Below are 56,860 nucleotides of genomic sequence, written 5' to 3'. Positions count from 1 at the left end.
GTTTCACCTCCATTCTGGGGATCAGCCCACTGCAGTTCTTGCGCTTATCGCGGTTGAACCATGTGCGCCGCGCCCTGCGCGCCGCCGAACCGCCCCAGACGGTCACCGACATTGCCACGTACTGGGGGTTTTGCCACCTGGGGCAGTTTGCCCACGATTATCGGCATCAGTTTGGAGAGTGCCCATCGGACACACTGCGTACGCCGGTGGCAGATCGAATCACTTGAGCCAGCGTTGGGCAAACTGCTGCGGGTCGAGCGGTGCGTCGTAAAAATAGCCCTGCGCCTGATAACAGCCCATTTCCAGCAGCGCTTCTGCCTGGGCCTGACACTCGATGCCCTCGGCGATGGTTTGCAGCCCCAATGTGTCGGCCATGGCGATGATCGTGGCCACGATGGTGCGGTCGCTATCACTGACCAGCATGTCACGGATGAACGAAATATCGATCTTGATCCGGTCGGCGGCAAAACGCTTCAGGTAGGCCAACGACGAATAGCCCGTGCCGAAATCGTCGATGGATAAACCCAGGCCATGACCCTTCAAGATCTCGGTGGTTGCAATGGCGTCCTCAGGGTGAGTCATGATGCCACTTTCCGTGATCTCGACGCTCAGCTGGTCGGGGGCGATACTATGCTGTCGGCAACTATTCAGTAAGGTGGCCACCAGTTCGCTATCTTCAAACTGGTCTGCGGCAATATTGATGGAGAGCTGGCCGCTCAATTGGCACCCTTGACGCTGCCAGGCAGCCAACTGCTGGCACGCCTGCTCAATGACACAATTGCCCAGCGCCACGATCATCCCTCGATCTTCCGCAATAGGCACGAACTGACTGGGCGGGACTTCGCCAAGCTCATCGTCCCGCCAGCGGCACAGCACCTCGGCACCGATCAGTTCGCCGGTACGCATGTCGACCTGAGGTTGAAAGTGCAGATAAAGGGAGTGGTTGGACAGCGCCACTGCCAGGCGCTTGGCAATGCGTAGTTGATCGGCCACGGCGCGGCCCATCCAGTGTTCGAACGTACGCGCGGAGAGCTTGTGACGTTTCGCTTGGTACATGGCGATATCCGCATGCTTTAATAACGCCTGCGCTGTTTGCCCGTGTACCGGATAGAGCGAAATGCCCACGCTGACCGATAATTCGCAAGAGTGCTGCTCTATAACAATAGGATTCTCTAAACTGTTGCATAGCCGCTCGGCGGTTATCAAGGCACGGCCTTTATCGTTGGCGTTGTCACACACCACGACAAATTCATCTCCTCCCAGCCTTGCCAGGTACTCCCCGGCGGGCAATGCATGACGAAAACGCTGGGCGACTTTTTTCAACACCAGATCGCCAATGTCATGTCCCGCGGTATCATTGATCTCCTTGAAGTGATTGAGATCCAGGAGCAGCAATGCAAAGCGCGAGCTCGTCTTGCGAATCACTCGCTCTTCGAGGTGTTGAATGAAATCTGCCCGATTGGGGAGTTGGGTATCGGCATCGCAGAATGCCAGCTCTCGAATGCGCGCTTCATCTTTTTGACGTCCCAACTCCGAGGCAGCCCGCGCCGCGAAGATTTGCAGCACGGTGCAGACGATATGGGCATCTTCCAAGGGTGCCTTGAACATGACCCCGATGATGCCCACGGGCCGTCCTTCGACATCGTCCAGCCGACGCCCCACATAAGCATTGACCCATTCCAATGCGCCGTTGGCTTCCTTGGGCAAGCGGATACCTGCTCCTTCAAGAACGACGCACTCCTGCTCGATGAGCACATCCTGACACGGCACCCCGTCCAGATGGTAGCTGAAAGGTGCCTGTGGCTGACCGTTCACGAACAGCGACAAGACGTTGGCGAGATTGGGGTCACGCTCATCTAGCGTGGCAATGAAGCCTACTTCGGCCGCCAACGCATTGGCCATGTGATCCGTCAGTTGGGTCAGAAAGGCCTGCCCATGCTGAGCCGAAACGGCTGTCGCCACCTGTGCCACTGCGTGCTGGATACGCGCTTCGGATCGCCGATGCAAGAGGTTGTCGACCCCGAAGGCAACATCGTCAGCCAGCTCACTCAATAGCCGCAGCTCTCTTGTGGTGATCGTCGCATTTTCTGCCTGGTAAAGGCACATGACACCCAGCCGTTGCCCTCGGTAGATCAGCGGCAGTGCAACGAAGGCATTGACACCAAGCTCTCGTAGCATGAAGGCCTGTTCAGGATATTCACCCGCCAGCGACGGGGCCCAGACCACGGCTTCTTGGGTTTCCAGCGCCGTCAGCGCCAGGGCACGGCTGCCCCCTTCGATCAACATCTGCCTGGGGCTCAACCACGCCAGGTCGCCACTTTCTTCATCAACGCTGGCCGTGACCGGCCCCAGCTCACATTGGGCAAACGACGGCGGGCGCTCGTGCACCCAGGCAGCACTGTAGCCACCGACTTCGACCATGGCTCGGCAGGCTGCCTGGAGCAACCCCTGCTCGTCCGTGGCGTGAAAACGTGCTTCGTTGACGCGATTCAACAGCCTCAGGGCACGCTGCTTGCTGGCGATTTGTTCATCGGCTCTCGCGCCAACCTGACGTCGAGACAACTCGAACCCTGCCAGGGAAGCCACGATACGCAGCACTTCAGTGGCATAGTCAGGCAATTCGAGAGGGGCCGAGTGCATCATGGCAATGATGCCCTGACACTGCCCAGATGCGTCCGACATGGGCACGCCAAGATAACCTTCGGCATCATACACCGCCAGCTTGGGGTCATGAGGAAAGCGGGCAGCTACCTGGGATGGCATGTGGAAACAGGTGTCTGACGACACTTGGGCACACGGGGTATGCTTCAAATCGTAACTCGGCGCATCGACAAAGCCGCTGCACGACCATGTGGCCAGTGGCAGCGCTCTTTTCTTGCGAGGCTCGATACGCGCAATCATGACATGGTCGATATCGAGCAGAGCAGCAAGGGACTCAGCAACGTGACAAAAAAAATCACCCTGGCTGACACGCGTCAAGCTGGCGGCGAGTTGCTGAAAAATTTCTGGAGCCGTCGTGGAAGCCATGATATTTAGCGCCTTCGGGTTCTATAGGTCAGCCACGATGGCAAGCCAAATGCTTTTTAATAAGCCTTATTGACCGCTGTGTGATCATCCCTGAGCCATACAGTGATGGTATGAGTAGTCAACCCTTTAGCGGGCTCACTGACTTGATTCGAGTTTCGGTACTGCTCACCTGTATTCACTATCTTGCTGTTTTAACGCATTCAGCAAGACTCTTTTTCCGTCATCTGAAAACGATACATGACTGAGTTTCAAAACCTAATGAAACTCACTTCACTTTCTCCCCACCAGCATCAACATTTAATCAAATGGCCAATTTAAAAAAAGTTAATCCACTTAACGCTGCGCGTGCGCGCTGGCGTGAAAAAAAAGCTTGGGACCTCATCACCACTCAACCCATCAGGATGATATTCAACCTAAACAGTCCTTCATGTCAATAGGCCGTTCCCCAACCATTCAGGGCTATATGGAGGAAAGTGTGAACAAAATTGAACAGAAACGGCTAGCTGGAAATATCGGACGAGCCATTGCCAAGCAGCGAATACGCTGCCAACTCACTCAAGAAGAGGTTGCCGAGCGGTTGGGGGTAGGCAACGAAGCGGTATCACGTATTGAGAGAGGGCGCGTCATACCCAATATTGTGCGCTTACTTGAATTAGCCGAGATTTTCAATTGTGAGGCCGCGGAATTACTCGGAGAAGCCAGTGTACATATCGATGACCAGACGCAAAGAATCAAACTCTTATTAGCGCCATTAAAGCAACAAGATCGACAACTGATACTGGACATTACCGAAAGTCTTGCCCACCGCTTACAGCAACAGGCCTCCTTGGGTGAGTAATCTCCCCTCCGCACCACGTCAAACCACCACAAAATGTATCCATAAGTAACAAAATGGATTCAAAGTGTATCCAAGAATAAATTGTACGGCTTGGTAGCCTTTCGATATTCATGCTATAGATGTTCATGCCTTCCGCGCCAACACGCCCGACTGCCCAATGCGCATCACAAGGTAACGCTCATGCTGAATACCACCGCCTGGAATCGTCTGCGCTATAGCCTGTATGCACCTGTTTATGACGTTCTGATCTCACGAGCACTGCGTAAACCGCGCCAGGTGGCGCTGAGCCACGTGGATTGGGAGCCAGGCATGCGCGTATTGGTGGTAGGAGCCGGTACGGGGCTGGACCTTCACTTTCTCCCCCGCGAGCTGGAAGTGCACTTGACCGATGTGACGCCCGCCATGTTGAAGCGCGCCGATGCCCGGGCCAACCGCCACCAGCGCGACGTGCTGTGCAAGATCATGGATGCTGCAGCACTGGATTATGCCGATGGGCATTTCGATGTGGTGGTCATGCATCTGATCCTGGCGGTCATGCCCCAACCCGAAAAAGGGCTGGCAGAAGCGTTTCGCGTCTTGAAGCCCGGCGGGCAGCTGTGCGTTCTGGACAAGTTTCAGCCTGACACCCACGCAGCGGGAAGGGGGCGACGGGCGTTGAATCTGCTGACCTCTTTTATCGCTACCGACATCACTCGCCAAGCAACCCCGCTGCTGACGCAGGCAGGTTTTCGGATTCGTCATGATCGGCCAGTGCTGATGAACGGGCTTTTTCGAGCCCTGCTGGCAGCCAAAGAAAAACCAGACAGTACCAATACAAGCCATTCATAACGTACAATGAACGTACCACTCTTTGCGCCATTGACCCTGCCATGCCCCATGCTGCTGTAAAACGCTTTCATCGTTTGCCACTCGACGAGCAGTCTCGCATCATCGAGATGGCTTGGGAGGATCGTACTCCTTTCGAGGCCATTGCATCACTGTTCGGGCTAGGCGAGCCTGAGGTGATCGCCATCATGCGTTACCAGCTCAAGCCGACCTCTTTTCGCCTATGGCGCCAACGGGTCTCGGGTAGAACCACCAAGCATGCTGCACTGCGCTCCCCAGAGGTTCTGCGCGGTTACTGCCCAACCCAATACAAGCGGTAAGCTCACGTCCTGATCAGCCAGTATTCAAGGTACCGTTTCCATCAGCGATCAACTGTTATATTATCACATAACATAAACCCGTTTAGAGGTACTGGCAATGTCTGCGTTCGCTCCTTTACCCGTGACCGTGCTTTCCGGCTTTCTGGGCGCGGGGAAAACCACCGTGCTCAATTATATTCTCGCCAATCGCGAGGGACGTCGCGTGGCGGTGATCGTCAACGACATGAGCGAGGTCAATATCGATGGCGCACTGGTACGCGGCGGCCCCGGCGAGCCGACCCTGAACAGTGACGTCGCGCTGAATCGTTCGGAAGAGCGGCTGGTCGAAATGAGCAACGGCTGCATCTGCTGCACGCTACGCGAAGATCTGCTGGTAGAGGTGAGCCAACTGGCTCGCGAGGGCAAGTTCGATTACCTGGTCATCGAGTCCACCGGCATCTCCGAGCCACTGCCCGTGGCGGAAACCTTTACCTTCGAAGACGAAAGCGGCCAGAGCCTTTCCCAGGTCGCAAGGCTGGACACGCTGGTCACCGTGGTCGATGGCGCCAACTTCCTGGCTCAGTACCAGGAAGCGCAGAGTCTGGCCGAAGCGGGAGAAAGCCTGGGTGAGGACGACGAGCGCAACGTCGCCGACCTGCTGGTGGACCAGATCGAGTTTTGCGATGTGCTGCTGATCAGCAAGACGGACTTGATCAGTGAAACCGAACTGGCGTCATTGAAAGCGATCCTGCGCTCGCTCAACCCGGAGGCCGAGCTGGTGCCCATCACCCAGGGCGGTGTCCCGCTGGACAAGGTGCTGGATACCGGCAAGTTCGATTTCGAGCGCGCCCAGCAGGCGCCCGGCTGGCTCAAGGAGATGCGCGGAGAGCACGTGCCGGAAACCGAAGAGTACGGCATTGGCAGCTTCGCCTACCACGCCCGCCGCCCCTTTCACCCGCAAAAATTTCACGACCTGCTGAATGCCGAGTGGTTCGGCAAGGGCCTGCTGCGCTCCAAAGGCTTTTTCTGGCTGGCCACTCGCCCCCGCTACGCGGGCCAGTGGAGCCAGGCAGGCGGCATAGCCCATCATGGCCCCGCCGGGGTGTTCTGGAAAGCCATTCCGGAAGCCAACTGGCCGGAAGACCCGGAATACCGCCAGTTCATCCTGGAGAAATGGCAAGAGCCGTTTGGCGATATGCGCCAGGAGCTGGTGTTCATTGGCCAGAACATGGATCAATCCCGCATGCGTGCTGCGCTGGATGAGTGCCTGCTGAGCGAAGCAGAGTTGCTCGAAGGCATGGAAGCGTGGAAGCAGCTCCCGGACCCCTTCCCTGCCTGGGAGTAACGCCCCTAAACACAAGGTTCATCGCATTCTGGCGTGAATCAATTGGCCACCCACAGGTGGGCTGGGCAATGACCTGGTGGGAGGGGGCTTCAGCCCGCGATGATGGCGGCACCTGTGCTTGCTCAGGCAGTCGCCCAATGAATTGGCCTCCCACAGGTGAGCTGGGCAATGACCTGGTGGGAGGGGGCTTTAGCCCGCGATGATGGCGACACCTGTGCTTGCCCAGGTAGTCGCCCAATGCATTGGCTTCCCACAGGTGAGCTGGGACATGACCTGGTGGGAGGGGGCTTTAGCCCGCGATGATGGCGACACCTGTGCTTGCCCAGGTAGTCGCCCAATGCATTGGCTTCCCACAGGTGAGCTGGGACATGACCTGGTGGGAGGGGGCTTTAGCCCGCGATGATGGCAGCACCTGTGCTTGCTCAGGCAGTCGCCCAATGAATTGGCCTCCCACAGGTGAGCTGGGCAATGACCTGGTGGGAGGGGGCTTCAGCCCGCGATGATGGCGGCACCTGTGCTTGCCCAGGTAGTCGCCCAATGCATTGGCTTCCCACAGGTGAGCTGGGACATGACCTGGTGGGAGGGGGCTTTAGCCCGCGATGATGGCAGCACCTGTGCCTGCCCAAGCAATCGCCCAATGAATTGGCCTCCCACAGGTGAGCTGGGCAATGACCTCGTGAGAGGGGGCTTTAGCCCGCGATGATGGCAGCACCTGTGCCTGCCCAAGCAATCGCCCAATGAATTGGCCTCCCACAAGCAGGCTGGGGTGGCTACTCAGGCAGTCGCCCAATGAATTGGCCTCCCACAGGTGAGCTGGGCAATGACCTGGTGGGAGGGGGCTTCAGCCCGCGATGATGGCGGCACCTGTGCTTGCCCAGGTAGTCGCCCAATGCATTGGCTTCCCACAGATTAGCGCAAACACACTTTTATGTCGCAATGACCGGATGCGTCAGCGCTTGCGACACCAGCATCAGTAGGGCTAGAACGCCTTCTCCAATGCAAAGCGCGGCTGGGTGTTGCCCTCTTTCGTCACGCTCTCCGTGAACATCGCCAGCGGGCGCACCCAAAGGCCGTAGTCGCCGTAGAGGGCGCGGTAGACCACCAGCGGTTCTTCGCTTTCGCTGTGCTGGGCGGTGCCCATCACTTCGTAAAGGCTGCCTTTGTAGTGGCGGTAAATGCCAGGGGTCGGGGTGGTCATTCGCTTTCCTCTTCGGTTGTGTGTGTGGCGGCGGGCTGCTGCGCTTTTTTGGCCAGCCGCTCCAGCACTTTGGAGGCAGCCACGAAGCCAAAGGTGCCGGTGAGAAAGGTCGCCGCCCCAAAGCCGGAAGCGCAGTCCAGCCGTGTGGCATCGCCGCTGCCGGGCTTTTGCAGGCACACTTCGCCGTCGGCGCCGGGGTAGATCAGCTGCTCGTCGGAGTAGATGCACTCCACCGAAAAACGCCGCTTGGGGTTGCGGGAGAAGCCGTAGTCGCGGCGCAGCCGGGAGCGCACTTTGGAAAGCAGCGGGTCGTGCTCGGTGCGGGTCAAATCCGCCACTTGAATGCGCGTGGGGTCGGTTTGCCCGCCTGCCGCACCGGTGACGGTAATCGGGATCTTGCGCCGCTTGCACCAGGCAATCAGCGCGGCCTTGGCGATGACGCTGTCGATGGCATCCACCACGTGGTCGGCGTCGTCGGGAATGCGTTCGGCCAGATTGGTGGGCGTGACGAAGGCGGTATCCGCGATGATTTCGATCTCGGGGGCAATCAGGCGGCAGCGCTGGGCCAAAACGTCTACTTTGGGCTGGCCAATCGTGCCATCCAGCGCGTGAAGCTGGCGGTTGACGTTGGAGACACATACGTCGTCCAGATCGATCAGCGTGAGCTTGCCGATGCCTGAGCGGGCTAGCGCCTCGACCGTCCAGCTGCCCACACCACCAACCCCGACGACCACCACGTGGGCACGGCGAAATGCCTGCGCCGCACGCTGGCCGTAAAGGCGCCGAATACCGCCAAAGCGGAAATCATAATCGCTGGAAGAGGGCGTAGATTCATTCAATGACATGGGCTGACTCACAGGGCTTGCAGGACAGAAGGCTTGGCAATGGGCGGGGTTCGCACGCTATCCAGGGGTAAATGCCCCTGCCAGCCAAACTGCTCGAACAGGTGCTTCATGGTGTCGTCCACGGCACAGCCAAGCTGAATGCGCTTATCCAGCAGCGGGTGATCGAAGGCCAGGTAAGTCGCTGCCAGCAGCAGGCGTGGCGCTGCCAGCTGTTCGGCAAAAAAGCGGTTGTGGACACTCTTGCCGTGCTTGGCGTCGCCGATGATCGGGTAGCCGCGCCGGGACAAGTGGCGGCGTATCTGGTGGCGTCGCCCGGTCAGGGGGCGTGCCTCCACCAGCGAGTAACGCGCCACCGGGTAGCGGTCTACCTGCACGGGTAGCTCGACGCTGTCCAGGCGGCGAATGTCGGTCATCGCGGGCATGGCGGGCATTTCCGCCTTGGGTCGGGTGCCGTCCTCCTCCCTGAGCGGGTAGTCCAGCCGCTCCTGCTCAGGTGCCTTGCCGCGCACCACGGCCAGGTAACGCTTCTCCACCTGGCGTTCGCTGAACGCTTCGGCCAGCAGCGCCGCCGCTTCCGACGAGAGCCCCAGCACCATGACCCCGGAGGTAGGCCGGTCCAGCCGATGCACGGGATATACCCGCTTGCCCAGCTGGTCGCGCAGGCGCTGGAGCAGAAATTCGGTTTCCCCTCGCGCCAGGGTGGAGCGGTGCACCAGCAGCCCGGAAGGCTTATGCACGGCAACGAGGTGCTCATCCTGATAGAGGATGTTGAGTGGCGGCATGGAATTCCCTACTAACGGCATGAAACGACGACCCGGGTGGCGATATGCCCGGCGGGCTATTGTCGCGGCTACAGAGGTGAATGTCATCCGTTGCACAGACGAGAATGACTTTCATACCTGACCTGATATGTTATAAGATAACTCTTTTATTCCATCAGGAGTTTCTTATGAAGCGCGCCTTTGCTGCGGGAGTCACCCTCCTACTGGCTTTACCCGTAACGCCTGCTGGATGGGCTAACGAACAGCGCCTGGATATCGTCGCCCCGTGGGAAATCAAGGGGCCAGACCCGGCCATCTCGGGCTATGTATTTGGCCGCATGCGCGTGGCCGAAACCCTGGTGGACACCGACTCGAACGGGCAGCTTGCCCCAGGACTCGCCAGCGCCTGGGAGGTCTCCGAAGACGGCCTGACATGGCGTTTCACGCTGCGGGAGGGAGCCACCTTTCATGACGGCAGCGCCGTGACCGCCGAGGCAGCGCTCCACAGCCTGGAAGTCGCCCGTGCCAAACCGGGCATACTCGACAGCGCCCCGATTCAGCAGATGCGGGCCGACCAGGGTGCCGTGGTCATCGAGCTGGAAAGCCCCTTCTCGCCCCTGCCGGCCCTGTTGGCACACTCCACCGCGCTGATTCTTGCCGATGCGGCGTTTGCCGATAATGGCGACGTCGTGGCGATGATCGGTAGCGGCCCTTATCAGGTGGAGGCGCTCTCGCCACCGCAGCGCATGACCGTCACGCGGTTCGAGGATTACTGGGGAGAGCCCGCCAACATTGCCAGCGCCAGCTATCTGGCCGTTAGCCGAGGCGAAACCCGCGCCCTGATGGCCGAAAGCGGTGACGCCGATATCGTGTACACCCTGGACCCCGCCAGCCAGGCACGCCTGGCGCGTAACGCACGGCTAGCGCTGCATGCCGAGCCGCTGCCACGCACCATCATGCTGAAACTGAATGCAGGCCATGCGCTGCTGGAAGATGCGCGCGCTCGTCAGGCGCTGAGCATGGCCATCGACCGGCAGGGCATTGCGGCGGGCCTGCTGCGCACCCCGGAAGCCGCGGCCGCCGAACTCTTCCCGGATAGCCTTGGCCCCTGGCACCTGGGGCTTGACCCTGCGGATGCCCAGGATATCGAGGCCGCCAAAGCGCTGCTGGACGAACTGGGCTGGGAAGCAGGGCGTGATGGCATGCTGGAGCGCGATGGCCAGCCGTTTGCCTTGACCCTGCGCACCTATGCGGATCGCCCCGAGCTTCCGGTCGTGGCCACTGCCCTGCAGGATCAGTGGCGTGATATTGGTGTCGCGCTGGAAGTCGCCGTGGGTAACGCCAGCGAGATCCCTTCCGGCCACCACGACAACAGCCTGGAAGTCGGCCTGGTAGGCCGCAACTACGGCCTGGTGCCCAACCCGCTGGGCTCGCTGATGGACGATATCGGCAGTGACGCCAACTCGATGGGCGGCGACTGGGGCACCATGAACTGGCGTGACGAAGAGGTGGCTCAGTGGCTGGACGCGCTGCGTCAAGCCACCGACGAGCAGACCCTCGATGACCTGGCACCGCTGGCCGCAGAGCGCCTTCACCAGCAGATGCCGCTGATTCCCGTGGCCTGGTATCAGCAAACTGCAGCGGTCAACAGCGCCTTGGAAGGGTTCTCCATCGATCCGCTGGAGCGCAGTTACCGCATCGACCAAATGGGGTGGGCAGAGTGATATCACGCTGGAACCATGGATTGGGCCGACTACTGTGGTCGCGGCTGTTGCAGGCAGGGCTGGTGGCCTGGCTGGTGGGCACGCTGACGTTCATCATTACCCGCACCCTGCCAGGCGATATGGCCTACCGCATTGCTGCCGGTCGCTATGGGCATGACATGGTGGATGGCGCCGCCGCCGAGGCCGTGCGGGCCGAGCTGGCGCTGGACCAGTCGGGCCTGGGCGCCTACCTGGGCTGGCTCTGGGATCTCGTCCAGTTCGATCTGGGCCGCTCGCTGGTGAGCGGGCGGCCCGTGCTGGAAGAGCTTTCCCACCAGTTGGGCCACTCCTTGAGCCTGGCCGTGGTGGCGGTGTTGCTCTCGCTGCTGATTGGCCCCCCGCTGGGGCTGGCGGCCGGGCGCCGTCCCGGCGGCCTGCTGGACCGCACCAGCGAAGTCGCCGCCAGCGTGTTGCGCGCGCTGCCCGCCTTTGCCGTCGGGCTACTGCTGATCATGCTGTTTGCCGTCACCCTGGGCTGGCTGCCGGTGGCAGGCCACGGTGGGCCGCTGCATACCGTGCTACCGGCCCTGACGCTGGCGCTGGGCCTGGCGGCGGTCTCCAGCCGCGTGGCTCGCAACGCCATGGCCGAGGTTTCCCAGTCGGCCTACTACGCCTTTTCTCACACCAAGGGCCTTGGGCCACGGCGCAGCTTCCTGCGCCACGGTCTGCGCAACGCATCGGTGCCCGTGGTGGCTTATCTGGGCGTCCAGTTCGTCTACCTGATCGAAGGTGTCGTGGTGGTCGAAACCCTGTTCGCCTGGCCCGGCATCGGCCACGCCCTGGTGCACGCCATCGTGGCCCGAGACGTGCCGATGATTCAGGGCACGGCGCTGGTCATGGGCCTGCTGTTCGTGCTGCTGAATACGGCGGTGGATATCGCCTGCCACCTACTCGACCCAAGGAGACGCCAAGCATGATGGGCACTACCTCGTCACGGCTATCTACCTCCCGCCCCCTGCATGGCCATACGACGCTGCTATCGGCGCGCCAATGGTGGGGCGCGGGCCTGCTGGCCCTGCTGCTCGCGTTTGCCTGGCTGGTGCCCTGGCTGGTCGACGCCGACCCCGCCCGCCAGCAGCTCAGCCGCATCCTGCAGGCACCCTCGCTGGCCGAGCCTTTCGGTACCGACCACCTTGGCCGCAGCATGCTGGCGCGTATGGCGGCCGCCATCCGGCTCTCCTTAGGCATGGCACTGCTCAGCGTAGCCACCGCCGCCATTCCCGGCGTGCTGCTGGGCGTCGTGGCGGGCTGGCGGGGCGGCTGGACCGACCGCCTGCTGGGTAGCGTTGCCGATGCCTGCCTGGCGCTGCCGGGCCTGTTGCTGGTGCTGCTGCTGGCCGCCATCGCCCCCGGCAACTTCTGGACCCTCTACGTGGGGATCTCGCTGGTGCTGTGGATCGAGTATTTCCGGGTAGTACGAGCGCGCACCCAAGCGCTGGTCACCTCACCACAGATCGAAGCCAGCCGACTGCTGGGCTTTGGCCCGGTGATGCTGTTTCGTCGCCACTTATGGCCGGAGCTGGCGCCCCAGGTGTTCACACTGGCCGCCTTCGGTGCCGCCAGCGCGATTCTCGCCATGGCCGCGCTGGGCTTTGTCAGCGTCGGCCTGCGGCCGCCCACGGCGGAACTGGGCTTGATGATGATCGAGCTGTTGCCCTACTACCACGAAGCCCCCTGGGCCATGGCGCAGCCGATTTTCGTGCTGTTCGTGGTGGTCTTGAGCTTGAACCTGCTGGCAGGGAAGGACCCACGATGACCTCCATGACGCTCACCACTCAACTGCTGGATGTCAGTGATCTGGAGATCACTGGCGACGGCGTCACCATCGCCCCGATCAGCTTTCGTCTGGCCGCTGGCCAGCGTCTGACCCTGCTGGGGGAAACCGGTTCGGGCAAGAGCCTGATTGCCCAGGCCATCATGGGCACGCTACCGCCGGGTCTGGCGGCGCAAGGTTCGCTGGAAATTGCCGGTGTGACTTATCCTGCCAACGCCCCGCAAAGCCGGCAGGCGCTGTGGGGCCGCACTCTGGCGCTGCTGCCCCAGGAGCCCTGGAACGCGCTGGACCCCACCATGCGCGCCCTGCCACAAGTGGCAGAAACCCATCGTTTCGTCGCTGGCAAGACAGCAGCAGACGCCCAAGCCGCCGCCAAGGCCGAGTTGAGCCGCCTGGGTCTTGCCCATGCGCTGCATAAACTGCCGGGGGAGCTTTCCGGCGGCATGGCCCAGCGGGTGGCCTTCGCGGCCGCCAGCGCTGCGGGGGCTGCCATGGTGATTGCCGATGAGCCCACCAAAGGGCTGGATGCCCCGCGCCGGGATGACGTGGTCGAATTACTGGCCAGCACCCCCGAGCGTGGCGGCGCCCTGCTGACCATCACACACGATATCGAAGTCGCCCGGCGACTGGGGGGCGAAGTGATCATTCTGCGCAAGGGGCAGGTGGTCGAACGCGGTCCTGCCGAAGTGCTGCTGAACCACCCGAATACCGAGTATGCCCAACGCCTGCTGGCCGCCGAACCCAGCCGCTGGCCCGATCCCCCCGCGTTTCGTGGCCACGACGAGGCCCCCGTGGTCAGCGCCCAGGGGCTTGCCATGACGCGCGGCGGTCGAGCGCTGTTCTCCCAGCTGGAGGTCAGCCTGCGCCCCGGCGAAATCGTCGGCGTGGTGGGCTCCTCCGGCTGCGGCAAGAGCACGCTGGGCGATATTCTGCTGGGCGTCACGCGGCCCAACCAGGGGCGCGTCGACTACCATCAAAGTATTCCCGTACTGGGCCGCCAGAAGCTCTACCAGGACCCTCCGGCCGCCTTTTCGCCCCACTGGACACTGGCGCAGCTGCTGGCCGACCTGCAGCGGCGTCACCGCTTCGACCCGGCACGCGTGGCGCCGCTACTGCAGCGCCTGGGGCTCGACGACCACCTGCTGGCCCGTCGGCCGGGGGAGATTTCCGGCGGTGAACTGCAGCGCTTCGCGATGCTGCGCGTGCTGCTGCTCGAGCCACGCTTCCTGTTCGCCGACGAACCCACGTCCAGGCTCGACCCCGTCACTCAGCAGCACACCCTCAGCCTGCTCATCGAGCTGGCCCGGGAGCAGGGCTGCGCGGTGATGCTGGTCAGCCATGACCCGGCCTTGATCGAGAAAGTGTGTGACCGGCAGATGGCCCTGACGTTGGCGGGTTAGCCCTTCGCCAACTACCTTGATAAGGTACCCCTTGGCACGCCACGCTGTGCCAGGGCTTCCATGGACAAGGAAAGGAGCCATCACATGCGCTATTCATTACCGCTGACCGGTATCGCTGCGGCCCTGCTGTTGGCAGGCGCGGCACAGGCCAATGAAGCATTGGACGTCGAGATACACAAGGTGAGCGCTGAAGGTATCGAAGAGTCGATTGGTACCATCGCCATCGAGCATACCGATCACGGCGTGCTCTTCACGCCCTCCTTGAGTGATCTGGAGCCAGGCGTGTACGGCTTTCACATGCATGAAAATGCCAGCTGCGACCCGGCTGAAAACGAAGATGGCGAGATGACCGCAGCGCAAGCGGCTGGTGGCCACTACGACCCCGAAGAGACCGACACCCACCAGGGCCCCTATGGCGATGGTCACTTGGGTGATTTGCCGGTGCTGACCGTCAATGAGGACGGGGAAGCCAACCTGCCGGTGCTGGCACCGCGCCTGAGCATGGAAGACGTGCTGGGCCGCAGCCTGATCATTCATGAAGGCGGCGACACCTACGATGACGAACCTCACCTGGGCGGCGGCGGTGCTCGCATGGCGTGTGGCGTGATCAGCTCGTAATTCCACTAAAATCGTCAGCCACTAAAGTCATCAGCCACTAAAGTTGTAAGGCATGACCCGACAGGTCTCTGTACATTCCTTCCGGCTAAATAAGCGTGGCCCGTCAAGGGCCACGCACTCCCCCTGACCTGTTGAGTGCTTTACATGATTACCTTCATTCTCTCGATACTACTGCTGATCGTGGGTTACTTTACCTACGGCAAGTTCGTCGAGCGCGTGTTTGTCGCTGATCGTAAGCGCCAGACCCCCGCTTTCAGCATGCGCGATAACATCGACTACGTGCCGATGAATACGACGCGCAACTCCTTGATCCAGCTGCTTAACATTGCAGGCGTAGGCCCCATTTTCGGCCCGATCCTGGGGGCGCTGTACGGCCCGGTGGCGTTCGTCTGGATCGTCATTGGCTGTATTTTCGCCGGTGCCGTCCACGACTACCTGACCGGCATGATCTCGATTCGTAACCACGGCGCGCACTTGCCCCAACTGGCAGGCAAGTTCCTGGGTAAAGCCATGAAGCACGTGGTCAACGGTTTTGCCATTTTGCTGCTGTTGCTGGTGGGTACGGTGTTCGTGACGTCGCCAGCCGCCCTGCTGGCCAACATGACCTCTTTCTCGGTCACGCTGATCATCCTGGTCATCTTTGCCTATTACCTGGTGGCCACGCTGCTGCCCATCGACAAGGTGATTGGCCGTATCTACCCCTACTTTGGAGCGCTGCTGCTGTTCAGCGCCGCCGGTATCGGCATCGGCCTGGTAGTCACTGGTGCGCCCATTCCCGAACTCTCTTTCCAGAACATGCACCCGGACAATGCGCCCATTTTCCCGCTGCTGTTTCTGACCATTTCCTGTGGTGCGCTTTCCGGCTTTCATGCCACCCAGACACCGATCATCTCGCGGACCACTGAAAACGAAACCAACGGTCGCAAGATCTTCTACGGCATGATGATTGCCGAAGGCGTGATTGCCATGATCTGGGCCGCCGCCGCCATGAGCCTGTTCTACGGCGACCAGACCCTGTCCGACGTGCTGGCGTCCGGTGGCCCGGCCGCCGTGGTCAGCGAAGTCTCTACCACCATGCTGGGCGCCGTCGGTGGCACACTGGCGGTACTGGGTGTCATCGTGCTGCCCATCACGTCCGGCGACACCGCTTTCCGCAGTGCGCGCATGATCATTGCCGACTATCTGAAAGTGGGCCAGAAACCGATCGCCAAGCGCATCATGATCGCGCTGCCACTGTTCGTGGCCTCTTATGCGCTCACCCACATGGACTTCACGCTGCTGTGGCGCTACTTCTCCTGGGCCAACCAGACCACCGCCGTCATCGCCCTGTGGACCGCGACGATGTACCTGGTACTCTCACGCAAGCCCTACTTGATCACCTCCATCCCGGCGGTCTTCATGACCATGGCAACGTTCACCTACCTCGCCTACGCCCCCATTGGCTTCAACCTGCCGCTGCAGGTCAGCTACGTGGTTGCCGCGTGCGGTACGCTGGTGTGCATCGCGCTGTTCATGAAGCGGGTACGTCGCCTGAGCCGGACGACCTTCAGCGTCGATGAACCCGTTCTCGAGGCCCCAGCGAATCCGGCGGGCCAACTGGCGCCTCAGGGCCACTGACACGCCATCCATCCCGAAGCGCATAAAAAACGGGCAGCCCCAAGGGGCTGCCCGTTTTGGTTGGCGGGGCGATGCAGTGCACGCCCGGCTTGACGCGTTACTCTTCGTCGGTCGCCAGCGCCATGTGCTTTTGCAGGTAGTTCTGAATACCGACCTGCTCGATCAGCTTCAGCTGCGTTTCGATGTGGTCGATATGACCCTCTTCATCGGCCAGCAGATCGCGCAGCAGGTCGCGGGTCACGTAATCCTTGACGCTTTCGCAGTAGGTGATGGCTTCGATGTAGTCGTTGCGGCCGTCGTGCTCGATCTTGAGATCGGCTTCCAGCATTTCCTTGACGTTCTCGCCGATGTGCAGCTTGCCGAGGTCTTGCAGGTTGGGGATGCCTTCCAGGAACAGAATGCGCTCGATCAGCTTGTCAGCGTGCTGCATCTCTTCGATGGACTCGTCGTACTCCCACTTGGCCAGGGTTTTCAGACCCCAATCCTTGTACATCTTGGCGTGCAGGAAGTACTGGTTGATGGCGACCAGTTCGTTGCCGAGTGCGATGTTGAGATGCTGAATGACCTTCGGATCACCTTTCATGCCGTCACCTTCTTTTAGCGTACAGTGCTGTTGATTACAGCTGCGTCAAACAAGGAGTATAGGCCATAAAAAGGCTTACTCCCAACGTTGTCGGGAGTATAGGCGGGTACACAAAAAATTCAAGCAAATCAGCTATTTGCTAAATATAAAACCAACAAGAGTGATTCGCGTCATACGGCGTAAGCGAGACTCATGTCGGCTTCGGCGCGGGCCGCCTGAACCGCTTCTCGGGTCAGCGACTTGGCATAGCAGGCGCATTTGCCACATTGCGTGCCGCAGCCGGTGGCTTCACGCACTTCTCGCCAGCTGCGCGCTCCGTCGCTCACTTGCTGGCGAATCTGATGGTCGGTTACTCCTTTGCACACGCATACGTACATGGCGGCACCTCATAAAGGACATGAGGTGAATGTAAATGATTCGCATACATCTTTTCAAGTAGAAAACACTACTCTTTAGTAGCGATTCTTCTTGAGGCTCTGCTAATGGATAGCTAACCGATTGACGAAAAGCTATTTTTCATCCTTTTCGTCGCTCGAATTTTTTCATTATTTTTTATCACTTCTTGGGCAACACCACGGTTTCCGTGCGCGATACGATGTCGGGCCAGCTTCTGCGCTGCCGGTCGAACAGCACCCACCAATAGCCCAGCCCCAAGGCTGCCAGCGACACCCAGGCCACCGCACAGCGAATCAGGCCCTGCTGCAAGGAGATGGCGTGCCCGTCCAGCGTTTGCACGCGAAGCCGCCAGGCCTGCATCCCCAGCGTCATGCCGCCACGTCGCCAGGCATAGACGAAAAACAGCGTCACGAAGAACACCAGCATCAGCCGTAAGCTCCAGATGTCCAGCGCCGTCGTGCCGATTTCATCCGCCGTCTGGCCCAGCACGAAACGAAAGAACGCCAGATGGGCAACGGTGGCCGCAATCCAGATGGCCAGCACCAGAAAACCGTCGTAAATCATGGCGCCCAGACGGCGTCCTAGCCCCGCAGGCCATACGCTGTCTAACTGGGTGAAGCGTCTTGTGTGGGTCACTCTTTCCATCCTCTTTTCAATGCGTATGCCCCGCTCAACCGTTGCGGCGCAGGAAGTAGATGCCCACCGCCGCACAGGCCAGGGTGGGCACCAGAACAGCCCAGACCGGCGAAAACCCGAACAGCGTGGAGGCCGGGGCCAGCAGGTCCTGTACGTACTTGAACAGCAGGCCGGTGACCACGCCATAGAAGACCCGCGTCCCTGCCGCCACGGTACGCAGCGGGCCAAACACGAAGGACGCCGCAATCAGTACCAGCGAGCCCATGGTGAGCGGCAGCAGCACCTTCTGCCAGAAGTAGAGCAGCGGCTGGTCGGCCTGAAGCCCCTGGCTCTTGAGGAATTGGGCATAGGCCCAGAGTTCGCTGGGTGCCTGGCTCTGGATATCGCGCAGCAAGCGTTCCAGCTGCGTCGGCGTCAGGTTCGTGTCCCAGGCAGTCGTTGGCTGGTAATCCGATTCGGTCCGCGCATCGTATATCCGGGTCGTGGTGACCTCTTCCAGCACCCAAGCGCCCTCTTCCCAGTGCGCGCGCTGCGCATGGGTCGCCTCCACCAGCCGCCGCTCGTCGAAGCGGTAACGGGTCAAATCCAGCACCACGTTGTCGGCACGGATGGCGCCAAAACGGTAGACGCTGTCACCTTCGAACTGCCAGCCGCTGCGACTGGTCAGCATCGCGCCTTCGCCCTGGCGTTGCTCCAGCCGCCAGGCTTCGGCGTACTGTTCGGTGCGCGGGGTCACGAACTCGGCCACCAGCAGCACCACGACGACGACCAGCAGCACCGGCTTCATGACGCCCCATACGATACGCGCCAGCGAGCGGCCCGCCGCCCGCATCACGGTCAGCTCGTTACTGGAGGCCATACTCCCCAGGCCAATCAGCGCGCCAATCAGCACCGCTACCGGCGCATACTGATAGAGCCGCCAAGGCAGGCGCATGATCAGGTATAACAGCACATCCAGAGCAGTGTAGTCGCCCTGGGTGTCGCTCAAGTCACCGATGTAGGCAATCGTGATATCCAGCCCCAGCAAAACACACTGCACGACGATAATGGCCGCCAGCACGTTGCGGGCGATATAGCGATCCAGTCGGTCAGCCCCCATCAACCCATTCAGCATTAGCGCATTCCTTTCCGTTGCGAGTGCCACAGCAGCAAACAGCCCAAGGCCAGGAACAGGCCATGCACCGGCCACACGCCGATAGCCGCAGGCAGCGAGCCGCCGCCAATGGCATCCACCGCTGCCAGCAACAGGCTAAGATACGCGACATACAGAAACACTGCAGGCAGCAGCTTGGCAAAGCGCCCCTGGCGCGGGTTCACCCGAGAAAGCGGCTGTGCCAGCAGGGCCAGCACGAAGACCATCAGCGGCAGGCCTACCCGCCACTGAAACTGCGCCTGGGCGCGGGGGCTTGCGTCGTTCCACAGCTCAAGGGTACTGGCATACTCCAGAGAGTCCAGCTCCTGACGGCCTCGGCTCAACCCCAGCCGCAGGGTATAGCGCTCGAAGGTCAGACGTTCGGCATTCAGAAGACCTGGGGTGACGCCGTAGCGTTCACCGTTTTCCAGCACCAGGAAGCGACTGCCGGTCTCGACGCTGGTTTCCTGGTAGCCCGACCCGGCCCGGGTCACGTAGCTGTGCGGCTGTTCGGCCCCCTGCCGCGCCTGTTCGTGCACCAGCACTTCCTGCATCTGTCGGCCATCGCTGCTGAAATCGGTGATGTACGCGGTACGCCCGCCGCCAAAATCCTGAAAACGTCCGGGGGCCAGTACCGAGACGTCCAGGCGGCTGCGCTGCTCTTCCAGCGTGGTTGCGGTTTGCAAAGCCCCGGTAGGCGTCAGCCACAGGCTACACAGCCCCACCAGCACGGCCACCACGGAGGCGGGCAGCAGCGTCACCCGCAGCAGCCGGGTCGGGCTCATGCCACAGGCCACCATGACGGTGATTTCACTGTTCATATAGAGCTGGCCATACGCCAGCAGAATGCCGAGGAAAAACGACAGCGGCAGAATCAGCTCCATAAACCCGGGCAAATGGAACACCATCAGGCTGCCCAGAATCGTCACGGGAAAATCGCCCTCGGCCGCATCCGAGAAATAGCGGATGAACCGGCTACCCATGATCACCAGCAGCAGAATGCCTGCCACCGCCGACATGGTCAGTAATACTTCACGAGTTAAGTACCGAAATAATATCAACGTACTCTCCGGCTAGCGGTACAGGTTGCCATGCAATGCGCCCGTGGCTTGGGTACACTATTCATCGAATTGGATACACTGATCACACTGGTCGTAAATGACGGGGCATTATCCCGAATCACTCGTTGCTTGTCTTGTTGGAGACGTCATGGAATTTTCCGTTCAGACCGCAAACCCAGCCAAAGCCGAAACGGCTTGTCTCGTTCTGCCTGTCTACAAGGATAGCGACTTACTCCCCGCTGTCGCCAAACTCGACGATGCCAGCGAGCGGCTGATCGGCCAACTGCTGAGCCGCGGTGACTTCGACGCCGCCCTGGGCAATGTGCAGATGATTCCCTTTGCACCAGGGCTGGGCGCCGAGCGCCTGCTGCTGGTTGGGCTGGGAGAGCGCGGCAAATGCCAGGAAGCCGCTTTCCTCAAGGCACTGGACGCGGCCATGACAGCGCTGGTCAAGCTACCCATCGATGAAGCCAGCGCCACGTTCACCGACGTGCCGCTGGAAGGCCGCGATGCCAGCTGGAAAGCGCGCAAGACCCTCGAAGCTGCCGAGCGTGCCCTCTACCGCTTCGATCACTTCAAGTTCGCGCCCGCCAAACCGCCCACCCTGGCCAAGCTTCACCTGATCGTGACGGACGCCGCCGAAGGCCTGCTGGCCAAACAAGGCGCCGCGCTGGGCTGCGCGATTGGGCAAGGCATCAACTTCACTCGCACCTTGGGCAACCTGCCCGGCAACGTCTGCACGCCCCGCTACCTGGCCGAACAGGCCGAAGCGCTGGGGCGCGATTCACAAGGTGCGCTGGCCGTCGACATCCTGGATGAGGAAGCGCTGGAAGCGCTGGGCGCTCACTCGCTACTTTCCGTGGGTCGCGGCAGCCGCGAACCCTCGCGCCTGATCGTGATGAAGTATCAAGGTGCCGAGGATGCCGACGAAGCGCCCCACGTGCTGATCGGCAAAGGCATTACCTTCGATACCGGCGGCATCTCGCTCAAGCCCGGCGAAGGCATGGACGAGATGAAGTTCGACATGGGCGGCGCCGCCAGCGTGTTCGGCACCGTCAAAGCCGTGCTGGCCATCAAGCCCAAGCTCAATGCGGTGTTCATCGTCGCTGCGGCCGAAAACATGCCCGACGGCGCTGCCACCAAGCCGGGCGATATCATCAAGACCCTGAAGGGCTTGAGCGTCGAAGTGCTCAACACCGACGCCGAGGGCCGGCTGGTGCTGTGCGATGCACTCACCTACGCAGAGCGTTTCACGCCGGCCAGCGTCGTGGATATCGCCACGCTGACCGGTGCCTGCATCGTTGCCCTGGGCCATCACGCCACCGGCCTGCTGGCCAATGACGACGACCTGGCCCTCGACCTGCTGGACGCCGGTGAAACCGCTTGGGACCGCGCCTGGCACCTGCCGCTGTGGGACGAGTACCAAGAGCAGTTGGACTCCAACTTTGCCGACCTGGCCAACATTGGTGGCCGCCCAGCGGGCACCATCACGGCGGCCTGCTTCCTGTCGCGCTTCGCCGACCACTTCCCTTGGGCGCACCTGGACATCGCGGGCACAGCCTGGCACTCCGGCAAGCAGAAAGGCGCCACGGGTCGCCCGGTGGGTCTGCTGACCCAATACCTGCTGGACCGTGAAGCCGACGCCCAAGTGGAAAACAGCGGCGACTGACGCCAAAACAGGCCAACAATGGTTGCCTTTCCGTAGCGCAACCGTTAAACCTGACAGCATAAGCGTGTGCCGGGGCTACCTCGGCACACGCGATACCCCATACAAGACTTTTACGCCCTTCGGGGCCTGGCTCTAGCGGAGAGAACACGCCGTGCCCACAGCTTCAGATGCTCAGTTCGACTCACGTTTTGAAACGCTGCCCTCCAACCAGCCGGTGGCCGATGCGATTCGTGACAATATTCTGCAAAACCCAGGATTCGGTAAGCACTTCACCGACCACATGGCCCACGTGCGCTGGACCATCGATGCCGACTGGCACGGCCATCAGGTGCGCCCCTACGGCCCGCTGACCCTGGACCCTGCCGCCTCGGTGCTGCACTACGGCCAGGAAATCTTCGAAGGCATCAAGGCGTACCGTCACGCGGATGGCTCGGTGTGGACCTTCCGTCCCGAGAAGAACGCCGAGCGTTTCCGCCGCAGTGCTCGCCGCCTGGCCCTGCCGGAACTCTCCGATGAAGACTTCCTCGGCTCGCTGAAAGCGCTGCTGGCCCAGGATCACGTCTGGGTACCCACCCCCGCCAACGACGCCGACGAGTGCAGCCTCTACCTGCGTCCGTTCATGATCGCTTCGGAAGCGTTTCTGGGCGTGCGTCCGGCCCACGAAGTCGATTACTACGTGATTGCGTCGCCCGCGGCGGCCTACTTCAAAGGCGGCATCGAGCCGGTCTCCATCTGGCTCTCTTCCCACTACAAGCGCGCGGCTCCCGGCGGCACCGGCTTTGCCAAGTGTGGCGGCAACTACGCGGCCTCCCTGGCAGCTCAAAAAGAAGCGGCTGCCAATGGCTGTAGCCAGGTGGCGTTTCTGGATGCGGCCGAGAACAAGTGGATCGAAGAGCTGGGCGGCATGAACCTGTTCTTCGTTTACAAGGATGGCCGCATCGTCACACCGCGCCTGACCGACACCATTCTCGAAGGCGTAACCCGCAACTCTATCCTGACCCTGGCCAAGGATGCGGGCCTGACGCCCGAAGAGCGCGCCATCAGCATCGACGAATGGCGCGAAGGCGCGGCCTCCGGCGAGATCACCGAAGTCTTTGCCTGTGGCACCGCCGCCGTGATCACGCCAGTGGGGGAACTGGTGACCGAAAACGAGCGTATCCGCCTGCAGGGTGACGGCAACAACGAAATAGCCAAGCGCATCCGCAAGACGCTGCTCGACCTTCAGTATGGCCGCAGCGAAGACAAGTACGGCTGGCTGACCCGCCTGGTCTAATCACACCGGGCTTTGCCCCCCGGCCGCTGCTCGGCCGGGGGGAGCACCGCCAGACTGCTGGAGCCATCCGATGGCGCGTATCGATTTCTATATTCTTCCCGACACCACCCTCGACGCCCGCCTGCAGTTCGCCTGTAAACTGGCAGAGACCATCCATCGCAAAGGCTACCGCCTGCACCTGCACTGCGAAGACAAGGCGCTGGCCGAGCAGGCCGACGACGCCCTGTGGCACTTTCGCGACGATGCCTACCTGCCCCATGCGCTGGAAGACAGCGAGCTGGCGGCCAGCGTGCCCATCACTCTGGGCTGGCAGCGGTTGCCGGTGCCCACGGAAGCGACCGCGCTACTTAATCTGCACCCTGAGATCCCCGAGGGTTTCGAGCATTACGCCCGAGTCGCGGAAATCATCAACCAGCACCAGCAGGTGCTGCTGGCCAAGCGCGCCTGCTGGCAGCGCTACAAGGAGCTGGGGCACGAGGTGGTGCCGCACAAATTAGGCTGAGGGCCAGGCGCTCCGAGCAACTCACCCCCTGCCGTCCTCCAAGCATCATTCAATAACAACAACTCCAAGGATGGGACACCCCATGCCGTCAACTGTCCTGGCCCGCTGGCCGCTTGCCGTCATTGTCATTGCTCAGCTCTTTGGTACCTCGCTCTGGTTCAGCATCAACGGCGTTGGCCTGGCGCTGCAGGAAGCGGCGGGGCTCAGCGAGCGCGACCTGGGTCTGCTGACCATGGCCGTTCAAGCGGGCTTCATTACCGGCACGCTGGCCATCGCCACCACGGGCCTGGCGGACCGCGTACGGGCCAGCCAGCTGTTTGCCGTCTCGGCCGTGCTGGGCGCCGTGCTCAATGCCGCCTTCATTGGCGTGGTGGAGAGCCTCTCGCTGGCAGCCATGGCACGTTTCATGGTGGGGCTTTGCCTGGCAGGCATCTACCCGCTGGGCATGAAGCTGGTGGTCAGCTGGACACCCCGCCATGCAGGATCGGCACTGGGTTGGCTGGTCGGCATGCTGACCCTCGGCATTGCCTCGCCGCACCTGCTGCGGGGCGTCACGCTGCACCTGCCCTGGCAGTGGCCGCTGCTGCTCTCCTCGGTGCTGGCGCTGCTGGCCGCCCTGCTGATTCTGCGGCTGGGCACAGGGCCTCACCTGCCTGCCAAGGCCTCGGCAGGCCGCCCTTGGGCAGGGCTTGCCGCCTTCAAACAGAAAGCTTTCCGCGCCGCGTCGCTGGGCTATTTTGGCCACTGCTGGGAACTCTACGCCCTGTGGGCGCTGGTCCCCTTGCTGGTGGCCAGAGAGCTGGAACGGCTCAGCGCCGCCGCCAGCCTTCAGCCGTGGCTCAGCTTTGCCGTGATCGCGCTGGGCCTGCCCGGGTGTGTGCTGGCAGGTCGCTGGAGCCGTCGCATAGGCAGCGCAAAGGTGGCCTTCGTAGCGCTGGCAGTATCCGGCACCCTCTGCCTTCTATACCCGCTGCTGGCGGGCCTTTCCCCAGGGTTCCTGCTGGCCCTGCTGGCGCTTTGGGGCATCAGCGTGATTGCAGACTCGGCGCAGTTTTCGGCCCTGGCGTCGGCCAGCGCGCCCCCCGAGCGGCTGGGTGCCGCCCTGGCCATGATGAATGCCATCGGCTTTGCGCTGACCATCCCGTCCATCGCGCTGGTAACGTCGCTATGGGAAAGCCAGGGGCCCTGGGTGACCTGGTGGCTGCTGCCAGGCCCCGTGGTTGGCCTGTTGACCATGCGCAGGCTGATCTTGCGCTGACGCACCGAGCTGGATTTGGTAAGGTGCGCGCTTGACGATATAAGGTGTGCCCCATGACCCTTGCAGCCCACTGGGAACCGCTGGACCCAAAACGCCACGGCGCGTTGATGTGGCGACGTTTTACCCGTTACCACTTTGCCCGCCACACCCTCATGACGCCCCTGGCCGATGCGGAGCTGCGGCATGCGGCTGCCTGTTTTCCAATGGCCTTCGTGAACGGTGATGAAGGGTGGCAAGCGGTGGCGCTGCTGGGCCTGGATGATACCCACAACCTGTTGGTCGATGCCGACGGCCGCTGGCAAGCCGCTTACGTTCCTTCGGCCCTGCGCAGCCACCCCTTTGGCTTGCATCCCGACGCGCCGGGGCAACTCTGCATCGACACCCACTCCCCCTGTGTGGTCGAGGCCCTCGATGGCGAGCCGTTGTTTCAGCAACAGGGTGGCCTGGCCCACTTTCCACAACAGGTGCTGCGCTTTTTGACCCAGCGAGCGCAAGGCTGCCAGCGTGTTGCAAAGGCGCTCTCCGCCCTCGACCAGGCCAGGCTGCTCACCCCTTGGGCGCCAAAGGCCTACCAGGGGAGCGTGACGCTGCATCAGGTGAACGAAAGCGCCTGGCAATCACTTACCGACACACAACTGGGGCTTTTCTGGCAATTGGGAGCCGTGCCTTTGGTGTACGCTCAGTTGCAATCGCAGCACCAGATGGGGCGACTGCTGGCCTATCGACAGCGCCGCACTCCCCCCGCGCCGGCCGCCTCGCCTGCCGACACGTCTTCCACCCTGGCACAGTGGCAGGAAGCGCTGAACGATGAAGAGCAATACCACTGGCAAGACCCCCGTAAGTGAGTGCTCGGCACCACCTAGATCAGGAAAGTGTATGAACGTAAATGTGATGGCGCTGCCTCGCCGAGTACGCCTGGGTTGTTGCCTGGGGGCCATGCTGTTGCTGACCTGCCCGCCGCTGGTGGCACAGCCTGTATCTGAAGCTCAGGAGGAACTGCTCCCCCTGCCCGCCTCGTCACTGGAAGGCCCGGTGTTTACGCCCGAACTGCGCCAGCAGCTGGACGCGTTCCGCTGGCAGGAAGGTCGCTCTGCTCAACGGCACCAAGGCCTCGATGACTTGCGCTACCGCCTCCAGAGCGCGCTGGAACAGCAGCCGAGAATTCTTGCTCAGCGCTCCCGGGAGCGTGAGTCGGTGCTGCAGATCGATGAAGTACGCGCCGTACGTCGCCCGCAAGTCAACGCAGGCCTCGAGTATCGCAATGATCTCCAGCGCACCGAGGCGCTGCCCGACCGCGGTTCGCGAATGGACGCCGTGGTCACCCTCAGCCAACTGCTGCTGGACTTTGGTGCCAGCGGTGAGCGCTTGCGCGCCGCCGACCTCAGCGCGGAAGCGGCATTCTGGCAATCCCAGGTCAGCATCGAAGAGGAAGTCCTCTACGCCATCAATGCCTACCTGGAGGTAGCGCGCTTGACCACGCAGCGCCAGTTGGCAGAGCACAATCTCCAGCAGCACCAGCGCATTTTCACGGATGTCAGCCTGCGGCGCGATGCCGGGGCGGGCTCGCGAGCGGACGTTCTGCGCGCACAAAGCCGCTTGAGCGATGCCGAGTCTCGACTGATCTCCCTGGAAGGCGAGCTGGCCCGTGCCATCAATGTCTATCAGGAAGCCTTCTTCACGACACCGGACACCCTGGCGCTGCCTGAAAGCGCCGCCATGCTGCGCGATGTCAACGCAGACCAGCTGCTGGACAGCGCCCTCAGCCGCAATGCCGCGTTACGCAGCCGCACCCTGGCCAGCGAAGCCAGCGGCGCCGAAGCGCAGGCCACCCGCAATGCGCGTCTACCCAGCGTCAGTGTCGCCGTCGAGGGTCGCCAGTTCGATGTCAACGACTTCAATGAGTCCGATAACGACGTGGCCCTGCTGTTCAATGTGGATTACACCCCCTACAGCGGCGGCGCCACTTCAGCGCGCGTGGCCCAGGCCGTCGAGCGCCAGCAGCAAAGCCAGTACGAGCAGCAGGCGCTGCGCCGCGAGCTGGAGCGCGAAGTCCGCTCTGCGCTGACCGATACCGATACCCGGCGTGCCGAACTGGCAGCCCAGACCGCCACCCTGGCCGCCGAAGAGGAGGCCTTGCTGGCATACCGTGATCAATTTGCCGTCGGCCGCAGCAGCATCAACGACCTGCTGGATGCCCAACGAGACCTGTTCCAAGCCGCCGTCGAGCTGGTCAATCGCCGAGTACGCTGGGAACAGGCCAGCTTTCAACAGCTGGCGGTGACCGGCGAACTGCTGGACGCCCTGGAGATACATATTGAACGCCGCTGATTCGCGCTCCGACGCCCTTGAACAATGCCTGACGTTTGTCGCTTCGCATCTGGAGCTGCCGGTGTCGGCAGCAGCCGTACGGGCGCATCGCGTTGGCAACGAGACCGCCATGACCCCCGATGGCTTCATCGACGCCGCCGAGCGCCATGGCATGGTGGCGGCGCTGGGCGAGCACGGTCTGGAAACGCTGGGTAACTCGCTGCTGCCAGCCGTTGCCCTGCTCCAGCATGGCCGCGCCGTGGTGATCATCGGGCGTATCGATCAGCAGCGGTTTGCGCTTTACGACCCGGCCCTGGGTGACCAGCCGGTGGAGACCACCCTGGCAGCGCTGCAGGCCGAATATATCGGCCATGTGATCGCCGTGCGCGCCCGCTATCGTCCCGTCGCGCTCAATCAGGCCCCCGAGATACAGGGCGGCCACTGGTTCTGGAGCGCCCTCACGAACAACCGCTGGGTGTATACCCAAGTGGTGATCGCCGCCGCCCTGACCAACTTTCTCGGCCTGGCGACCTCGCTGTTCATCATGGTGGTGTACGACCGCGTGCTGCCCAACGAGGCCATCGAATCGCTGGTCGCGCTCACCATAGGGGTGAGCATTGCGCTGGTCTTCGACTTTGCCGTCAAGACCTTGCGCCAGCTGTTCATCGAGCGGGCAGGCCAGGAAGCGGACCTGCGCATGGGGCGACGTATCTTCGATCACGTCCTCAACCTGCAGATGAGCGCCAAGCGGGGCTCCACCGGCGGCTTTGCCAATACGTTGCGGGAGTTCGAAACCCTGCGCGATTTCTTCGCCTCTGCCTCCCTCGTGGCCGTGGTGGACCTGCCGTTCATACTGCTCTTCGTCGGCGTCATCTACTTGATTGGCGGCCCCTTGGCCATCGTGCCACTGGTGGCGGTCCCGCTGGTGCTGCTGATTGGCGTGGCCGTGCAGCCCTTCCTCAAGCGGCTGTCCGGGCAGGCCTTCGAAGAGAGCCGCTCCAAGCAGGGGGTATTGATCGAAGCCGTGGCGGGTCTTGAAACCATCAAGGCCAGCGGTGCGGCCCCGATGATTCGCCAGCGCTGGGAAGAGAGCGTTCAGCAGCAATCGAAGGTGGGCCGTCAAGGTCGCGCCATTCAGCAGTTTGCGCTCAACGCCACGGCCCTGGCGCAGCAGGCCGCCCAGGTAAGCATCGTCGTCTATGGCGTGTTCCTGGTCGGGGATGGGGTGATTTCCATGGGTGCCATGATTGCCTGTGTCATTCTCACTGGCCGTGCCCTCGCGCCGCTGGCCCAGCTGGCCCAGACCATGACGCGCATCAATCAGGCTCGCACCTCGTACCGAGCCCTCGACCAGCTCATGAGCATGCCATCCGAGCGCCCCGCCGGGCGCCACTATTTGAGCCGCCCCTCGCTTGACGGCAAGCTGTGCCTGCAGGATGTCAGCTTTCGCTACCCCGAGCAGACCACCGCCGCGCTGGTCAATATCAACCTGACCATCCATCCCGGCGAAAAGGTCGCCTTGCTGGGTCGTGTCGGTTCTGGAAAAAGCACCCTGGCGCGACTGCTGCTGGGGATTTATCCGCCTGAGCAGGGCGCCGTTCTGGTGGACGACACGGACCTGAGGCAAATCGACCCTGCGGATCTGCGTCACAACATCGGCAGTGTCCTGCAGGAAGCCTGGCTCTTTTCCGGCACGGTACGTCAGAACATCGCCATCGGTGCACACCACCCGACCGACGAACAGATCCTGAACGCTGCCAGGCTGGCGGGAGCCCACGACTTCATTGCCCGTCACCCGAAGGGCTATGACATGCCCATTGGCGAACGCGGAGAGGGGTTATCCGGCGGCCAGCGGCAGCTGATCTGCCTGGCGCGCGCGCTGCTGGGGGCGCCACCTATCCTGCTGATGGACGAGCCTACCAGCGCCATGGATATCCAGACCGAAAAAGAGGTCATCGCACGGCTCAAGGCCGCCAGCACGCATCAGACGCTGGTGGTGGTGACCCACCGGACAAGCTTGCTGGAGCTGGTCGACCGCGTGGTGATTCTCGACCAGGGCCGCATCATCGCCGACGGCCCCAAGGCCAGCGTGATGCGCCCGGTAGAAGCCTCCCCCACTCGTACGCGTGAAGGAACAGCCCCGTGAGCCAGTCGCACTCTCCGTTGGATTTCGAACATTTCGTGCGTCACGGCCGCGTCAGGCGGTCCATGGGTAGCAGCCTGTTGCTGATGACCATCATCGGCTTTTTGGTGGTGGGCTTCATCTGGGCCTACCTCACGGAGGTCGACGAGGTCACGCGTGGTCAAGGCAAGGTCGTGCCCTCGCGCAGCCTGCAGGTCGTCGAAAGCCTGGAAGGCGGCGTCGTCACGGAAATCAACGTGCGCCGTGGCGATGTGGTGGCCCAAGGAGATACGCTCATGACCCTGAGCGGCGGCACGCTGGAAGGGGACTACGAAGAGAGCCTGCAGCGCCTGCGGTCACTGCAACTGCGCCTACAGCGGCTCGAAGCCGAAATCAATCAGGTGCCGCTGGCACTGGATGAGGCATTGAGCCAGGGCGCGCCCAGCGTCGCGGCCAGCGAAACGCGCCTGTTCCATGGTCGCCAGCTCGAGCTGGGGGCCGAGCTGCAGGTACTGGAACAACAAGGCTATCAGCGCCGCCAGGAGAAAGCCGAGCTGGAAGCGGCGCTGAGCACGGCCCGAACCGGTGTCCAGCTCGCCGAGCAGGAGCTGGCGATCATTCAGCCACTGGCCCAGCGCGGCATCGAGCCTGAGACCTCCCTGCTGCGGGTAAGACAAACCCTCAACGAGCTGCGCGGTGACGTGGCTCGCCAGCAGAGCGCCGTGGCCAGGGCCGAAGCCTCCATTGCCGAAATCGAGGACCGCAAGGTGGCGGCGCGCAACGCATTCGAAGCCGATGCGTTGGCGCAACTGGCCGAAGCCACCTCGCAGGTCGCCGAGCTGGAAAAAACGCTGCCCGGCCGTGCCGACCAGGTGGCACGCACCACGATTCGCTCGCCGGTGGCCGGTGTGGTCAATCAGGTGCACATCAGCACGGTTGGCGGCGTGGCCCGCCCCGGCGAGCCGCTCATCGAAGTCGTCCCAGCCGACGATGCGCTGTTGGTGGAGGCCCACATCAGGCCTTCCGATATCGCATTTCTATACCCCGGGCAGCCGGTCAAGGTAAAGCTCACTGCCTATGACTTCGCCCGCTACGGCGGTCTCGACGGCGAGCTGGTGACCATTGCTGCCGATGCCGTGCAAATGCCGGAAACGGGGGAGCTGATGTACCCGGTCGAAGTGCGCACCGAAGGCTATCTGTACGATGCCGACAACCAGCCGCTGTCGATCATTCCGGGCATGGTGGCCGAAATCGACATTCTCAGCGGCAAGCGCAGCGTGCTGGACTACCTGATGGAGCCCGTCGTCAAGGTCCGCGACCGTGCGCTGAGGGATTAAACCAGGGGAGGATACCGCCCTCCCCCTGACGCCCCCAGGCGAGTCGCGCTATACTTGTCGCCATTTTGCATCCTTGACCTATGAATTCGATACCTCGCCAAGCGGGGCGTCTCTGCTGTGAGTGACTCCATGGATAAGACCTACCAACCCGAACAGATCGAAACCCGCTGGTACGAGCGCTGGGAAGCCGACAATCGCTTCGCGCCATCGGGCCATGGCCAACCATTCTCGATCATGATTCCGCCGCCCAACGTCACCGGCAGCCTGCACATGGGCCACGCGTTCCAGGACACCATCATGGATACCCTGACGCGCTGGAAACGAATGCAGGGCAACAACACTCTGTGGCAGGTAGGCACCGACCACGCGGGTATCGCCACGCAAATGCTGGTGGAGCGCAAGATCGCCGTAGAAGAAGGCAAGACCCGCCATGACCTTGGCCGGGATGCCTTCATCGACAAGGTGTGGGAGTGGAAGGAGGAGTCTGGCGGCCACATTACCCGCCAGCTGCGCCGCATGGGCGCCAGCGTCGACTGGAGCCGTGAGCGTTTCACCATGGACGACGGCTTCTACAAGGCGGTTCAGGAAGTCTTCGTGCGCCTGCATGAAGAGGGCCTGATCTATCGCGGCAAGCGGCTGGTGAACTGGGATCCGACCCTGCACACCGCCATTTCCGACCTGGAAGTCGAAAACAAGGAGCAGCAGGGCAGCTTCTGGCACTTCCGCTACCCGCTGGCCGATGGCGTCAAAACCGACGACGGCAAGGATTACGTGGTGGTCGCCACTACCCGCCCGGAAACCCTGCTGGGCGACACCGGCGTGGCCGTGAACCCGGAAGACCCGCGCTATGCATCGCTGGTCGGCAAGTTCATCGAGCTGCCGCTGGTGGGCCGCCGCATTCCCATCGTGGCCGACGAGCACGCCGACATGGAGAAAGGCTCTGGCTGCGTGAAGATCACCCCGGCCCACGACTTCAACGACTACGAAGTCGGCAAGCGCCAGAACCACCTGCTGATCAACGTCTTCACCAAAGATGCGACGATTCTGGAGCAGGCGGAAATCTTCGACCTGAAAGGTCAACCGCAGCCCGATGAAGACGCCAGCCTGCCGGCCAAATACGCAGGCCTGGACCGTTTCGAGGCACGCAAGCAGATCGTTGCGGACATGGACGCGCTCGGCCTGCTGGAGCAAGTGGAAAGCGTCAATAACACGCTGCCCTACGGCGACCGCTCCGGCGATGTCATCGAGCCGCTGCTCACCGACCAGTGGTTCGTGGCGGTGGAAAGCCTGGCCAAGCCCGCCATCGCGGCGGTAGAGAATGGCGACATCCAATTCGTGCCCAAGAACTACGAAAACATGTATTTCGCCTGGATGCGCGACCTGCAGGACTGGTGTATCTCCCGCCAGCTGTGGTGGGGCCACCGCATTCCTGCCTGGTACGACGCCGACGGCAATGTGTACGTGGCTCGAACTGAAGAGGAAGCCCGCGAGAAGCATGGCCTCGGCGCTGACGTCGTACTGACCCAGGACGAAGACGTGCTGGACACCTGGTTCAGCTCGGGCCTGTGGACTTTTGGCACCCTAGGCTGGCCGGAAAAAACCCCGGAGCTGGACACCTTCCACCCCTCCAGCGTGCTGGTCACCGGTTTCGACATCATCTTCTTCTGGGTCGCCCGGATGATCATGATGACGCTGAAATTCACCGGCGAAGTCCCCTTCAAGACCGTCTACGTCCACGGCCTGGTGCGCGACGGCCAGGGCCAGAAGATGTCCAAGTCCAAGGGCAACGTGCTCGACCCCATCGACCTGATCGACGGCATCACCCTGGATGCGCTGCTGGAAAAACGCACCGGCAACATGATGCAGCCCCAAAAAGCCAAGGCGATTGCCAAAGCCACCAAAGAGGAGTTCAAGGAGGGCATCGAGCCCCACGGCACCGATGCGCTGCGCTTTACCTTCCTCTCACAGGCCACCACCGGGCGCGATATCAAGTTCGACATGAACCGTCTGGATGGCTACCGCAACTTCTGCAACAAGCTGTGGAACGCCTCGCGCTACGTGCTAATGAACGCCGAAGGCGAAGACTGCGGCAACCAGGGCGAGGAAGTAGAGCTCTCGCTGGCCGACCGCTGGATCATTTCCCAGCTGCAGAAAACCGAAGCGCAGGTCACCAAGGCGATGGACGAGTACCGCTTCGACCACGCCTCCCAAGCGCTTTACGAGTTCGTCTGGAACGAGTACTGCGATTGGTACCTCGAGCTTTCCAAGCCGGTGCTGTGGGAAGATGACGTACAGGGAAGTACCAATGCCTCGGGAGACAGGACGTCGCAAGCGGCAGCGCTAGTGAAGCGTAAGCGCGGCACGCGCCGCACCCTGGTGCGGGTGCTCGAAACCATCCTGCGCCTGGCCCATCCGATGATGCCCTACATCTCGGAAGAGATCTGGCAGCGGGTCGCCCCTCTGGCGGGCACCTACATGGGCGAGGGCGCGTCCATCATGCATCAGGCATGGCCAGAAGCCGACGAGAGCAAGATCGACGAGCAGGCCACCCGGGATATCGAGTGGCTGAAGGGCGTGATCATCGCGGTGCGCAACATCCGCGCCGAAATGAACATTGCCCCCGGCAAGCCGCTGGACGTGCTGCTGACCAAAGGCCAGCCGGAAGACGCCGAACGCCTGGACCAGAACCGCCGCTTCCTGGCCAAGCTGGCCAAACTGGAAAGCGTCACGTGGCTGGCCAACCCGGATGAAGCGCCGCTCTCGGCCACCCAGCTCGTCGGTGATATGGAAGTGCTGGTGCCCATGGCCGACCTGATCGACAAGGACGCCGAGCTTGCCCGCCTTGCCAAGGAGATCGACAAGCAGGACAAGCTGATTGGCGGCATCGAGAAGAAGCTGGGCAACGATGGCTTCATTGCCAAGGCCCCCGTGGCGGTGGTGGAAAAGGAGCGGGCAAAACTCGCCGAGTTCCAGGCCACTCGGCAGCTGCTGGAAGAGCAGCAGGCCAAGATTGCGGCCATGTAACGCTGCACCGCTGATGCACGACGCGACGGCACCCGCTGGGGTGCCGTTTTGGTCAGCGCCCCTGAAAATTCATCATCACGGTCGTCATCTTTTTTCAGGATGAACAGTGTAAGGTATTCACCATGACAAACACCAAGCGTCATCGGTGACCACTTCATCCATCGGCTTCACCATGGCCTCAACCAGGCAGAATGACGACTATGTCCACTCTTTCAGAGCTACGCCTGCAAGCGTTGGCGGCGACCTTGCAGCGCGAAGGGATCGACTATCAATCGCTCTCCCCCATGGCCGACACCGGCCTGGCCCATGACCATGTCTGGATTCACCGCGCGGGGGGCGACTGGGTCGCCAGGCTGCCCAAGCAGAGCCAGATGAACTTGCCGCCCAAGGAAAACCTGGACTACCAGGCCGCCTGCTATGAGCGTGCCAGCCAGGGTGGCCATACACCTCGCCTGCACCATGTGCTGCCACCAACCCAGGCACTGTCCCGAGGCGCCTTACTGGTGGATGCCATTGCAGGGAAGCTGGCGACGTTACCTCACGACTTGCCCGCCATTGCCGATGCGCTGGCCAGCCTGCACTGCCAGCCGCAGCCTCAGCAGCACGCGCCTCTGCTTGCCCCGGTATCGCCCTGGCAAGCCATGATCGATGAAGTTCACCAGCAGGCAGCCTGGCTGGACGAGGCACAGCTCTCCCGTAGTGTTCATCTGCGTATTCAGCAGGAGCTGGATTTGCTGCCCAAAGCCCTGGAGGACGCCACCCCCACGTTGATCAGTTTCGATACCCACCCTGGCAATTTCATCGTGACGGAGACGGGCAAGGCAGTCCTGGTCGACCTGGAAAAGTGCCGCTACGGACTGCCCGGCATCGACCTGGCCCACACTTCGCTGTATACCTCCACCACGTGGGACATTCACAGCCATGCGGTACTGGAACTGGATGACGTGGTCGCCTTTTATCGACGCTGGCGCCAGCAGATGCACCATACCCATGGCCAGACAGGGCCCAGCGCCACCCATTTGATCGCCTGCCGTCGAGCGACCTGGCTCTGGTCACTGACCTGGTGTGCCAAGTGGCGTGGGCAGCACCTGAAGCGTCAGGATGGCTCCCGTCAGGGAGAGGACTGGTCGGCAGAGTTGACCAATCCCGCAGTCATCGAGCATGTCCGCGAACGCGTGAACCATTATCTTTCGTTGCCGATCATCGATCATGTCCATGGCGAGCTACAACGTCTGCAAACAGCTTTGTAAAATATTGATTAAGAGGTGAATAATGTCATTACGCGTATCTCACGGCGCACTGTTCGCCACCACGCTCGCCATCGCCTCGCTGGCTCTGCCCTTGAACGCTCAGCCGCATGCTCAGGACTGGGAAAGCGTCCTGGCCGATGCCGAAGGCCAGACCGTGTACTGGAACGCCTGGGGTGGCGATGACCGCACCAATCGCTACATCGACTGGGTCGCCGGGCAGATGCGCACCACCTACGGCGTGCGCGTCGAGCACGTCAAGCTCGATGACACCAGCAGCGCCGTGGCACGGGTACTGGGAGAAAAGCAGGCGGGAAATCACGACGATGGCAGCATCGACCTGATCTGGATCAACGGTGAGAACTTTGCCGCCATGCGCGCCCAGGACCTGCTGTTCGGCCCCTTTGCCGACTCGCTGCCCCATTTCGCCCTCACCCACCCCGACGACAACCCCGAGGTAGTGACGGACTTCACGCTGCCCACCGAAGGCTATGAGTCCCCCTGGGGCAAGGCACAAATCACCTTCTTCTACGACAGCGCCCACATCGACACGCCTCCCCAGAGCATCGAAGCTTTGCTGGATTGGGCGCAGCATAACCCCGGCCAGTTCAGCTATCCGCGCATCCCCGACTTCACCGGCAGTACCTTCCTGAAGCAGGCGCTGATCGAACTGACGGAACAAGACGAGGCGCTCTATCAGCCTGTCGAAAACGCGGATTTCGAGGCCATCACGGCCCCGCTATGGGCCTACCTGGATGCGCTGCACCCCCACCTGTGGCGCAGCGGCCGCAGCTTCCCTGCATCCGGCCCCAACCTGCGCACGCTGATGAGCGATGGCGAGATCAGCCTGGCCTTCTCCTTTTACCCCACCGATGCCGCCGTGGCCGTGATGGAGTACGAGTTGCCGGACAGCGTGCGCAGCTATGTACTGGAAGGGGGCACCCTGGGCAACGTCCACTTTGTGGCGATTCCCTATAACTCGCCCCACAAGGCGGGCGCCATGGCGCTGGCCAACTTCCTGCTCTCTCCGGAGGCGCAAGCGCAGAAGCAGTCGCTGAGCATGTGGGGCGACCGCAGCGTGCTGGCCATCGACCAGCTCAGCGACGCGCAACAGGCACTGTTCCAAGAGGGCGACCACCATCCTTCGGCTCTGCCTGCCGACGCCCTCTCCAATACCCTCGCCGAGCCCCACCCCAGCTGGATGACCGCCCTGCAAGCCGCCTGGCTCGAGCGCTACGGCGTCAACTGAGCATGGCCTTTCGTTCATGATGCTGCGGCTGGCGCCCATCACCCTCGTGGCGCTGCTGGTCCTGCCGGTGACGGCAGGGCTGGCCATGGTGCTGCTGCCCGCCTTTGGCTATCTGCCGGTCATTGGTCACGAGCAGCTGAGCCTCGCCCCCTGGCAGCAGCTGCTGGCCCAGCCGGGGCTGGGCCGCTCGGTGCTGGTCAGCCTGTTCAGCGGCCTGGCCAGCACTGCCCTGGCGCTGCTGGTGGTGGTGCTGTTTCTGGCCGCCAGCCAGGGCACCTGGCTGGACCGCAGCCTGCGGCGATGGGTGTCGCCGCTGCTGTCGATTCCCCATGCGGCGGTGGCCTTTGGCTTTGCCTTCCTGATCGCCCCGTCCGGCCTGACGGCGCGGCTCTTCTCGCCCTGGCTGACCGGCTGGGAGAGCCCGCCAGACGCGCTGGTGGTCAATGACCCCTGGGGGGTGGCCTTGACCCTTGGCCTGGTGCTCAAGGAAGCGCCCTTCCTGCTGCTGATGAGCCTGGCAGCGCTGCCCCAGCTGCAGCCCGAAAAGCGGCTTCGGCTTGCCCGGTCGCTGGGCTATACCCCGGTAATCGGCTGGTTGAAGGTGGTGCTGCCCTCGCTCTACCCGCTGATTCGGCTGCCGGTCTACGCGGTGATCGCCTACGCCACCTCGGTGGTGGATATGGCGCTGATTCTGGGCCCGCGCCTGCCGCCGACCCTCAGCGTGTCGATTCTGGGCTGGTTCAACGACCCGGACATCACCCGCCGCCTGATGGCCTCTGCTGCGGCCGTGCTGCAACTGGGGGTCACGGTGCTGGCCCTGCTGCTCTGGTGGCTCATGGAGCAGGGTGTGCGCTGGTCAAGCCGGGGCTGGCTCGTCAACGGCAGCCGCCAGCGCGGCGCCACGGCAGTGAAGATTGCGGGCCGAGGCGGCCTGACTCTGGTAACCGTCGCCGCCCTGGCAGCCCTGGCGGGGCTTGCGCTATTTTCGGTGGCCGGTTTCTGGCGCTTTCCTGAGCTGTTCCCGCAAGCGTTGACCCTGGACCACTGGCAGCGCAGCGCCCCTCAACTCGCAGGCCCCCTGCGGACGACCCTGGCCATTGCGGTGGTCTCCACGGGGGTGGCGGCGCTACTGGTGGTCGCAGCGCTGGAGCATGAGCAGCGCCAACAGATTCGTCCTTCCCGTGCCCTGTGGCTGCTGTACCTGCCGTTACTGGTGCCGCAGATTGCGTTTCTGTTTGGCTTGATCGTGGCGGCGGAAAGCCTCGGGATTCGCCCGCAGCTGGCATTGGTGATGGTGGGCCATTTGCTGTTCGTGCTGCCCTATCTTTACCTGTCGTTGGCGGAAGCCTATCGCCAGCTAGACCCGCGCTGGATTCACATGGCACAGTCGCTGGGTGTCACGCCCAACCGCGCGTTTTGGCGGGTGCGGTTGCCGCTGCTGCTTGCCCCGCTGCTGACGTCGCTGGCCGTCGGGTTGGCCGTGAGCATCAGCCAGTACCTGCCCACGCAGCTGCTGGGGGCGGGCAGGGTTTCCACCGTGACCACCGAGGCGGTCGCCCTCGCCTCCGGCGGCAATCGACGTTTGATTGGCGTCTGGGCGCTGGTGCAGGCCGTTCTGCCGCTGGCGGGTTTCATGCTGGCGCTGGCGATCCCCCGCTGGCTGGGAGTGCCCCGCAGCGTCTCGTCCAATGAAGGAGCCCGGTAATGAACACCGCTCGACATGCCCTGACCCTGGAACAGGTGCGCATTTTCCTGGCCGAGCGCGAACTGCTCCACGTCGAAGCCACCATCGCCCCCGGCGACGTGCTGACCGTCATGGGGCCTTCCGGCTCGGGCAAATCGACCCTGCTGGCCTTGCTGGCCGGTTTTCTCGCCGCCCCCTTTCGTGCCGAAGGCCGTCTATGGCTGGGCGAGCGCGAGCTCTCCCCCCTGCCAGCAGAGCGGCGCGGTATCGGCCTGCTGTTTCAGGACCCGCTGCTGTTCCCCCACCTTAGCGTGGCGGGCAACCTGCGCTTTGGCCTGCCCAGGCGCAGCCCGCAACCCCAGGCTCAGGTGGCCCATGCGCTGGCTCAGGTCGGGCTGGCCGGTTACGAAGCACGTGACCCGACCACCCTTTCCGGCGGGCAGCAAGCCCGGGTCGCGCTGATGCGCTTGCTGCTCTCCCAGCCCCGGGCCGTATTGCTGGACGAGCCGTTTTCCAAACTGGACACGGCGCTGCGCCAGGAAATGCGTGCGCTGGTGTTCGGGCAGCTCCGCGACGCCGGGCTACCGACCCTGCTGGTCACCCACGACGAGGCCGACGCCTCGGCAGCGGGAGGCGACGTGCTTGTCCTCGACTGACCACGGCCCTGGGCTTCCCAGGGTGACGCTCATCATCCCGATGCTCAACGAAGCGGCGAGCATTCACGCCACGCTGATGCGCCTGCAACCGCTACGCTCGCAAGGCGTCGAAGTGCTGGTGGTGGATGGCGGCAGTCGCGACGCCAGCGTGGCACTCGCCACCCCGCTGGCCGACGCGGTGCTCGAAAGCCCGCCGGGCAGAGCGCGGCAAATGAACCTGGGCGCCCGGCAGGCGCAAGCGCCCCTGCTACTGTTCCTGCACGCCGACACCCACCTGCCCCAGGGCCATGAACCCCGGGCCATCGATGCGCTTTGCCAGGCGCTGCTGCACCGCCACTGGGGGCGCTTTGACATTCGTCTGGCAGGGCAAAGCCGCTGGCTGCCGCTCGTCGCCGCGCTGATGAACCGACGCTCTCGGCTCAGCGGCATCGCCACCGGCGACCAGGGGCTGTTCGTGCGTCGTGAGACGTTTTTTGCGCTGGGCGACTTTCCCGACCAGCCGCTGATGGAAGATATCGAACTCAGCAAGCGCCTGAAGGCGTACTCACCGCCCGCCTGTCTGCCCCATAAAGTGGTAAGCTCGGGCAGGCGCTGGGACCAGCAGGGCGCCTGGACAACCATCTGCCTGATGTGGCGGCTGCGCTACCGCTACTGGCGTGGCGTCAGTGCCACGCAACTGGCCAAGGAGTACCGTGATGCCCGTTGACTCGCTGCCTGCCCACTTGCACCTGTTGGCCAAGGCCCCACTGCCTGGCCACGCCAAGACCCGGTTGATCCCCGCTTTGGGCCCTCAGGGGGCCGCCGATGCCCATGCCACCATGGTGCGCCACTGCGTGGCCACGGCCTGCGAAGCCCTTGGGGCGAGCCAGGTCACGCTCTGGACCTCGCTGGAGCATAATCACCCGCTGTTTCTGGAGCTGCAGGCGCAGCATGGCATTGCCCTGGCTGCCCAGCAGCCTGGCGACGTGGGCATGCGCGTTCGTCGGGCACTGAATCACACGTCAGGCTACCCGGCCATGGTCATGGGCACCGACTGCCCCAGCATCAGCGTGGCCATGCTGCGACGCTGCCAAGCAGCCCTGGCCACCTTCGATGTGGTCATTCTGCCCGCCGAAGATGGCGGCTACGGGCTGATTGGCAGCCAACAGGACTACCCCGAGCTGTTCACGGCGATTCCCTGGGGCACCGAGCAGGTGCTGAGCGTGACCCGCGAGCGCCTTGCCGCGCTGGGCCTGGAGGCCGCCTACCCCGACACCATGTGGGACATCGACCGCCCCGAAGACTGGTTTCGCTGGCAACAACTTCATCAAGCGAGTGTGTAAGGCACTCTCGCGTATCGTCACTGACCATCACCTCTTCCTCTGCCGGAGCCTGCCATGAATCGTCAGCGTCTGCTGCTCATCATCCTGCTGCTGTTGGCCATACTGGGCTTTTACGTCAGTGGCGCCCACACCTTCTTTACCCTGGAGACCTTGCAGGCCTACCGCAGCCAGTTTCAGGCAGCGTTCCAGCAGTCTCCCTGGCAAGTGGCGGGTCTCTTCTTCGCGGTGTATGTGGTGATGACGGCGCTCTCCTTGCCCGGCGCAGCCTTGTTGACGCTACTGGGCGGGGCACTGTTTGGCCTGGGCTGGGGGCTGCTGATCATCTCCTTTGCCAGCACTCTGGGGGCCACCCTGGCGTTCCTGCTCTCGCGCTTCTTGTTTCGTGGGCCGATTGAAAAGCGCTTTCCCCGCCAGTTCGAGACGGTCAACCGGGGCGTGGAGAAGGACGGCGCGTTCTATCTTTTCACGCTGCGCCTGGTGCCGATCTTCCCGTTTTTCATGATCAATCTGGTCATGGGACTCACGCGGATCAAGCTCACCACGTTTTACTGGGTGAGCCAGCTGGGCATGCTGCCGGGCACGGCCGTCTATGTGAACGCGGGCGGCCAGCTGGGTGAGCTGGAGAACCTGGGGGGAATCGTCTCGCCGGGGCTGCTGGCTTCGTTTGCACTGCTGGCGGTGTTTCCCTGGCTGGCCAGGCGTATTGCCGCTGCCGTGCAAACGCGAAAGGCTTATAAGGGCTTTACCCGGCCTGAGCGCTTCGACTACGACATTGTGGTGATCGGCGGTGGCTCGGCGGGGCTGGTCACCAGCTACATCGCCAGCGCCGTCAACGCCAAGGTAGCCCTCGTTGAAAAGCACAAGATGGGCGGCGACTGCCTGAATACCGGCTGCGTGCCTTCCAAAGCGCTGATACGGGCGGCACGGGCGGCCCACGAGATTCGCACCGCCCATCGGTTTGGCGTCAGCGCCAGTGCCCCCGAGGTGGACTTCGCCAAAGTGATGGGCCATGTCCATCAAGCCATTGCCGACATCGAGCCCCACGACAGCGTCGAGCGCTATACCGGGCTGGGGGTCACGGTGTATCAGGACCACGCCCGGCTCGTCACGCCCTGGCAAGTACGCGTGGGGGACACCACGCTCACCGCGCGCCATATCGTGCTGGCCACGGGGGCTCGCCCACGGGTGCCGCCGCTGCCCGGCATCGAGCACGCGCCGCTGCTCACCTCGGAAAACCTGTGGGCGCTCACCGAGCTGCCCAAGCGCCTGGTGGTGCTGGGCGGCGGCGCCATTGGCTGCGAACTCAGCCAAAGCTTTGCTCGGCTGGGCAGTCAGGTCACCCTGGTTGAAGGTGCGCCCCAGCTGTTGGGCCGGGAAGATAGCGAGGTAGGCGAGCATGTGGCAGGCACGCTCTCCGGGGAAGGCGTGACGGTGATGACGGGCGCCACTGCGCTGGAAGTCAGCCAGGCAGACGGTGCGCACCAGCTCGTCATCGAACACCAGGGGGAGCGTTTGACGCTGGCGTTCGATTATCTGCTGGTCAGCGCGGGGCGTCAGGCCAACGTGGAAGGCTTGGGGCTGGAAACACTGGGCATCAGTACGACCCAGGCCGGCACCCTGGCCCTCAACGAGCGGCTGCAAACCCGGGTGCCCAACATCTGGGCCTGCGGTGATCTGGCAGGCCCCTATCAGCTGACCCATGCGGCGGCGCATCAGGCCTGGCACGCCGCCGTCAACGCCCTGTTTGGCGAGCTGAAAAGCTTCGCCGTGGATTACCGTTTCATGCCCGCCGTGACCTACGTACAGCCGGAAGTGGCGCGGGTGGGGCTGAATGAAAAAGAGGCCACCGCCAAAGGCATTGCCTACGAAGTGACCCGCTACGCCATGCGCGACAGCGACCGCGCCATTGCCGAAGGTGCTACCGAAGGCTTCATCAAGGTGTTGACCGTGCCCGGCAAGGACAAGATTCTGGGCGCCACCATCGTGGCGGAAAACGCTGGCGAGTGGCTGGGCGAGTTCACACTGGCCATGAAACACGGGTTGGGGCTGAACAAGCTGCTCGGCACCATTCACCCCTACCCTACCCTGGGCGAAGCGGCCAAGGCCACCGCAGGCCTATGGAAGAACGCGCACAAACCCGAGCGTGTGCTGGCCTGGTTGAACCGCTACTTTCACTGGCGCCGTGGCGATTGACCAACGTGGGCAGGGGCGCCTGGGTGCGATGGGTCAGGGGCGTTGAGGGTCGTTTACGAAGTTTTCCATGATGTCGCGCACCAGTTTCCGCTGTGCCTGTGGTAACTGGCGATACAGGTCCAATAGCCTCAGCTCATCGGCATCGGGGGATACCTGCCAGGCGGCGGCGGGCTCCTTGACACCCGCCACCTCAGCCGCGCCGTAACGCAAATAGTGCGGAGAGACGGACAACCACTGGGCCAGGACCAGCAGCTTTTCCTGGCTTGGAAACGAGTCTCCCCGCAACCAGCGCCTGACCGCCTGGAAGGTGATGGGTTTTCCCCAATAGCGCAGATTGAATTCACGCTCCAGAACGGAGGGTCGGGCTTCGTACCCTGCCGCTTGCATGGCGGCTATCAAACGCTCGGCAAACATGCTTTTTTCATTCATGCCGCCAATGTGAAGTGATTCTTCAATAAGAGTTGAATAACGGTTAACCTTCTGATTGAATCATTACTTCAATTCCGAATTAAACTACACCGTGCATGCACCCCCACGCACCCCACAGATACGCAAGACGGCCACTAGCGCGCCAGGAGTCTGCCAGGATGAGCCAGACGCCTTATCTTCCTGAACCGAGTTATCTGCACCGTGCGTTATCGACCCTTGGTTCGGCACCCGACCCGGATACGCTGCTGAAGGGGCTGGCCAGCACGCTTTACCATATCAACCGTCAGCAGCCCATCGCCCTGTACCGTCTTCACGACGCCAAAGCACTGCACCTGACCTACTATCTTTCGCCTGCTGGCCAACAGGCAGCCCCCCATGCGCTGCGGCTCATCACCTCGCTCGCCTCTTTGTCCACGCTCGGGCTGGACTATCGCGACATCAAAGGCGAGTTCGGCACCTGGGGCTATGTGGCTTATCCAACGCCGGATACTCATGAGCAAACCCAGTGGCTGACGCTCTTAATCGACCTTGCCAGCCAGCGCCTGCGTCTTTTGAAGGCCGCCAATGCAACGCAGCGGCGTATACGCCTGAGGCGGCGAAGACGCTCGATTCTCAAAGACATGCAGCACACACGCAGTATCGACCATCTCGTTCAACGTCACGGACAAAGCTGGTGTCGCATCTTTCAAGCGGTCGGCATAGCGCTCTATTATCAGGAAGAGCTGGCCTGCTTTGGCCAGTACCCCCCTGAGCGCCAGCTTCTAGCGGCCATCGCGTCCCTGGCAGCACCGCTGGACGACACGGAGGCCATCGAGCTCGATGGCGAGTGCGCGGGCGGGATTGCCGTCAGTGTTCATGTTGCCGACGCACAGCCAGCGTGGCTGATGCTGTTTCGTCGTCGTCACGCCGTGCCACTGCTGCCCGAACTGAGCTGCCCGCATACTCCTGTCGGCTACTGGCTCGCGTCCGAGATCCACAGCCTTGCCGAGCTGGCCGATGACTTGACCTCGGTCATCACGGCCATCGAAATCGCCAATCTCAACCAGCAGCTCGTCGCCACGAATCAATGGCTGGAAACCCTGGCGCACAAGGACGCCCTTACCCAGTGCTGGAACCGTTACTATACCGAACTGGTGCTCGACAGTATCGACCCTACCCACACCACCATGGCGCTCATTCTGTTCGACATCGACGATTTCAAGTGCATCAATGACACTCATGGACATGCGGTAGGCGATGATGTGTTGCGCGATCTGGTCGCAGTGGTGCAGGGCACCTTGCGTCAGGGAGACCACCTTGGCCGCTGGGGCGGCGAAGAGTTCATGATTCTGGCCAGGGAGCTCGACCATGAGGGCACCTTGCAGTTTGCCAACCGCGTACGGCTAGCCGTCGCAAACGCCCGCTTCGCCGTGGCGGCGCCGGTCTCGATCAGTATGGGAGCCACGCTGGTACACGCCCATGAATCGCCTCGGCAATGGCTTGAACGCGCCGACCAGGGCCTCTATCTTGCCAAGCAGGCTGGCAAGAACCGGTGCGTTCTTTGCCCTTGATGCTGCCCTGCAGCCCTCGACAAAAGAGCACTCCCGATGCCCCCACCCAAGCGGCTGCTACTCATCGGCGCAGGCCACGCCCACGCCTTCGTGCTGGAAGCGTTTGCCCAGCGCCCGGACCCGACGATATCGCTCACGGTGGTCAGCGATAGTCCACTTGCCGCCTATTCCGGTGGCGTGCCTGCCTGGCTTGCGGGGGAGTGCACGCTGCGCGACACCCAGCTGGATATCGCCGCGCTCTGCCAGCGGGCGGGGGCTCGACTCATCGCCTCACCGGCCGTGGCCCTGTGCCCCACGAAACGCCAGGTCACCTTGGCAGATGGCCATGTGGTGGCCTTCGACGTGGCCTCGCTCAACGTGGGCGCAACTCTCCAGCAGCCTCAGCACCCCGAAAACGCTGAGCGCACGCTGCCCGCCCTGCTGGCCATGCGGCCACTCGGTTCTCTGCACCATCGCTGGCAGGCGCTGCTGGAGGATGTCGACCAGCTGACTCCCGGCACACGGCAGAACGTGGTAAGCGTGGGGGGCGGTGCGGCGGGCTGTGAAACCCTGATGAGCGTACTGGCACAGCTGCGCCAGCGGCGTCCCGACGTAGCATGGAAAGGCGCCATCATCAGCGCGTCCCCCTCGCTGCTGCCTGGCGCTGGCTGGCTACCGCGCAGACTGGTGCTGCGCGCACTTCAACGGGCCGATATTGCCGTACACGCGGGATTACGGGGCAGCGCCTTGGTGGCGGGCGGCGTGCATACGCAAGCAGGCCAGCGTATCGACGCCGATATCGTGCTCTGGGCCACCGGCGCCGTGGGCCAGCCTTGGCTCGAGAAAACCGCGCTGCCCCGCAACGAACGGGGGTTCATCAGCGTGGACACGACCCTCGAAGTCACAGGCCACTCGGGGATATTTGCGGCGGGAGACTGTGCAACGCTGGCCCAGCACACGCCGCCACTGCCCAAGGCCGGCGTATACGCAGTGCGCATGGGGCCCGTGCTGGCCGACAACCTGCGAGCCGCTTGCCACGGCGCCCCGCTGGCCACCTGGAAGCCCCCCAGGCGTGTGCTGGCACTGATTGGCACAGGGGACGGTCGCGCCATTGCCAGTCGAGGCGCCATCGGTTTTTCAGGCCGCTGGGTATGGGAATGGAAAAAGCGGATCGATGCGCGCTTCATTGCCCGCTTCAATCCGCCCTTCACGCATTAACACCGCCCCTGCCGCTGCTAGCCGTTGGCTTTGCGCCAGCCGCCCAGCACCCGGCTATCCGGGCCGAAGAATACCAGCCGATCATGGTCGATCAGGTAGCGGTAGGCGTTATCCAGCATGTCCGTGACCCGCTTGGCATCTTCCATGTTCGGGCAGGCCATGCGGGTCGACGCCAGCCCACCGAACTCGATGCGCTGACTCTCTCCCAGGCTGACCGTACCGGTAAACTGGTTGCAGCCATCCGAACCACTCACCTTGCCGTCACGCCCAATGCGGAAAAATGGCGTACTGGGCATCGACAAACGCTCATCGGTCCCCACCAGCAGCAGGTTCCAGCGCTGCTCGACGACCGGCCCCGACAGCGTGGATTGCGGCGCTTCGATTCGTTCCTGCTCAGGCGCGCTGCTGCACCCTACCAACATGGCTGCCCCCAAGGCAGCCAGTACCCACTTCACGCCATCGTATTTCATATCTGCTGTCTCTCCATGGGATATGCCTAACCTGAATCAAACTTGAACCAGCGATTTAGTCAGGGTTCAGCCCCTATTGCTTAAAGTTCACATTGTTACCTGAGGGGCTAGCGCACCACAAGCATGCCTCACTTCACCATCAGAGGATATCGACATGCCACAACTGCCTTTAAAAACCCTATTGACTGCCGTCTGCACCCTGGCGCTCGCCACCCCCTTGGCCGCGCAGGAGAACGTGGAACTCAACGCCGAAATCGTCGAGCGCTTCGATGATCTGTTCATCATTGACGAGGGCGACCGCCGTTTGCTGGTTCGCCCTGCCGAAGCGCTTGAACAGACCTTTCAGGTAGGTGACGAAATCCGCATCGAAGGCCGCCTGGAAGGCGACACCATCACCGAGGCCGTGGTGGGCTCGCCACAGCAGCGTGACCAGGACGCCGAACCTCAGCGCCCATCGGTGCGTGCGCCAGACGTGGCTGCCATCCAGCAACTGCTGGCAGAGCGAGCGTTCGGTGACATGGTGGAGCTGAAGCGCCGCGACGCCACGTTCCGTATCACCAGCATCAACAGCGATGGCTTCGAGGTGCGCAGCGACATCGATGAACAGGGCGAACTGTTGAGCTGGCATATCAAGCGCCCAGGCCATGACCGCCCCCACCGTGACGAAACGCTGGACAGCCTGGCGCAAGAGAGCGTGATCGATTCACTGGCAGATCAGGGCTACCTCGATGCCACGCTGCTGGAGTTCAAAGGCCGACACATGGAGTGGGTCGCCAGCAATGCCGATGAGCAGACGGTATTGCTGCACGTGGACTACCGCGGCGATGTTTACCGGGAAAAACGTCTTCCCGAGTGGCCCGCCCAATAACCCGGCACATGCCGACCAGACTTGCTGACCAATAGAGAGGATATCTCATGAACACAGCACTCAAAACACGCCTCACGCGTCGCGTCATCACCCCCACGCTTGCACTGTTACTCAGCGCCACGGCCTTGAGCAGCGTGGCCCAAACCCCGGGGTTCAGCACCCTGGAGGGCGAAGTACAAGAGCACTTCGGCCATGATTTCGTCATCGAAGCCAACGGCGAGCGGGTTCTGGTTCGCCAATCTCCGCATGCCAGCGCCAACGTGACCCAAGGAGACACCGTCACGGTTACCGGGCAGCGCTTCGAGGGCACTCTGCAGGCACAGGAAGTGCTCAACAGTGATGGCACTTCCCTCAGCAGCGCATCTGCGTTCTCTCCCGCGCCCCACATGGCACAGGGAGCGCGAGGCCAGTGGCATGCGCCACAAGCCAATATCGCCGCCTTGCAGGCTCAGTTGCAGGAGCGTGGCTTTGGTGACATCTATCGGGTAGAGCCCAAGAGTAGCCATGTTCGTGTACAGACCACCGCCAATGGCATGCCGGTAGAAGTACGCTTCGAACATGACGGCAGCTTCCGTGAGTGGCGCATCCATCGCCCAGGCAAGTCGCGGCCGCGTGCCGGTGAGTGGGGCACGGTGCCCATGGCGCAAGTCAGCCAGCTGGTCGCACAGCAGGGTTACACCAGCCCCAGAATCGTCGACAGCAAGGGCCGCCACCTGGAAGTACTGGCCCAAAACAGTCGCGGTGAAGCCGTGGAACTGCACGTCGATTATGCGGGCCAGGTCTACCGTGAAAAACGCCACTACACCATGGGCTTCTTCAACTAACGCTTCACCCCATCAGGGCCGCCTTCGGGCGGTCTTTCCGCAGCCGGGAGCACCAGTTGAACACTCAGTCCCCCCGCCGAGCCCTCAGCCAGGGTCAGTTGACCGCCATAGAGCTGAGCCAGGTCCTGCACGATGGCCAACCCCAGACCATCGCCAGGCGTCGACTCATCGAAACGCTCACCTCGCTCTACGGCCTTCACACGCTGTTGCTCCGACATGCCAGGGCCGTCATCCGAGATGACCAGATGCAGGGTGCTGGGGGTTTCCAGATGGGCCTCCACCGTTACCTGGCGCTGCGCCCATTTACAGGCGTTGTCCAACAGATTGCCCAGCAGTTCGTCCAGGTCCTGGGACTCCCCGCGAAAGGCCAGCTCAGGATCGCAGCGGACGTCGATTGCCACCTGCGGATAGACATGGCGCATTACCACCACCAGGCCCTCCAGGGTATCGGCCACAGGGGTACGCTCGCCCAGATGATAACCGGCGCCTACCGCACGAGCGCGACGCAGATGGTGGTCTACCAGCCGCTGAAGACGGGTCAGCGCTTCACTGACCACAGGGTCGTTGACCTGCGCTTTGGTCAGGGTATTGACCAGCATGGCCAGGGGCGTCTTGAGCCCATGGGCCAAGTTGCCTACGTGCTGTCGGCTGCGGGCAATCACCTCGCGGTTGTGCTGTACCAGGGCATTGATCTCCTCCACCAGCGGCTTGAGTTCCTCTACCGTGGCAAGGGCGAGTCGATCACGACGCCCCTGTCGCACCGCCAACAGATCGCGCCGCAGCCGCGTCAGCGGCGTCAATCCCCAGCGCACTTGCCACCATACCGCCAGGCCAAGCCCGATGCCCAGCGCCCCCAGCGACGCCCCCAAGGGCAGAATGATCTGGGAGAGTGCATGGTCGATATCCTGTTGAGGGCCTGCCACGGTAATGGTGAGCCCAGGCCCACTGCCCGGCGCCGAAAACTGGCGTGCCCTGGCGCGCAAAGGCTCCTTATCGGGCCCAGCCAGGCTAAAGGCACCTGCCGAGACGGGCGGCACGGCCAGGCTGGCATCCAGCAAGGAGCGCGAGGCAATCAGCACCTCCCCCTCGTGGGCAATCTGCCAGTACCAGCCCGAATAGATACGGTCGAACTGAGGCCCACCAACATCGCGAGTCTTGACCAGTTGCCCCTGCTCGTTGAACTCCACCGACGCCATCAGCCCCAGCAAGTTGGCTTCCAGGCGTGCATCGAAGGTGCGTTCGGCATGCGCCTTGAACAGCCAATAGATGAAGATGCCTACCGCTATCAGCGCCAGAGCGCTCCATAGCCCCGCAGACCCCAGCAGACGAGCCCGCAAGGAGAGATTCATGGCTGACGACACAGCCGATACCCCTGGCCACGCAGGGTTTCGATACGCCCGGCCCCGACCTTGCGGCGCAGCCGACTGATGATCACTTCCAGCGAGTTGTAATCTCGGTCACTGTCATAGGAGTACAAATGCTCGGAGAGCTCGGTGCGACTCACCACCTTCTCGGCGTGATGAATCAGGTATACCAGCAGTTGCGTTTCGAAGGCCGTCAGTTTCAGGGGCAGACCCGACAAACTGAAGACCCCCAGCTGGGAGTCATACTCCAGCTCACCACAGCGCAGCACCACATCGGCATGACCTGACGCCCGGCGGATCAGCGCACGCAGCCGCATGATGATCTCTTCCATGCGAAAGGGCTTGGTGACATAGTCATCCGCGCCTGCCCGAAACCCCTGGACCTTTTCACTCCAGCCATCCCGTGCAGTCAGAATCACGACGGGCAGGGTGCGGCCGTGGTGCCGCCAATCGTGCAGTACGCTGAGCCCATCACGCCCCGGCAGGCCAAGGTCGAGCACTGCCGCATCGTAGCTTTCCTGATTGCCCATGTAGACCGCTTCGTTGCCGTCGCCGACCACATCCACCACGAAACCACTAACTTCAAGGGCCGTACGCATTTGCTCGGCCAGATGCGTCTCGTCTTCCACCACCAGGATACGCATGATTCAGGTTCCCTCCGAGGCGGAGGCAGGCAGCAGACGAGCCTCTATTTGACCCCGGCCATCGATTTCCAGAAAACGGCCATTCTCACGGGCGATGCGAATCTTCAGCACGTTGCCCTGCTCGGTCAACAAGCGCAGCTCGTATACCTGGTCGCTGTTCTCCCACCCTCGGCCACTTTTGACCTCGATATCCAGCAGCTCGCCCTGATAACGCTGCTGAACGATGTCGATGGCCTCGTTGGCGGTCAATTGGGCCATGGCCATGGCAGGCAACCCGAGCAACAGCCAGCTGGCGCCCAGCATGAGGGCTCGTATGTGATTGAAGCGTTTAATCATCGTCGCGACTCCTTGCAAGACCACTCTGAAATGGGGCTTGCTACTATAGCCAGCATCGCCTTAACCCTGACTGAACAGCGCTGCCGTTCAGGTTACCGTCAGCTTGCAGGGCCTATAATGGCCGAACGTATTGCGTTAATAACATGGGTAACCACTATGCTGCTATACCATTGGCAAGTGAAGGCGACGGCCATCATCGCCCCGCTCATGCGCCTGGGGGCGCTGTGTCTGGCTCTCCTGGCCCTGCCGGCACAGGCTCAACCGGACCTGGATACCCCCGCAACGCCCATTGCCACGGCACAAAGTGCGGGGCTGTACGTCGAAGGCGTGGTCAGCGAGCGTTTCGGCACCAGTTTCGTGCTGGAAGATGCCAGCGGGCGGCTGTTGATCGACACCTGGCCCGAAGGCAGTGCCAACACCGAGGTGCAACCGGGTGACGAGGTCGGGGTTTTCGGCCTGCCGGACGGCCAGCGCATGCAGGCACGCTGGCTGGTGATCGGTAACGCGCTGATAGAAGTAGACGAGCCAATGACATCGCCCCCGTTGGCAGGAAACCGGCTGGACCGCTCGGCACCCGTGGCACATGCCTCGTTGACCGAACTCCGCAACGATGATGATTTTTTCCGAGAGCAGGCAAGCCAGGCGGGGTATCAGCCGCTGGGCGGTGTGGAGTACAAGTCACGCCACGTGGAGCTACGCGCCATCAACCCCTTCGGTGAAACCGTAGAGCTCCACATGGAATTCAGCGGTGACATCTACAAGGAGCGCCACCGCGACTGAATCACCAGCTACCGCTGTTCTCCATGGATGCCCAGGGCTCTTGCGGTGCCAGGGCATCGCCTTTTTGCAGCAGTTCGATGGAGATGCCATCCGGCGACTTCACGAACGCCATATGGCCATCCCGAGGCGGACGATTGATGGTGACGCCATTGTCCTGGAGCTTCTGGCACAGGTCGTAGATGTTCTCGACACGGTAAGCCAGGTGACCGAAATTGCGCCCGCCGGTGTACTCCTCGGGGTCCCAGTTGTAGGTCAGTTCCAGCTCGGGCGCCGTCAGGCGCGCTGAGCGCTCTTCATCGTCCGGCGCAGCCAGGAATATCAGCGTAAAACGCCCTTTCTCGTTCTCTTTACGGCGTACTTCCTTAAGACCTAGCAGGTCGCAATAGAAGTGAAGCGAAGCGTCCAGGTCATGGACGCGAACCATGGTATGTAGAAATTGCATTGAGTCGTCTCTCTCTGGTCAAGTGCAGCGCCAGTAGGTCAGCGCTAACCCTTTGCTATGGTTGAAGATACTCGCTAAAGATAGCAGGCGGACGCGCATCGCGGGTGAATCCTAGCACCGCGTAGTCGTCTACCCTGCCGGTTTCCATGCCCGGTGAACCATGCGGCATACCGGGTACGGCCAGGCCAGCAATAGCCGGGCGCTCCTCCAGCAAGCGCTGAATGTCACCCGCTGGCACGTGGCCCTCGATGACATAGCCCTCTACCAGCGCCGTATGACAGGACGCCAGCTCAGGGGTAACGCCATGCTCTATCTTGATGGCGCGCACCCCATCATGGCGGTGGTGGTCGACCTCGAAGCCAGCCTCTTCCAGATGGCTGACCCAGTCGCTGCAACAGCCGCAGTGTGGGTCACTGTGTACCTCGATCACGGGAGCGGCCTGTGCAGACGACAACGATACGGCCAGCCCTGCTATCATCAACAGCGGCATTATTAGACGTTTTTTTGACATTTCATCACCATCACTAAAGATCTGTATAATACTAACACCATCACGCGATAGACGGGACGACCCCGGGAGGCATCAGTGGATTCGATTACACAGGCGGCATTGGGCGCCGCTGTGGGCGGCGCGATATTGGGACGCCGTTGGGGCCGCAAGGCCATCGTGGTGGGCGCGCTTTTGGGCACACTGCCCGACCTGGACGTGGTGCTGGACTACGGCGATGCGGTGGCCAATGTCACCGAGCACCGTGGCTTCAGCCATTCGCTGTTCGTGCTGACGGGGCTGGGTACGCTGCTGGCCCTCCTGACCGCCTACCGCTGGCCCGCCACGCGGCAGCGCCCCGTTCACCTGCGCCACTGGTGGTGGTTTTACGTCCTCTGCCTCACCACCCACCCGCTGCTGGACGCCCTGACCACCTACGGCACTCAGCTGTTCTGGCCGCTGGAAGTGCCCCCGGCTGCCTGGCCGATCGTGTTCATCATCGACCCGCTTTATTCGCTGCCGCTATTGCTGGCCCTGCTGATTGGCGCCTCGACCCACAAGGTGCAAAAAGCGTGTCGCGTGGGCCTGGCGGTGTCCAGCGCCTACCTGCTGCTGGCAGCGGGCGCCAAGTGGCACGTCGAGCAGCGCCTGGCCCCCGCCCTGGCCGAGGCCAACCTGCAGCAGGCGCCGGTAATGGTGCAGCCCACCCCCTTCAATATTGCCCTATGGCGCGCCACGATCATTGACGACGATCACTACTACGAGAGTCTGATCAGCGTGTTCGACCGCCAGCGCACACCTACGCTTGAGCCCTTGCGGCGTAACGTGGCACTGGAAAGCGCGGCCCTTGGCAACCCCAAAGGGGAGCGCCTGGCCTGGTTCACGGGGCCATTCCTGCGCTACGAGATCCGCCAGATCGATGGCGTCGATACGCTAATCGCCACCGACATTCGCCTCGGGTTCCCCGGCTTTCACCCCTTCAACTTCACCCTGGCCACCCGGGAAGATGAGCGCTGGGTACCGCTGGAGAGCAGCGAACAGGTCAGCACCCCTCGCGGGCTGGAGCTGGAAACGCTGGCGCGCCTGGCGTCACGGGCAGGCGGCGATATTTCGGCACTCTGCGCCACTGACTTCGTCGATCCTCAATGGCGAGCAGAGCCCTTCCTCTATCGCTGCTGACCCCGCATGAAGGGAAGCTCAGAATTGTGGTCAGGGCGCAATGCCCTGGCCACACCCCTTGTACTGCTCGCCGCCGATACTGACCGTGACACGGGCTGGGTACGGCTGGCCTTTCATGTCGTCAAAACAGGCCCCTGATTCGATCCTTACCCGGAAAAACGACTCGGCATCGGCGTTTTCGATCACCACACGACCCGCGGCGTTATCCATGACGCTGACCATATAAGGCAGCGTGGTCGTTTCACTGCCGTACTGCGTGGTCCAGGTCATGACCGGTGCGTCATGGGCCAGCTCGATACTCCAGCCGGGCTCGTTGCCTCGCGCCAGGAACATGACGCCCGGATGTGCCGAACGGGTGGCCGCAGCGCGTGCCAACCCCTGCTGGCACTGCAACTGGCCACGCGGCGTCTCTACCTGGGCCTGCTCGCCACGGTTCCAGAAGCTGATCTCGCCATCCTGATAACGCGCACCACTGGCCACCACGGCCTGCGGCAAACGCCAGGCACCGTGCAGCGACCACAAGCGTAATTCGTCGCCATTCAAGGCGGTGACCAGGTCCTGATGAGCAGGCTGGCAATGCCAGGCCTGGAACTGCTCCGCACTGCCGGGAAACAGTGCAGAAGGCAACAAGGGCGCGGTGCTATGCACCGTGGTGCGGGTGGGGGTTTCTGCCGCAGGTGGGGCACTGGCACAGCCTGCCAGCAGGGCCACCGAGGCCATGGCCAACAGCGGACGAAAGGTAATGGGCTTGGCGATCATGAGGCAGGTTCCCGTTATGACGGTTTGAAGGCGCTGAGATCGTGCGGATCGAAAGACGTTACCTCTGCGGGCAAGCCGAGCGCTTCGCGCCGGACCTTGACCTGCATCTTTTCGGCCAGCCGTTCGGCATCGTCATCGGTGGTGCGGCCGTTCAGTTCGGCCAGTTGCGACATGCCCTGGTGATAAAAGGTCAGGATATCCAGCGCCAGACGATTGTCCTCTTCTACCCCACGACGCAGCGGCTGCAGATAGCTGCTGATGCGCGACAGGTGGTGCTTGAGCTGCCAGACATAGCGCATCTCCACCATCCAGGGCCGCTCACGCAGGGCGGCAAACATGGCGCTGGTCGCCAACAGGCCCAGCAGCACCCCGAGGGCATTCAGCCAGAAGCTGCTGCCGAAAGTCGCGGTCAGCAGCATGGAGAACAGCAGGCCGAACACCACCAGCTGCCCTGCCATGATGATGCTGATGATGCGCGCCTTGCGCCGATAGGTATCTGGATCGTGTTGCTCAAGGGTAAAGGCCATGGCCAACCTCGTTATCGAAAGGAACCTCTTATGATACGGGGCTGACCAGGTCAGTCAACGCGCTCAGGCCAGCTGTTCGGCGGCGCTCTTCAGCAGCCGCTCGGTGGTCTCCCAACCCACGCAGGCATCGGTGACCGAGACGCCATAGCGCAGTTGGCCCGGGCTCAGCGGCTGCTTGCCTTCGAACAGATGGCTCTCCAGCATCAGCGCGACCAGGCGGGCCTCGCCTGCCTGGCGCTGCGCCAGCACCTCCCGCATGACCTCGCTTTGCCGACGATGATCCTTGCGAGCGTTGGCATGGCTGCAGTCCACCATCAGGCGCGGGTTCTGCCCCGCACGCTGCAGCGTGTCGATGGCCGCCTGCACGTGGTGGGCCTGGTAATTGGGCTCGCCGTGCCCGCCGCGCAACACCACATGGGTGTGCGGGTTACCGGCGGTTTCCTGCATGATGGGGCGCCCCTGGCGGTCCATGGCAAACCGCTGATGGGCGTGCGCCGCGGCCTGCATGGCGTCGATGGCCACCTGCACATCGCCACTGGTGGCATTCTTGAAACCCACTGCGGCGGTCAGGTCACTGGCCAGCTCCCGGTGCAGCTGGGACTCCGTGGTCCGCGCGCCAATCGCCACCCAGCTCAGCAGGTCATCCAGGTAAGGCGCCAGCATGGGCTGCAGCAGCTCGGTCGCTACCGGCAAGCCGCGCGAGGCTACCGCATGCATCAACTCCCGCGACAGGGCAACTCCATGAGGCATGTCGCCACTGCCATCCAGGTGCGGGTCGTAGGCCAGCCCCTTCCAGCCCACCGTGGTACGCGGCTTCTCCACGTAGACACGCATGACCGGCAGGATATGCTGGCCAATGTCGTCGCTGAGCGCCGCCAGGCGGTCGGCATACTCCAGTGCGGCATCCGGGTCGTGAATGGAGCAAGGCCCGACCACCACCAGCAGGCGGTCATCCTGGCCATTCAAAATACGCTGCACTGCACGCTGCTGCTCGGCAATCTGTACGGCCAAGGGGGCACTGATGGCAATGCGCTGGCGCAGCTCAGCGGGCAACGGCAAGGGCGTGGAGGACAAGGAGACGTGGTCGTCTGCCAGGGGCGTGCATTGGGGGGCAATAGGGGCATTCATGGGTCAACTCTCCGAGATCGTGGGACACAGCGCTAAACATCGCAATCCTTCCTTGCCACCCAGGCAAGCACGGTCGGAGGTGGCAGCTTGCACCGACCGCGCGTCACTAAATCGCCAGCCATAGCCATAGCCGATATGACGGAAGGCCTGGGGGCTAACGATTGCGCGGTTGCGGTAAGACATGGTGCAGCTCCTGTGTTGCATTGAATGAAAACCCGTGGCCCGTTCAGGCCAGCCTGGCTGACCGCAGCGTAAAACGAAAAAAGCCTCGGTGGGGTAACCCACCGAGGCTTTTTTGCATGCGGCAGGTCACCTGTGCGGTGTGCCTGCCGGCCCGACATCAGGCGTCGGCCAGCGGCACACCCTGGCTAAACCAATACGCTGCATAATAAACGGACTGGGAAGACGCGACGCTCAGCGACGTATTCGCCCACGCGCTCGCCACCGTTTCCGGTTGGCGCTGGCGGCGGTCTGAACACGCAGCATGATGCATGGCGGCTTCCTCATGAAAAGTCATAATGACGATACTGCTTAATCCTGCCTGCCAAAATGCCAAATGGCAACCCGCCATTCGAGGTTCTTCATGCAAGATTTTCCGTTCAAGGGGCTGGCCTGCCCGCCAGGCCAGCGACAGCCTCAGTTACTGAAGGCCTGAATCCAGCCGATGGTGGCGGGCAGCGCACTCATGCTGACCAGCACGACGATGCCCAGCACGATAGGCAGCAGTCCGGATTCATCTTTGAAGTCTTCATCATGATGGGCCATATAGCCTCCTCGTCAAGGGTCTACAGGCGGCTCTTGCCGCTCTATTGCTTACGTCGGTGGATCATTCTAGTGAGGGCGTGGAGCGTAGGCAAACACATCCGAGAACATACGCTCACTGCTCGCGCCCAGCCGCTCCAGCACATCGACACAGGCGTACACCATGCCCGGCGAACCAGAGAGGTAAATATCACAGCCTTCCGGCGTGCCCAGCGTTTTTTCCAGCGCCTTCACCAACTGGCTTTCCAGCACCAGGTCTACCCGCCCCTGGTGGTGGTGAATACGCTCGCCAGCAGCGAGAGGTTCGGTCAGCGGAAACTCGGTCACTGCATGAAACGACAGCTGCTCGGCCTGCTGAGCCCACTGGCATGCCAGGTCTTCGGCATACAGGTCGCGGTGCTCGCGGTTTGCCCACCACAGCGATATCGGCCGCTGTGGCTGGTCACGCAGGGCCGCCTCGACGATGGCTTTCATCTGCGCGAACCCGGTTCCTGCGGCGATCAGCAGCAAGGGGCGCTCACTCTGCCCATCCAGCACACAGACACCGCTGGGCAGGCGTACGGTCAACTGGTTGGCTACCTGTAGCAACTGGCGTAACCGACGGGAGTTCTCGCGCTCGGGCCAGTGCTGGATCTGCAGTTCCAAGGTGCCGTCGCCGCGGTCGGCGCTGGCAATCGAGAAAGGCACCCAGGTATCGTCGTCCAGCTTGAGTTCCAGGTACTGGCCGGGCGCATGCTGCATTGCCTCTGCGCGTCCGGCAAGCGCCACCCTGAAGACATCGGGAGTGAGATCTTCAACGGCGGTCACCTGGCAGGTCAGCGTTTTACACGTTGACGTATTAACGCTCATGAAAGCCTCTTTTTGGCAAATCGTTCAGTCCCACGGCAGCACTAGCCGTGTCGCGGTGCGGGCAGGGGAATATCGATACCCAGCTCTTCCCAACGCTGGTCGACGCGGGTCTTGATGGCATCGTCCATCACGATGGGCGTTCCCCACTCTCGGTCGGTTTCCCCGGGCCACTTGTTGGTGGCGTCCAGGCCCATCTTGGAGCCCAGCCCGGAAACCGGCGAGGCAAAGTCCAGGTAATCGATGGGGGTGTTCTCGACCATCACCGTGTCCCGGGCCGGGTCCATGCGGGTGGTGATTGCCCACA

General features: G+C 62.5%; 56 protein-coding genes (2 of these 56 only partly in view). 33 read left to right on the top strand and 23 right to left on the bottom strand.

Translation table 11 applies throughout. The features are described from left to right. Positions 1-227 carry the end of a helix-turn-helix domain-containing protein gene (locus IE061_RS12835; RefSeq protein WP_193461766.1) on the top strand. Its footprint begins 733 nt before the window's first position, so 227 of the gene's 960 nt are visible here — the last part of the coding sequence; its start codon lies off the left edge, out of view; the stop codon is at positions 225-227. Here the strand turns inward: IE061_RS12835 and IE061_RS12830 are convergent. After that, the gene (locus tag IE061_RS12830; protein ID WP_230478463.1) at positions 220-3,027 is read right to left on the bottom strand and encodes a putative bifunctional diguanylate cyclase/phosphodiesterase; all 2,808 of its coding nucleotides are present in this window, start codon (positions 3,025-3,027) and stop codon (positions 220-222) included. The two genes, IE061_RS12835 and IE061_RS12830, sit on opposite strands and share 8 nt — an antisense overlap. 475 nt (positions 3,028-3,502) lie before the next feature. Here IE061_RS12830 and IE061_RS12825 point away from each other — a divergent pair, with 475 nt between their 5' ends. The 4 genes from IE061_RS12825 to zigA all read left to right on the top strand — a co-directional run bounded on the left by IE061_RS12825 (position 3,503) and on the right by zigA (position 6,334). Further along, complete coding sequence (locus tag IE061_RS12825; protein ID WP_026001833.1) at positions 3,503-3,865, top strand: helix-turn-helix domain-containing protein; 363 nt, start codon at positions 3,503-3,505, stop codon at positions 3,863-3,865. A 180-nt stretch (positions 3,866-4,045) separates the two neighbouring features. Then, entirely contained in the window at positions 4,046-4,693 is a 648-nt protein-coding gene (locus IE061_RS12820) for a class I SAM-dependent methyltransferase (RefSeq protein ID WP_193461765.1), read from the top strand. 41 nt (positions 4,694-4,734) lie between these two features. Then, complete coding sequence (locus tag IE061_RS12815) at positions 4,735-5,010, top strand: TIGR03643 family protein (protein ID WP_039180420.1); 276 nt, start codon at positions 4,735-4,737, stop codon at positions 5,008-5,010. 97 nt (positions 5,011-5,107) lie between these two features. Then, a complete protein-coding gene (zigA, locus tag IE061_RS12810) occupies positions 5,108-6,334 on the top strand; it encodes a zinc metallochaperone GTPase ZigA (RefSeq protein WP_193461764.1) in 1,227 nt (408 codons plus the stop codon). Positions 6,335-7,313: 979 nt separating this feature from the next. Here the strand turns inward: zigA and IE061_RS12805 are convergent. Genes IE061_RS12805 through IE061_RS12795 form a run of 3 tightly spaced genes read right to left on the bottom strand, consistent with a single transcriptional unit; the run spans position 7,314 to position 9,159 of the window. Then, positions 7,314-7,532, bottom strand: a complete 219-nt coding sequence (locus IE061_RS12805; protein ID WP_193461763.1) for a DUF1653 domain-containing protein — start codon at positions 7,530-7,532, stop codon at positions 7,314-7,316. Continuing rightward, complete coding sequence (tcdA, locus tag IE061_RS12800; protein ID WP_193461762.1) at positions 7,529-8,377, bottom strand: tRNA cyclic N6-threonylcarbamoyladenosine(37) synthase TcdA; 849 nt, start codon at positions 8,375-8,377, stop codon at positions 7,529-7,531. The genes IE061_RS12805 and tcdA overlap by 4 nt, the downstream gene beginning before the upstream one ends. Positions 8,378-8,385: 8 nt before the next feature. After that, on the bottom strand, positions 8,386-9,159 hold the full coding sequence (locus IE061_RS12795; protein ID WP_193461761.1) for a pseudouridine synthase: 774 nt from the start codon (positions 9,157-9,159) through the stop codon (positions 8,386-8,388). Positions 9,160-9,326: 167 nt separating this feature from the next. On the opposite strand from IE061_RS12795, the gene IE061_RS12790 reads away from it, so the two are divergent. From IE061_RS12790 to IE061_RS12765, 6 genes are all read left to right on the top strand, one after another. Next, entirely contained in the window at positions 9,327-10,862 is a 1,536-nt protein-coding gene (locus tag IE061_RS12790) for an ABC transporter substrate-binding protein (RefSeq protein ID WP_230478462.1), read from the top strand. Positions 10,863-10,882: 20 nt separating this feature from the next. Beyond that, on the top strand, positions 10,883-11,818 hold the full coding sequence (locus IE061_RS12785; protein ID WP_016914989.1) for an ABC transporter permease: 936 nt from the start codon (positions 10,883-10,885) through the stop codon (positions 11,816-11,818). Beyond that, positions 11,815-12,657 (top strand): ABC transporter permease, encoded by an 843-nt coding sequence (locus IE061_RS12780; protein ID WP_193461759.1) that lies wholly within the window; start codon positions 11,815-11,817, stop codon positions 12,655-12,657. The genes IE061_RS12785 and IE061_RS12780 overlap by 4 nt, the downstream gene beginning before the upstream one ends. Beyond that, on the top strand, positions 12,654-14,075 hold the full coding sequence (locus IE061_RS12775; RefSeq protein ID WP_193461758.1) for an ABC transporter ATP-binding protein: 1,422 nt from the start codon (positions 12,654-12,656) through the stop codon (positions 14,073-14,075). The genes IE061_RS12780 and IE061_RS12775 overlap by 4 nt, the downstream gene beginning before the upstream one ends. A gap of 84 nt (positions 14,076-14,159) precedes the next feature. Continuing rightward, positions 14,160-14,693, top strand: coding sequence for a superoxide dismutase family protein (gene sodC, locus IE061_RS12770; protein ID WP_016914992.1), 534 nt, complete (start codon positions 14,160-14,162; stop codon positions 14,691-14,693). 144 nt (positions 14,694-14,837) lie between these two features. Then, the gene (locus tag IE061_RS12765; RefSeq protein WP_193461757.1) at positions 14,838-16,310 is read left to right on the top strand and encodes a carbon starvation CstA family protein; all 1,473 of its coding nucleotides are present in this window, start codon (positions 14,838-14,840) and stop codon (positions 16,308-16,310) included. Between the two features lie 97 nt (positions 16,311-16,407). On the opposite strand, the gene bfr is transcribed toward IE061_RS12765, so the two are convergent. The 5 genes from bfr to lptF form a co-directional block, all read right to left on the bottom strand. Beyond that, entirely contained in the window at positions 16,408-16,893 is a 486-nt protein-coding gene (bfr, locus tag IE061_RS12760) for a bacterioferritin (RefSeq protein WP_016914994.1), read from the bottom strand. 170 nt (positions 16,894-17,063) lie between these two features. Next, complete coding sequence (locus IE061_RS12755; RefSeq protein WP_096922113.1) at positions 17,064-17,270, bottom strand: (2Fe-2S)-binding protein; 207 nt, start codon at positions 17,268-17,270, stop codon at positions 17,064-17,066. A gap of 178 nt (positions 17,271-17,448) precedes the next feature. Continuing rightward, on the bottom strand, positions 17,449-17,934 hold the full coding sequence (locus IE061_RS12750) for an RDD family protein (RefSeq protein ID WP_039180489.1): 486 nt from the start codon (positions 17,932-17,934) through the stop codon (positions 17,449-17,451). Between the two features lie 25 nt (positions 17,935-17,959). Further along, a complete protein-coding gene (gene lptG / locus IE061_RS12745) occupies positions 17,960-19,039 on the bottom strand; it encodes an LPS export ABC transporter permease LptG (protein WP_373294983.1) in 1,080 nt (359 codons plus the stop codon). Next, positions 19,039-20,118, bottom strand: coding sequence for an LPS export ABC transporter permease LptF (gene lptF, locus IE061_RS12740; protein ID WP_189462694.1), 1,080 nt, complete (start codon positions 20,116-20,118; stop codon positions 19,039-19,041). The genes lptG and lptF overlap by 1 nt, the downstream gene beginning before the upstream one ends. A gap of 148 nt (positions 20,119-20,266) precedes the next feature. On the opposite strand from lptF, the gene IE061_RS12735 reads away from it, so the two are divergent. The 16 genes from IE061_RS12735 to IE061_RS12660 all read left to right on the top strand — a co-directional run bounded on the left by IE061_RS12735 (position 20,267) and on the right by IE061_RS12660 (position 41,961). Then, positions 20,267-21,787 (top strand): leucyl aminopeptidase, encoded by a 1,521-nt coding sequence (locus IE061_RS12735; RefSeq protein WP_039175283.1) that lies wholly within the window; start codon positions 20,267-20,269, stop codon positions 21,785-21,787. 151 nt (positions 21,788-21,938) lie between these two features. Continuing rightward, positions 21,939-23,060 carry a branched-chain amino acid aminotransferase gene (locus IE061_RS12730; protein ID WP_096922110.1) on the top strand — a complete coding sequence of 374 codons (1,122 nt, stop codon included), beginning with the start codon at positions 21,939-21,941 and terminating at the stop codon, positions 23,058-23,060. A 70-nt stretch (positions 23,061-23,130) separates the two neighbouring features. Next, entirely contained in the window at positions 23,131-23,562 is a 432-nt protein-coding gene (locus IE061_RS12725) for a DNA polymerase III subunit chi (protein WP_039175280.1), read from the top strand. 82 nt (positions 23,563-23,644) lie between these two features. Further along, positions 23,645-24,820, top strand: coding sequence for an MFS transporter (locus IE061_RS12720; protein WP_039175279.1), 1,176 nt, complete (start codon positions 23,645-23,647; stop codon positions 24,818-24,820). Positions 24,821-24,873: 53 nt separating this feature from the next. Next, positions 24,874-25,665: a SapC family protein gene (locus IE061_RS12715; RefSeq protein ID WP_096922109.1), complete on the top strand. Its 792-nt coding sequence runs from the start codon at positions 24,874-24,876 to the stop codon at positions 25,663-25,665. Positions 25,666-25,696: 31 nt separating this feature from the next. After that, positions 25,697-27,148 carry a TolC family protein gene (locus tag IE061_RS12710; RefSeq protein ID WP_039175276.1) on the top strand — a complete coding sequence of 484 codons (1,452 nt, stop codon included), beginning with the start codon at positions 25,697-25,699 and terminating at the stop codon, positions 27,146-27,148. After that, complete coding sequence (locus IE061_RS12705) at positions 27,135-29,273, top strand: type I secretion system permease/ATPase (protein ID WP_096922108.1); 2,139 nt, start codon at positions 27,135-27,137, stop codon at positions 29,271-29,273. Before IE061_RS12710 ends, IE061_RS12705 begins: the two co-directional genes overlap by 14 nt. Then, positions 29,270-30,586: an HlyD family type I secretion periplasmic adaptor subunit gene (locus IE061_RS12700; RefSeq protein WP_096922107.1), complete on the top strand. Its 1,317-nt coding sequence runs from the start codon at positions 29,270-29,272 to the stop codon at positions 30,584-30,586. The genes IE061_RS12705 and IE061_RS12700 overlap by 4 nt, the downstream gene beginning before the upstream one ends. Positions 30,587-30,715: 129 nt before the next feature. Continuing rightward, positions 30,716-33,610, top strand: coding sequence for a valine--tRNA ligase (locus tag IE061_RS12695; RefSeq protein ID WP_096922106.1), 2,895 nt, complete (start codon positions 30,716-30,718; stop codon positions 33,608-33,610). Positions 33,611-33,810: 200 nt separating this feature from the next. After that, the gene (locus IE061_RS12690; RefSeq protein ID WP_096922105.1) at positions 33,811-34,860 is read left to right on the top strand and encodes a phosphotransferase family protein; all 1,050 of its coding nucleotides are present in this window, start codon (positions 33,811-33,813) and stop codon (positions 34,858-34,860) included. Between the two features lie 22 nt (positions 34,861-34,882). Next, complete coding sequence (locus tag IE061_RS12685; RefSeq protein ID WP_096922104.1) at positions 34,883-36,106, top strand: ABC transporter substrate-binding protein; 1,224 nt, start codon at positions 34,883-34,885, stop codon at positions 36,104-36,106. Between the two features lie 16 nt (positions 36,107-36,122). Then, positions 36,123-37,811, top strand: coding sequence for an ABC transporter permease (locus tag IE061_RS12680; protein ID WP_193461756.1), 1,689 nt, complete (start codon positions 36,123-36,125; stop codon positions 37,809-37,811). Next, complete coding sequence (locus IE061_RS12675; protein WP_039175265.1) at positions 37,811-38,446, top strand: ATP-binding cassette domain-containing protein; 636 nt, start codon at positions 37,811-37,813, stop codon at positions 38,444-38,446. The genes IE061_RS12680 and IE061_RS12675 overlap by 1 nt, the downstream gene beginning before the upstream one ends. After that, positions 38,433-39,152 (top strand): TIGR04283 family arsenosugar biosynthesis glycosyltransferase, encoded by a 720-nt coding sequence (locus tag IE061_RS12670; RefSeq protein WP_268992388.1) that lies wholly within the window; start codon positions 38,433-38,435, stop codon positions 39,150-39,152. The genes IE061_RS12675 and IE061_RS12670 overlap by 14 nt, the downstream gene beginning before the upstream one ends. Beyond that, complete coding sequence (locus IE061_RS12665; protein ID WP_096922102.1) at positions 39,142-39,768, top strand: TIGR04282 family arsenosugar biosynthesis glycosyltransferase; 627 nt, start codon at positions 39,142-39,144, stop codon at positions 39,766-39,768. Before IE061_RS12670 ends, IE061_RS12665 begins: the two co-directional genes overlap by 11 nt. Positions 39,769-39,822: 54 nt before the next feature. Next, entirely contained in the window at positions 39,823-41,961 is a 2,139-nt protein-coding gene (locus IE061_RS12660; protein WP_096922101.1) for an FAD-dependent oxidoreductase, read from the top strand. 33 nt (positions 41,962-41,994) lie between these two features. Here IE061_RS12660 and IE061_RS12655 read toward each other — a convergent pair whose 3' ends face one another. Then, positions 41,995-42,375 carry a transcriptional regulator gene (locus IE061_RS12655; RefSeq protein ID WP_229800689.1) on the bottom strand — a complete coding sequence of 127 codons (381 nt, stop codon included), beginning with the start codon at positions 42,373-42,375 and terminating at the stop codon, positions 41,995-41,997. Between the two features lie 173 nt (positions 42,376-42,548). On the opposite strand from IE061_RS12655, the gene IE061_RS12650 reads away from it, so the two are divergent. Together IE061_RS12650 and IE061_RS12645 are read left to right on the top strand one after the other, a co-directional pair. Then, positions 42,549-43,940 (top strand): GGDEF domain-containing protein, encoded by a 1,392-nt coding sequence (locus tag IE061_RS12650; RefSeq protein ID WP_193461755.1) that lies wholly within the window; start codon positions 42,549-42,551, stop codon positions 43,938-43,940. A 36-nt stretch (positions 43,941-43,976) separates the two neighbouring features. Beyond that, positions 43,977-45,137, top strand: coding sequence for an FAD-dependent oxidoreductase (locus IE061_RS12645; RefSeq protein ID WP_193461754.1), 1,161 nt, complete (start codon positions 43,977-43,979; stop codon positions 45,135-45,137). A 17-nt stretch (positions 45,138-45,154) separates the two neighbouring features. Here IE061_RS12645 and IE061_RS12640 read toward each other — a convergent pair whose 3' ends face one another. After that, positions 45,155-45,607, bottom strand: a complete 453-nt coding sequence (locus IE061_RS12640) for an META domain-containing protein (protein WP_096922098.1) — start codon at positions 45,605-45,607, stop codon at positions 45,155-45,157. Between the two features lie 154 nt (positions 45,608-45,761). Between IE061_RS12640 and IE061_RS12635 the strand changes: the two genes are divergently transcribed. Further along, positions 45,762-46,475 carry a hypothetical protein gene (locus tag IE061_RS12635; protein WP_096922097.1) on the top strand — a complete coding sequence of 238 codons (714 nt, stop codon included), beginning with the start codon at positions 45,762-45,764 and terminating at the stop codon, positions 46,473-46,475. A gap of 47 nt (positions 46,476-46,522) precedes the next feature. After that, positions 46,523-47,299, top strand: a complete 777-nt coding sequence (locus IE061_RS12630; RefSeq protein WP_096922096.1) for a hypothetical protein — start codon at positions 46,523-46,525, stop codon at positions 47,297-47,299. Here IE061_RS12630 and IE061_RS12625 read toward each other — a convergent pair. From IE061_RS12625 to IE061_RS12615, 3 genes are read right to left on the bottom strand one after another with little or no spacing between them, the layout of a single operon-like run. Beyond that, positions 47,296-48,660 carry an ATP-binding protein gene (locus tag IE061_RS12625; protein WP_193461753.1) on the bottom strand — a complete coding sequence of 455 codons (1,365 nt, stop codon included), beginning with the start codon at positions 48,658-48,660 and terminating at the stop codon, positions 47,296-47,298. The two genes, IE061_RS12630 and IE061_RS12625, sit on opposite strands and share 4 nt — an antisense overlap. Beyond that, on the bottom strand, positions 48,645-49,307 hold the full coding sequence (locus IE061_RS12620; RefSeq protein ID WP_193461752.1) for a response regulator transcription factor: 663 nt from the start codon (positions 49,305-49,307) through the stop codon (positions 48,645-48,647). Before IE061_RS12620 ends, IE061_RS12625 begins: the two co-directional genes overlap by 16 nt. A gap of 3 nt (positions 49,308-49,310) precedes the next feature. Then, positions 49,311-49,643, bottom strand: coding sequence for a PepSY domain-containing protein (locus tag IE061_RS12615; RefSeq protein WP_052196303.1), 333 nt, complete (start codon positions 49,641-49,643; stop codon positions 49,311-49,313). A 156-nt stretch (positions 49,644-49,799) separates the two neighbouring features. Here IE061_RS12615 and IE061_RS12610 point away from each other — a divergent pair, with 156 nt between their 5' ends. Further along, complete coding sequence (locus tag IE061_RS12610; RefSeq protein ID WP_193461751.1) at positions 49,800-50,423, top strand: hypothetical protein; 624 nt, start codon at positions 49,800-49,802, stop codon at positions 50,421-50,423. Between the two features lies 1 nt (position 50,424). Here the strand turns inward: IE061_RS12610 and gloA are convergent, their stop codons facing one another. Both gloA and IE061_RS12600 read right to left on the bottom strand, forming a co-directional pair. Then, positions 50,425-50,865 carry a lactoylglutathione lyase gene (gene gloA / locus IE061_RS12605; protein WP_016915020.1) on the bottom strand — a complete coding sequence of 147 codons (441 nt, stop codon included), beginning with the start codon at positions 50,863-50,865 and terminating at the stop codon, positions 50,425-50,427. A 55-nt stretch (positions 50,866-50,920) separates the two neighbouring features. Next, positions 50,921-51,376 carry a DUF411 domain-containing protein gene (locus IE061_RS12600; protein WP_026001843.1) on the bottom strand — a complete coding sequence of 152 codons (456 nt, stop codon included), beginning with the start codon at positions 51,374-51,376 and terminating at the stop codon, positions 50,921-50,923. 75 nt (positions 51,377-51,451) lie between these two features. Here IE061_RS12600 and IE061_RS12595 point away from each other — a divergent pair, with 75 nt between their 5' ends. Next, on the top strand, positions 51,452-52,531 hold the full coding sequence (locus IE061_RS12595; protein WP_193461750.1) for a metal-dependent hydrolase: 1,080 nt from the start codon (positions 51,452-51,454) through the stop codon (positions 52,529-52,531). A gap of 30 nt (positions 52,532-52,561) precedes the next feature. Here IE061_RS12595 and IE061_RS12590 read toward each other — a convergent pair whose 3' ends face one another. The 7 genes from IE061_RS12590 to ubiD all read right to left on the bottom strand — a co-directional run. Further along, positions 52,562-53,290 (bottom strand): MliC family protein, encoded by a 729-nt coding sequence (locus IE061_RS12590; RefSeq protein WP_189462681.1) that lies wholly within the window; start codon positions 53,288-53,290, stop codon positions 52,562-52,564. Positions 53,291-53,304: 14 nt separating this feature from the next. Further along, on the bottom strand, positions 53,305-53,817 hold the full coding sequence (locus IE061_RS12585; protein ID WP_189462680.1) for a DUF3087 family protein: 513 nt from the start codon (positions 53,815-53,817) through the stop codon (positions 53,305-53,307). 63 nt (positions 53,818-53,880) lie between these two features. Beyond that, positions 53,881-54,945, bottom strand: coding sequence for a 3-deoxy-7-phosphoheptulonate synthase (locus IE061_RS12580; protein WP_189462679.1), 1,065 nt, complete (start codon positions 54,943-54,945; stop codon positions 53,881-53,883). Positions 54,946-55,285: 340 nt separating this feature from the next. Next, the gene (locus IE061_RS12575; RefSeq protein WP_161792501.1) at positions 55,286-55,438 is read right to left on the bottom strand and encodes a hypothetical protein; all 153 of its coding nucleotides are present in this window, start codon (positions 55,436-55,438) and stop codon (positions 55,286-55,288) included. A gap of 143 nt (positions 55,439-55,581) precedes the next feature. Next, complete coding sequence (locus IE061_RS18200; protein ID WP_016915027.1) at positions 55,582-55,710, bottom strand: hypothetical protein; 129 nt, start codon at positions 55,708-55,710, stop codon at positions 55,582-55,584. Between the two features lie 66 nt (positions 55,711-55,776). Further along, entirely contained in the window at positions 55,777-56,556 is a 780-nt protein-coding gene (locus IE061_RS12570; protein ID WP_189462678.1) for an FAD-binding oxidoreductase, read from the bottom strand. A 41-nt stretch (positions 56,557-56,597) separates the two neighbouring features. Continuing rightward, positions 56,598-56,860, bottom strand: the 3' end of a protein-coding gene (gene ubiD / locus IE061_RS12565) for a 4-hydroxy-3-polyprenylbenzoate decarboxylase (protein ID WP_039175248.1). Its footprint extends 1,231 nt past the window's final position; only the last 263 of its 1,494 coding nucleotides appear in the window; its start codon lies beyond the right edge, outside the window; it ends in the stop codon at positions 56,598-56,600.

The sequence above is a fragment of the Vreelandella hamiltonii genome (assembly GCF_014651795.1).
GTDB classification, from domain to species: Bacteria; Pseudomonadota; Gammaproteobacteria; order Pseudomonadales; family Halomonadaceae; genus Vreelandella; species Vreelandella hamiltonii.
This window is presented reverse-complemented; position numbering and strand designations above follow the sequence as displayed.

What these genes read in the sequence shown, in the direction of transcription:
- IE061_RS12830 (WP_230478463.1), bottom strand. Translation starts at nt 3,027, where the DNA reads ATGGCTTCCACGACGGCTCCAGAAATTTTTCAGCAACTCGCCGCCAGC.
- IE061_RS12820 (WP_193461765.1), top strand. Translation starts at nt 4,046, where the DNA reads ATGCTGAATACCACCGCCTGGAATCGTCTGCGCTATAGCCTGTATGCA.
- IE061_RS12815 (WP_039180420.1), top strand. Translation starts at nt 4,735, where the DNA reads ATGCCCCATGCTGCTGTAAAACGCTTTCATCGTTTGCCACTCGACGAG.
- zigA (WP_193461764.1), top strand. Translation starts at nt 5,108, where the DNA reads ATGTCTGCGTTCGCTCCTTTACCCGTGACCGTGCTTTCCGGCTTTCTG.
- IE061_RS12805 (WP_193461763.1), bottom strand. Translation starts at nt 7,532, where the DNA reads ATGACCACCCCGACCCCTGGCATTTACCGCCACTACAAAGGCAGCCTT.
- tcdA (WP_193461762.1), bottom strand. Translation starts at nt 8,377, where the DNA reads ATGTCATTGAATGAATCTACGCCCTCTTCCAGCGATTATGATTTCCGC.
- IE061_RS12795 (WP_193461761.1), bottom strand. Translation starts at nt 9,159, where the DNA reads ATGCCGCCACTCAACATCCTCTATCAGGATGAGCACCTCGTTGCCGTG.
- IE061_RS12790 (WP_230478462.1), top strand. Translation starts at nt 9,327, where the DNA reads ATGAAGCGCGCCTTTGCTGCGGGAGTCACCCTCCTACTGGCTTTACCC.
- IE061_RS12780 (WP_193461759.1), top strand. Translation starts at nt 11,815, where the DNA reads ATGATGGGCACTACCTCGTCACGGCTATCTACCTCCCGCCCCCTGCAT.
- IE061_RS12775 (WP_193461758.1), top strand. Translation starts at nt 12,654, where the DNA reads ATGACCTCCATGACGCTCACCACTCAACTGCTGGATGTCAGTGATCTG.
- sodC (WP_016914992.1), top strand. Translation starts at nt 14,160, where the DNA reads ATGCGCTATTCATTACCGCTGACCGGTATCGCTGCGGCCCTGCTGTTG.
- IE061_RS12765 (WP_193461757.1), top strand. Translation starts at nt 14,838, where the DNA reads ATGATTACCTTCATTCTCTCGATACTACTGCTGATCGTGGGTTACTTT.
- bfr (WP_016914994.1), bottom strand. Translation starts at nt 16,893, where the DNA reads ATGAAAGGTGATCCGAAGGTCATTCAGCATCTCAACATCGCACTCGGC.
- IE061_RS12755 (WP_096922113.1), bottom strand. Translation starts at nt 17,270, where the DNA reads ATGTACGTATGCGTGTGCAAAGGAGTAACCGACCATCAGATTCGCCAG.
- IE061_RS12750 (WP_039180489.1), bottom strand. Translation starts at nt 17,934, where the DNA reads ATGGAAAGAGTGACCCACACAAGACGCTTCACCCAGTTAGACAGCGTA.
- lptG (WP_373294983.1), bottom strand. Translation starts at nt 19,039, where the DNA reads ATGCTGAATGGGTTGATGGGGGCTGACCGACTGGATCGCTATATCGCC.
- IE061_RS12735 (WP_039175283.1), top strand. Translation starts at nt 20,267, where the DNA reads ATGGAATTTTCCGTTCAGACCGCAAACCCAGCCAAAGCCGAAACGGCT.
- IE061_RS12725 (WP_039175280.1), top strand. Translation starts at nt 23,131, where the DNA reads ATGGCGCGTATCGATTTCTATATTCTTCCCGACACCACCCTCGACGCC.
- IE061_RS12720 (WP_039175279.1), top strand. Translation starts at nt 23,645, where the DNA reads ATGCCGTCAACTGTCCTGGCCCGCTGGCCGCTTGCCGTCATTGTCATT.
- IE061_RS12715 (WP_096922109.1), top strand. Translation starts at nt 24,874, where the DNA reads ATGACCCTTGCAGCCCACTGGGAACCGCTGGACCCAAAACGCCACGGC.
- IE061_RS12710 (WP_039175276.1), top strand. Translation starts at nt 25,697, where the DNA reads ATGAACGTAAATGTGATGGCGCTGCCTCGCCGAGTACGCCTGGGTTGT.
- IE061_RS12695 (WP_096922106.1), top strand. Translation starts at nt 30,716, where the DNA reads ATGGATAAGACCTACCAACCCGAACAGATCGAAACCCGCTGGTACGAG.
- IE061_RS12690 (WP_096922105.1), top strand. Translation starts at nt 33,811, where the DNA reads ATGTCCACTCTTTCAGAGCTACGCCTGCAAGCGTTGGCGGCGACCTTG.
- IE061_RS12685 (WP_096922104.1), top strand. Translation starts at nt 34,883, where the DNA reads ATGTCATTACGCGTATCTCACGGCGCACTGTTCGCCACCACGCTCGCC.
- IE061_RS12680 (WP_193461756.1), top strand. Translation starts at nt 36,123, where the DNA reads ATGATGCTGCGGCTGGCGCCCATCACCCTCGTGGCGCTGCTGGTCCTG.
- IE061_RS12675 (WP_039175265.1), top strand. Translation starts at nt 37,811, where the DNA reads ATGAACACCGCTCGACATGCCCTGACCCTGGAACAGGTGCGCATTTTC.
- IE061_RS12665 (WP_096922102.1), top strand. Translation starts at nt 39,142, where the DNA reads ATGCCCGTTGACTCGCTGCCTGCCCACTTGCACCTGTTGGCCAAGGCC.
- IE061_RS12660 (WP_096922101.1), top strand. Translation starts at nt 39,823, where the DNA reads ATGAATCGTCAGCGTCTGCTGCTCATCATCCTGCTGCTGTTGGCCATA.
- IE061_RS12655 (WP_229800689.1), bottom strand. Translation starts at nt 42,375, where the DNA reads ATGTTTGCCGAGCGTTTGATAGCCGCCATGCAAGCGGCAGGGTACGAA.
- IE061_RS12650 (WP_193461755.1), top strand. Translation starts at nt 42,549, where the DNA reads ATGAGCCAGACGCCTTATCTTCCTGAACCGAGTTATCTGCACCGTGCG.
- IE061_RS12645 (WP_193461754.1), top strand. Translation starts at nt 43,977, where the DNA reads ATGCCCCCACCCAAGCGGCTGCTACTCATCGGCGCAGGCCACGCCCAC.
- IE061_RS12640 (WP_096922098.1), bottom strand. Translation starts at nt 45,607, where the DNA reads ATGAAATACGATGGCGTGAAGTGGGTACTGGCTGCCTTGGGGGCAGCC.
- IE061_RS12635 (WP_096922097.1), top strand. Translation starts at nt 45,762, where the DNA reads ATGCCACAACTGCCTTTAAAAACCCTATTGACTGCCGTCTGCACCCTG.
- IE061_RS12630 (WP_096922096.1), top strand. Translation starts at nt 46,523, where the DNA reads ATGAACACAGCACTCAAAACACGCCTCACGCGTCGCGTCATCACCCCC.
- IE061_RS12620 (WP_193461752.1), bottom strand. Translation starts at nt 49,307, where the DNA reads ATGCGTATCCTGGTGGTGGAAGACGAGACGCATCTGGCCGAGCAAATG.
- IE061_RS12615 (WP_052196303.1), bottom strand. Translation starts at nt 49,643, where the DNA reads ATGATTAAACGCTTCAATCACATACGAGCCCTCATGCTGGGCGCCAGC.
- IE061_RS12610 (WP_193461751.1), top strand. Translation starts at nt 49,800, where the DNA reads ATGCTGCTATACCATTGGCAAGTGAAGGCGACGGCCATCATCGCCCCG.
- gloA (WP_016915020.1), bottom strand. Translation starts at nt 50,865, where the DNA reads ATGCAATTTCTACATACCATGGTTCGCGTCCATGACCTGGACGCTTCG.
- IE061_RS12600 (WP_026001843.1), bottom strand. Translation starts at nt 51,376, where the DNA reads ATGTCAAAAAAACGTCTAATAATGCCGCTGTTGATGATAGCAGGGCTG.
- IE061_RS12590 (WP_189462681.1), bottom strand. Translation starts at nt 53,290, where the DNA reads ATGATCGCCAAGCCCATTACCTTTCGTCCGCTGTTGGCCATGGCCTCG.
- IE061_RS12585 (WP_189462680.1), bottom strand. Translation starts at nt 53,817, where the DNA reads ATGGCCTTTACCCTTGAGCAACACGATCCAGATACCTATCGGCGCAAG.
- IE061_RS12580 (WP_189462679.1), bottom strand. Translation starts at nt 54,945, where the DNA reads ATGAATGCCCCTATTGCCCCCCAATGCACGCCCCTGGCAGACGACCAC.
- IE061_RS12575 (WP_161792501.1), bottom strand. Translation starts at nt 55,438, where the DNA reads ATGCATCATGCTGCGTGTTCAGACCGCCGCCAGCGCCAACCGGAAACG.
- IE061_RS18200 (WP_016915027.1), bottom strand. Translation starts at nt 55,710, where the DNA reads ATGGCCCATCATGATGAAGACTTCAAAGATGAATCCGGACTGCTGCCT.
- IE061_RS12570 (WP_189462678.1), bottom strand. Translation starts at nt 56,556, where the DNA reads ATGAGCGTTAATACGTCAACGTGTAAAACGCTGACCTGCCAGGTGACC.